Source organism: Mesorhizobium sp. M0664 (assembly GCF_040320565.1).
Classification (GTDB): Bacteria; Pseudomonadota; Alphaproteobacteria; order Rhizobiales; family Rhizobiaceae; genus Mesorhizobium.
This window is the reverse complement of record NZ_JAMYPW010000053.1, coordinates 1-41,661: the sequence shown is the minus strand read 5'-3', so window position 1 is coordinate 41,661 and position 41,661 is coordinate 1. Positions and strand designations below refer to the sequence as shown.

31 protein-coding genes and 4 pseudogenes are annotated in these 41,661 nt (G+C 60.5%); 22 read left to right on the top strand and 13 right to left on the bottom strand.

Annotated elements, in window-relative coordinates; all coding sequences use genetic code 11:
- The 3 genes from NKI39_RS29705 to NKI39_RS29695 all read left to right on the top strand — a co-directional run.
- The coding region (locus tag NKI39_RS29705) for a transposase (protein WP_352836287.1) at positions 1–320 on the top strand (320 nt) is incomplete at its 5' end.
- Between the two features lie 212 nt (positions 321–532).
- Positions 533–787 carry a DUF982 domain-containing protein gene (locus NKI39_RS29700; RefSeq protein ID WP_352453556.1) on the top strand — a complete coding sequence of 85 codons (255 nt, stop codon included), beginning with the start codon at positions 533–535 and terminating at the stop codon, positions 785–787.
- Between the two features lie 206 nt (positions 788–993).
- A complete protein-coding gene (locus NKI39_RS29695) occupies positions 994–1,239 on the top strand; it encodes a DUF982 domain-containing protein (protein WP_352836284.1) in 246 nt (81 codons plus the stop codon).
- Between the two features lie 714 nt (positions 1,240–1,953).
- Here NKI39_RS29695 and NKI39_RS29690 read toward each other — a convergent pair.
- Positions 1,954–2,193, bottom strand: a complete 240-nt coding sequence (locus NKI39_RS29690) for a hypothetical protein (protein WP_352836281.1) — start codon at positions 2,191–2,193, stop codon at positions 1,954–1,956.
- 150 nt (positions 2,194–2,343) lie between these two features.
- On the opposite strand from NKI39_RS29690, the gene NKI39_RS29685 reads away from it, so the two are divergent.
- Positions 2,344–2,568, top strand: coding sequence for a hypothetical protein (locus tag NKI39_RS29685; RefSeq protein WP_352836278.1), 225 nt, complete (start codon positions 2,344–2,346; stop codon positions 2,566–2,568).
- A 1,883-nt stretch (positions 2,569–4,451) separates the two neighbouring features.
- Here NKI39_RS29685 and NKI39_RS29680 read toward each other — a convergent pair.
- Positions 4,452–5,431 (bottom strand): annotated as a pseudogene (locus NKI39_RS29680) (IS110 family RNA-guided transposase); the annotation flags it as partial.
- 905 nt (positions 5,432–6,336) lie between these two features.
- Here NKI39_RS29680 and NKI39_RS29675 point away from each other — a divergent pair.
- Together NKI39_RS29675 and NKI39_RS29670 are read left to right on the top strand one after the other, a co-directional pair.
- Entirely contained in the window at positions 6,337–6,756 is a 420-nt protein-coding gene (locus NKI39_RS29675) for a thermonuclease family protein (RefSeq protein ID WP_352836301.1), read from the top strand.
- Positions 6,744–6,965: an excalibur calcium-binding domain-containing protein gene (locus NKI39_RS29670; protein ID WP_352836275.1), complete on the top strand. Its 222-nt coding sequence runs from the start codon at positions 6,744–6,746 to the stop codon at positions 6,963–6,965. The genes NKI39_RS29675 and NKI39_RS29670 overlap by 13 nt, the downstream gene beginning before the upstream one ends.
- Before the next feature lie 441 nt (positions 6,966–7,406).
- Here NKI39_RS29670 and NKI39_RS29660 read toward each other — a convergent pair whose 3' ends face one another.
- Complete coding sequence (locus NKI39_RS29660; protein WP_352836298.1) at positions 7,407–7,748, bottom strand: hypothetical protein; 342 nt, start codon at positions 7,746–7,748, stop codon at positions 7,407–7,409.
- A 746-nt stretch (positions 7,749–8,494) separates the two neighbouring features.
- Between NKI39_RS29660 and NKI39_RS29655 the strand changes: the two genes are divergently transcribed.
- From NKI39_RS29655 to NKI39_RS29645, 3 genes are all read left to right on the top strand, one after another.
- Entirely contained in the window at positions 8,495–8,956 is a 462-nt protein-coding gene (locus NKI39_RS29655) for a cupin domain-containing protein (RefSeq protein WP_352836272.1), read from the top strand.
- A gap of 244 nt (positions 8,957–9,200) precedes the next feature.
- Positions 9,201–9,587 carry a hypothetical protein gene (locus tag NKI39_RS29650; protein WP_352836269.1) on the top strand — a complete coding sequence of 129 codons (387 nt, stop codon included), beginning with the start codon at positions 9,201–9,203 and terminating at the stop codon, positions 9,585–9,587.
- Positions 9,584–10,108, top strand: coding sequence for an RES family NAD+ phosphorylase (locus tag NKI39_RS29645; protein WP_352836266.1), 525 nt, complete (start codon positions 9,584–9,586; stop codon positions 10,106–10,108). Before NKI39_RS29650 ends, NKI39_RS29645 begins: the two co-directional genes overlap by 4 nt.
- Before the next feature lies 1 nt (position 10,109).
- Here the strand turns inward: NKI39_RS29645 and scpB are convergent, their stop codons facing one another.
- Together scpB and NKI39_RS29635 are read right to left on the bottom strand one after the other, a co-directional pair.
- Positions 10,110–10,760: an SMC-Scp complex subunit ScpB gene (scpB, locus tag NKI39_RS29640; RefSeq protein WP_502898631.1), complete on the bottom strand. Its 651-nt coding sequence runs from the start codon at positions 10,758–10,760 to the stop codon at positions 10,110–10,112.
- 100 nt (positions 10,761–10,860) lie between these two features.
- On the bottom strand, positions 10,861–11,754 hold the full coding sequence (locus NKI39_RS29635; protein ID WP_352836295.1) for a DUF1403 family protein: 894 nt from the start codon (positions 11,752–11,754) through the stop codon (positions 10,861–10,863).
- A 187-nt stretch (positions 11,755–11,941) separates the two neighbouring features.
- On the opposite strand from NKI39_RS29635, the gene NKI39_RS29630 reads away from it, so the two are divergent.
- From NKI39_RS29630 to repC, 5 genes are all read left to right on the top strand, one after another.
- Positions 11,942–13,150 (top strand): tyrosine-type recombinase/integrase, encoded by a 1,209-nt coding sequence (locus tag NKI39_RS29630; RefSeq protein WP_352836263.1) that lies wholly within the window; start codon positions 11,942–11,944, stop codon positions 13,148–13,150.
- A 132-nt stretch (positions 13,151–13,282) separates the two neighbouring features.
- Positions 13,283–14,449: an ATP-binding protein gene (locus NKI39_RS29625; RefSeq protein WP_352836261.1), complete on the top strand. Its 1,167-nt coding sequence runs from the start codon at positions 13,283–13,285 to the stop codon at positions 14,447–14,449.
- 714 nt (positions 14,450–15,163) lie between these two features.
- The gene (gene repA, locus NKI39_RS29620) at positions 15,164–16,372 is read left to right on the top strand and encodes a plasmid partitioning protein RepA (protein ID WP_352836293.1); all 1,209 of its coding nucleotides are present in this window, start codon (positions 15,164–15,166) and stop codon (positions 16,370–16,372) included.
- 73 nt (positions 16,373–16,445) lie between these two features.
- A complete protein-coding gene (gene repB, locus NKI39_RS29615; protein WP_352836258.1) occupies positions 16,446–17,432 on the top strand; it encodes a plasmid partitioning protein RepB in 987 nt (328 codons plus the stop codon).
- Positions 17,433–17,587: 155 nt separating this feature from the next.
- On the top strand, positions 17,588–18,931 hold the full coding sequence (gene repC, locus NKI39_RS29610) for a plasmid replication protein RepC (RefSeq protein WP_352836255.1): 1,344 nt from the start codon (positions 17,588–17,590) through the stop codon (positions 18,929–18,931).
- Between the two features lie 289 nt (positions 18,932–19,220).
- On the opposite strand, the gene NKI39_RS29605 is transcribed toward repC, so the two are convergent.
- On the bottom strand, positions 19,221–20,153 hold the full coding sequence (locus NKI39_RS29605) for a recombinase family protein (RefSeq protein ID WP_352809333.1): 933 nt from the start codon (positions 20,151–20,153) through the stop codon (positions 19,221–19,223).
- A 276-nt stretch (positions 20,154–20,429) separates the two neighbouring features.
- On the opposite strand from NKI39_RS29605, the gene NKI39_RS29600 reads away from it, so the two are divergent.
- The 7 genes from NKI39_RS29600 to NKI39_RS29570 all read left to right on the top strand — a co-directional run bounded on the left by NKI39_RS29600 (position 20,430) and on the right by NKI39_RS29570 (position 29,269).
- The gene (locus NKI39_RS29600) at positions 20,430–21,560 is read left to right on the top strand and encodes an RHE_PE00001 family protein (RefSeq protein WP_352836252.1); all 1,131 of its coding nucleotides are present in this window, start codon (positions 20,430–20,432) and stop codon (positions 21,558–21,560) included.
- 92 nt (positions 21,561–21,652) lie between these two features.
- Entirely contained in the window at positions 21,653–22,330 is a 678-nt protein-coding gene (locus NKI39_RS29595; RefSeq protein ID WP_352836249.1) for an XRE family transcriptional regulator, read from the top strand.
- Positions 22,331–22,780 (top strand): RES domain-containing protein, encoded by a 450-nt coding sequence (locus tag NKI39_RS29590; RefSeq protein WP_352836247.1) that lies wholly within the window; start codon positions 22,331–22,333, stop codon positions 22,778–22,780.
- Between the two features lie 402 nt (positions 22,781–23,182).
- Positions 23,183–24,106 (top strand): adenylate/guanylate cyclase domain-containing protein, encoded by a 924-nt coding sequence (locus NKI39_RS29585; RefSeq protein WP_352836244.1) that lies wholly within the window; start codon positions 23,183–23,185, stop codon positions 24,104–24,106.
- Positions 24,015–27,680, top strand: coding sequence for a WD40 repeat domain-containing protein (locus tag NKI39_RS29580; protein WP_352836290.1), 3,666 nt, complete (start codon positions 24,015–24,017; stop codon positions 27,678–27,680). The genes NKI39_RS29585 and NKI39_RS29580 overlap by 92 nt, the downstream gene beginning before the upstream one ends.
- A 148-nt stretch (positions 27,681–27,828) precedes the next feature.
- Positions 27,829–27,990 (top strand): hypothetical protein, encoded by a 162-nt coding sequence (locus tag NKI39_RS29575; RefSeq protein ID WP_352836242.1) that lies wholly within the window; start codon positions 27,829–27,831, stop codon positions 27,988–27,990.
- A gap of 436 nt (positions 27,991–28,426) precedes the next feature.
- Complete coding sequence (locus NKI39_RS29570) at positions 28,427–29,269, top strand: hypothetical protein (protein WP_352836239.1); 843 nt, start codon at positions 28,427–28,429, stop codon at positions 29,267–29,269.
- 129 nt (positions 29,270–29,398) lie between these two features.
- Here the strand turns inward: NKI39_RS29570 and NKI39_RS29565 are convergent, their stop codons facing one another.
- The 4 genes and pseudogenes from NKI39_RS29565 to NKI39_RS34365 all read right to left on the bottom strand — a co-directional run.
- A complete protein-coding gene (locus tag NKI39_RS29565) occupies positions 29,399–31,702 on the bottom strand; it encodes an anti-phage protein Upx-like protein (protein ID WP_352836234.1) in 2,304 nt (767 codons plus the stop codon).
- Positions 31,703–31,769: 67 nt separating this feature from the next.
- Positions 31,770–33,143, bottom strand: a pseudogene (locus NKI39_RS34370) (anti-phage protein Upx-like protein); the annotation flags it as partial.
- A 217-nt stretch (positions 33,144–33,360) separates the two neighbouring features.
- Positions 33,361–34,434 carry a hypothetical protein gene (locus NKI39_RS29560; RefSeq protein ID WP_352836231.1) on the bottom strand — a complete coding sequence of 358 codons (1,074 nt, stop codon included), beginning with the start codon at positions 34,432–34,434 and terminating at the stop codon, positions 33,361–33,363.
- 239 nt (positions 34,435–34,673) lie between these two features.
- Positions 34,674–34,779 (bottom strand): annotated as a pseudogene (locus NKI39_RS34365) (integrase); the annotation flags it as partial.
- Positions 34,780–35,037: 258 nt separating this feature from the next.
- On the opposite strand from NKI39_RS34365, the gene NKI39_RS29555 reads away from it, so the two are divergent.
- A complete protein-coding gene (locus NKI39_RS29555) occupies positions 35,038–39,606 on the top strand; it encodes an nSTAND1 domain-containing NTPase (protein WP_352836228.1) in 4,569 nt (1,522 codons plus the stop codon).
- Here NKI39_RS29555 and tnpC read toward each other — a convergent pair.
- From tnpC to NKI39_RS29540, 3 genes and pseudogenes are all read right to left on the bottom strand, one after another.
- Entirely contained in the window at positions 39,537–41,108 is a 1,572-nt protein-coding gene (gene tnpC / locus NKI39_RS29550) for an IS66 family transposase (RefSeq protein WP_352493672.1), read from the bottom strand. The two genes, NKI39_RS29555 and tnpC, sit on opposite strands and share 70 nt — an antisense overlap.
- Positions 41,109–41,162: 54 nt before the next feature.
- On the bottom strand, positions 41,163–41,516 hold the full coding sequence (tnpB, locus tag NKI39_RS29545) for an IS66 family insertion sequence element accessory protein TnpB (protein WP_352469379.1): 354 nt from the start codon (positions 41,514–41,516) through the stop codon (positions 41,163–41,165).
- Positions 41,497–41,661 (bottom strand): annotated as a pseudogene (locus tag NKI39_RS29540) (IS66-like element accessory protein TnpA); the annotation flags it as partial. The pseudogene NKI39_RS29540 and the gene tnpB, both read right to left, overlap by 20 nt.

Below are 41,661 nucleotides of genomic sequence, written 5' to 3'. Positions count from 1 at the left end.
CCTATGTCGAGCAGCAGCTCATCACCGTGCTGAAACCCGGCGACATCGTCGTCATGGATAATCTGGGAAGTCATAAGTCGGCGGCGATCAGGCAGATGATCAAGGCTGCCGGCGCCAGGCTTTGGTACCTGCCACCCTACTCCCCCGACCTCAACCCGATCGAGCAGGCCTTCGCCAAGATCAAGCATTGGATGCGACAAGCTCAGAAGCGTACCGTCGAGGACACTTGGCGCCACATCGGCCACCTCGTTGCGACGATCGAACCCGGCGAATGCAAGAACTACTTCGCAAACGCCGGATACGCTTCCGTCAAAACGTGAAAGACTCTAGACCGACAACAAGCGAAATGACTAGGGCGACACCCACCGGAAGATGATGCATACCGGCTTCGTACCGACCGCTCGGATAAACGTCGATGAACGTTTGGAAACACCCCTCACGGACTCAGACCATCCCTAACAAATGGTTAGCCGTCCTCATCGCTGAGCCGGTTTATAGAGAGGAAACCCGCTAGCCGCCCTAAGGCCCCTTCATGGCCCGCCACTGGTTCAACCCTCCGGTCCCCGTCAAGACCGAGCGTCCCGGGTTCATTCGCAACGTCAACAACGCCGAGACAGCCGGCGAGGAGCTGATGAAGTGGACCAAGCGTGGCCCTTGCTGGGATCTCGCGGTGCGCGTTTGCATGGCCGTGATTTTCGATGAGATGGAACCCGAGGAGGCCCGCAAGGCATTCCTGGCTGCTGCAAAAGAGGAGGGGACATTACTCCCCCCAATGACAAGTAGCTAACTTGAGTTGCGGCAACGGTTCTCTGACCAACACCGCCTTCGCGAAAGGAGCCCGCCGCCCGTGAGAAAGGCGACGGACCCCCACAGCGGCTGCACATCCAAGTATCGACCGCTGCAAGCTCTAAACCCGCGAGGGCCTACATCGTTCCTTAGCTGCGGCTAAAGCGGGGTTGGTCAGCGGGCTCTTGGCGCTCTAAGTTCCCCCTTATGGGTCCTCTCTGGTTCTCTCCCCCGGTCTACGTGAAGACGAAACATCCGGGCATTCGCAATGGGGTCAGCCACGTCGAGGGAGCCGCCGAGGAACTCATGGGGTGGGACGCAAAGGGCCCGAAGTGGACCAAGGCGGTCCAATCCTGCGTCGATGCGTTCCAGGGCAGCGCCTCCCCCCAAGAGGTGCGTGAAGCCTTTGAGGCGGCTGCCAAGGAGGCCAACGTGTATCTCTCCCCTGAGTAGGAGGTACAGGGTCTTGGTGTGGTGATCGAGGTATGCACGAGCGTGGTCGTCGCCATCGGGCAGAACCCCTTGGCGGCAAAGCTTGCTCCATGAAATTGATGGCGCCGTCATTATCGAAGCGGCGATGGCGAAATTGGCATGGTGAATGTTTGCAGGCGCTTGAACCCTTGGGAGCATAGCTGTTGGAGGTCATCGATATTGTCTTTTGGTTTCAGGGTGAGTTGCGCCGGCGTTTGTCTGTCTCCAGGCCGGATACAATCAAGCGGTCTTGCGACGGTCCGGACGAACGCAGCGTCAGCGCTGCTCCGCAGCAGCGCGCTGCAGATGGCGGTCGCCAGCCAGCTTGAGGCGCAGTTGCCCGCAACCACTCGCCATCCTCTCCGAGCGGATCGCAGGACAGCTACGCGATTCTGAGCACTGCCAAATCGGCCTAATTTTCCACTGCCGAATGGACGATGAGACGCGTAAGCGAGTTTCCGGACCGGAAGCTATGCGTTGGGTTGCCCAAACGATGCAGAGGCGCTGCTGTGTTGGCGCGACACGCTCGACCGCAGGTGCGGACGGCATAAGAATTTTGGAGAGGCCCGTGATGACTGGGGATTGCGCCGGTATTGGCGACGCGCGAAGACCGGGTCGATATCTGGGCGAAGGCAGCCCCTGCGACGCAACTTCATACCGGAGAATGGAGGCCGCGCTGGGAGGTTGTTGCTTAGGCTACCAACTCAAAGTGATTGTCCGGGAGAGTTCGGCGATGTCGCCATAGATCATCGAACCTGTGACGAGAAAACATTTACCGAGGACTTCGAAGAGTGAGCTTGACGCGGTACAAACCGGCAGGTTCTTCGAATTGGCGTACGTGCCGAGCGTCGCGGTTTCGACCTTACGGTCCTTGGCTTCGGCACAGCCGACACTGATCGCGAGGATTGCGATAGCAATGAGAGTCGTCTTGCTCATATTTTGCCCCTGGAGCCAGCTCTTGTCGGGTAAGTCGCGTGATGCATCAAAGTAGCACCGGCCCACGATCGGGTTCATCCATCGATTGGAGGAAGCGGGCTCATCCATAATTAGCAATATCTTGAGTAAGGCGCCGAGCGCACCAGACTCATGGAACGGCGCGCGCTTTCCATTCGTGACGAGGTGGCGATCACAGCCACAGTCCGCAGACGGGTCACTGAGGACCACGTCAGCGTTTCCATCCCGAGCTATAGCTTTCCGCATTCGATCATCGATCATACCAAGGTGAAGAAGGGGCAGCAGATCGAGCTTACCGGAGAGATCACGCGCTTAGACGAGGAAGGCGGCAGACCGTCGATCTGGGACCGCTGGTGACGATCGACATCGACAAGGTCAGGCTGGTCGACAAGTACAGGACGCCAAAGCGCAAGTAGCCGCTGCGCGACATGGTGGATTAGCTCGCGGACCGCCGCTTATCCACGCGACATCGGTACCACTCAAACGAATGGCAATTTTCCGTCTGAATGCGTTTAGGGTCCATGCTCGGAGACCACGCATGGGTATCGCGCGGGAGACAGTGACTCCCCGTTTCAAGGCGTCGAGATGCTACGAGCACCGAAAAGTCAGTTCCTTAGACCTAAAGATCGGGCGATCTGCCAGCGGGTTGTCGACCAGGTAACCGCCGACGCCAAATGGTACAGCACCCCGATAGACGGTCAGATTCTGGCCTCGACCACGCTGAATCTCTTTCAATCAGGGGTCGTAAACGAAACGAATTTGCTGGCACATGTTCGCGCGCGGCGCCACGACTTCACTGAACTGACAGACTAGTTCTTCACCCTCGCGACATGGGCGCGAAATGTGGTTCTTCGTAATCAGCCGGGCGGTCATGCAGCAAGTTGAGCGCCCGCTTTAGGTCCCGATGCAAATTGTCGATGGCGTCGTAGTGCGGACAGAACGGCCTTAGGGACAACTGCGCGACCCGCAGTTCCTTCGTCAGTAGCCAAGCCTGCCGCTCGATCTTGGCAAGATGATACTCGGAAATCTGTTCATGACGGCGACGGTGCGGCATCCCTCAAATAGGAATATATTCGGCATCCCGTCAAGGCACATAGACTTCGTCCCGCCCTCAACGCATGCGCGCCGCGCGCATTTTGGGGAAGCATGAAAATCAAGTTATGTGCGTTTGTAGCCATCAGCGTTTTGTCGGGCTGCGCTACTCGCCCAGCCGACATCAAGCCCGTGCTGGTTTCGTCCAGCGTATACGCGGGCACGTCCTGCAGCCATTTGGAAGCCGAACTTTTCCGAACGAGTTCCGACCTGGTGCCGATAATGGCCGTACAACACAGGACGGCCCGCCATAACGTGGATGGCGTGTTTTGGCTTGCTTGCCGGTTGGCAGCATGATGGACGACACAGACATCAAGGCAGGTGAAGCCAAGATCGGCGAGCTGAAGGGCAACATGGACGCGATCAACGCAGCCCGACGAAAGGGCGGCTGTGTTGCCGGCACTCTGTAAGCCGCTCCAACGTTAAAATTGTCGGCTTGCTTCCCGCCCTCGCGACTGCGGAGTGGTCGTTCATCGATTGACTCGCGTAATGCACCGGCAGTTAATCTCCCCGCCAGGGCAAAAAGAGGGGCTATGAAACTGGGAGAAAACGATGACTGTCCAAAAAGAAGACTATCGAACCAACAGAGCCGACTACGCCATAGCTGCGATGCATAGCCGAGCGACCGCTGAGGGCGATCGTGACGATTTGGTGGCGAGGAAAAAGTCCCTGTGGGTAACAGATCGGCGATCTGCAAAATTGGCTGCAAACCCGTCCGAAAGCTCGCCAGAACCCAAGGCAAAAGCGCGCGGTAAGTGAATCGTGCCAGCCTCTTACCGCCGCGTACTTCGTTCGCATGGTTCGATTACATTAGATTTATCTAAAATACTAACCAGCCAGTCGAGCATTCCCGAACGCTCGCTGGTCAGGCCCAGCGGCCCCCCTAACCCAAGCTGCTGGGCCGCCACTCAGCCGGCATCCTCGTCCCCTCGTTCGGTCGAAAGCTAGGTGGAACAATCAGGGTGCGCAACTTGTCATCACTGATATTGCCGCTTCACCCCAGCTTTGAGCGTGCGCCCTTCCGCCTGTGCGTGGTTCACCGTTTTTTACATTATTAGCGCACGTTTATAAACGGACATGTTGGTGTAGCTTGTACGTGCCCAAAGCCTCGGCGCAACGACCCAGCGCCGGGGCTTTTTTGCGGTATCCTTGCTCAGCATGTGCCAGATGATCATTGCAAGCTTGCGCGCAGTGGCGACGGCCGCGATGTGCTTCCCGCGGCGCGAGGCGATCCGCTTGTGGGAGGCGCGAAGAGGTCCTGGCGATCGCACAGCCGCCCATGCCGCCTCGACCAGCATCCCCCGCGCATGGCCGCGGCCCTGCTTCGTGATGCGCCCGTGATAGGCTGGCCCCTCACCGGACTGCCGCACGCTCGGATTGAGGCCAAGATAGTCAACGAGCTTCTGTGGATCGCTGAAGCGCCGTATGTCGCCGATTGCCGCGGCAACGCTCGCAGCCACGGTGACGTCGAGGCCGGGCAACGTCGTCAGGCGGCGGATTGTCGGATCCTGGAGGGCATGTAGGGCGATATCCGCCTCGACCACCGTCAGCGCCTCGTTGATCTGGTTAATCAAGCCGAGGTGGCGCTCGATGGCGGCGCGCTCATCCGCAGGCAATATTTGCCTCGTCAGCCATTTGCGCCCGCTGATCCGGGCGAGGTTCCCATGCGGACACGGCGGGATCAGGTGGGCGTGGAGAATCGACTGGATCAGGTTCTTCAGCCGCGAACGCTGGCGAACCAGCTGTGTCCGCCTGGCGACCTGTCTTCAGAGGGCAAGGGTCCCCGGATCCGGAACCCAGACCTCCGGCAGAAAGCCCGAGGCGTAGAGCTTCGCAAGGACAGTGCGTCGATCGTGTCAGTCTTCACCTTCGCGTGCGCGATCATGTGCACCTGCTTGGGATTGGCGATCACGATCCGATGGACGTAGGGCGACAGCACTTCAGCGACGGCAGCAGCATTGCCTGTCGCCTCGATCACCACATGATCATCGTGGGTGAGTTCCTTCCTGGCGAACTCCTCGAGCTTATTGCGCAGCATTTGAACGCGGCCGACCTTGACGATCTCGCCATCAAGCAACGACACGACCTCGGCGGTTACGCGGTGTATGTCCATGCCGATAATACGCACGGTTCCCTCCATCGGTGGTCACGAACAGGGAGCGAGCGGGCAATACGACAGATCCGCACTCGCAGCGCATCCGGGCGAGTCATAGGGCCGGCCAGATAATGTGCTCGAACTCGCAGTTCATCTGCATACGGCGGCCTGCCGCACTTGCGTGCTCCCGGTGCCCCGTGGCCCGGATGCCCGGATGCGCCAAGCTTAAGAACCTGACGACGAACAAACGATGGCACCAAGAACATCATGCCGGATACGGCTTCATCGAGAGCTTCAACGGCAAGGAAGGCGCGTCAACACTCTACGCTACGATTGCTGGCCGCCCGTCGTCACGGCGCATATGCGACGTTCCGTTAGCCGCCGATCGCGTTCCTATCCACGACAATCGCGTGGTGGTACATTCGGTTGATTTGGCGAATGTTTTTTGTCGTCAACTCACCGGGAAACCGGGGAGGTGGTCATGAGAATTATTACCGCTCTAGCATGCGTCGCCCTCCTTGCAGGTTGCACAACGGCAGGCCCCCCAGGGCCCCAAGGGCCTGTCGGTCCACAAGGTCTTCCCGGCAAGCAGGGACCTAGAGGTGCAATGGGGGCTGAGGGTCCAGCGGGGAAGGACGGCGTCAGCGGTTGGGAAATCACCCAGTATGCAAGTGCGAGCGATGCAAGCCCACCGCCCGGAATGGCGGCATTCTCTCTTCCGGGAGAGCGGGCGTGGGCAAAGGCCACCGTTATCAAGGCGCCAATCAGGCTGACCGCTGGCGAAGGCGCGCCGGCAGAAGAATGCCGTCACGGCGGCTGCCGCGACCCCTCTTGGGGCTGATCTTCCTCGGCGCCGGCACGCTCGCCGCCGCAGTCACCCAATTCGCGATCCGAGCACCGCCGGCCAACAGAGCACGATAACAAACTGGACAGAACCATTGCCTGGCCACATGGAAGGCCGCGCCTCGGTGATCAATGGCGACACAGTAGAGATTGCAGGCCAAAGGATTCGTTTCAATGGCATCGACGCGCCCGAGAGCCGTCAGCACTGCGACGACGCCAAGGGCTTTGACTACCCATGCGGGCGCCGCGCTGCCCAAGCCTTGGACAAGTTCCTGGCAGCTTCGCGACCGCTGCATTGCAGTTTGTCGATCGTGATCGGTACGGGCGTCTTGTCGGGAACTGCGATCGGGCGGACGGTCGTAGCGTTCAGCGCTGGCTTGTCGAGCAGGGGCTTGGCACTGGACTGGCCCCTCTACAGCCACGGCGCCTATGCGGGGCAGCAGGCGAAGGGGCAGAGGCGGCAAAGCTCGGTCTGTGGGCCGGAACTTTTCAGGCGCCTTGGGTGTGGCGTCTAGCGCATGCTGACAACCAGCCGCTTTCTAACCAGCCGCTTGGCTTAATCAACCGCCATCAGGTCGCACAAAGCGGCTATTCATGCGAGCCGCGGCGCACCTGTTCCCAAATCAGCTCGTGCGATGAAGCAAGTTGGTACCTAGCCAACTGCTCTTGGGGCCGCAAGCTAGACCGCGACAAAGACGGCATCGCCTGCGAAAGCCAGTGTTGAACCTTCGCACGGTCATTGTTGAGACGGCAGCGTCAAAGTTCGCCGCATCAGGCCGGACTTGAGGCCAGCGAAAGATAACGTCCGGTCGGCTCGCCGTGTTCTGCATCGCTCGTTGTCGATGGGTGGCGATCATAATCGATGGGCGGGGCAACATAACTTCGGCCTCGGCTCTGCCGAACTCCCTGCCGATTTGGAATGCCGCTGAAAGCTGTCTCATGAACGGAGGGCGGCACGTATTTTGGAGGCATCGTTGGATCTTCCCGCTTTCATTTAGTCGACAATAAGGGGTTCCTAATGAAAAGGCCGCCTCGACGGGTCGCTTTTGAACGGTGACGGACTGCCGTTCCGCGCGCCAGGTGGAGTTACGAGCGCAAAAGCTGGTTCGTGCCGGGAAAGGCTGCCGCGCGGCGCATCCAGCGCTGGCAGGCGCAAGAGGCGGATCTACGAGTAGCACATGATGACAGCAAGGGACGGCATGCCTTGCGCGTAGGCCGGATCGAGTTCGATGGCACGTTCGAGCAGCACGAGCGCTCGCCTCACTCGCTCAGGCATGCCGGAATCAACGTCGAGTTGGGCCCGCAGTACAAGGTCGTAAGCATCGAGATTGTCGGAGCGCCTGCGCTTGACCCTCTCGATTTCTGCACGCCGCAGACTCGGTGCGATTGCGCCGATAGCCGACATGGCGATCGCATCCTGAAGCCCGAAGATATCGTCAGAGCTGCGGTCATACCGCTCGGCCCACACATGAGCGCCGGTCGATGCATCGATCATCTGGCCGGACACGCGCAACGTGGCCGCAGGCTCTCCGCACGCTGCCTCCGAGCACATATCGTACGCCAAGCTCGCGGCCGATCTGCTTCACGTCCACGGCACGACCCTTGTAGGTAAACGTCGAATTTCGCGCTATGACGAGCAGCCACTTGATGCGCGCCAGGCCGGTGATGATATCGTCAACCATCCCGTCGGCGAAATAGTCCTGCTCCGGATCGCCGCTTAGGTTCGAAAATGGCAAAACCGCGACAGACGGTTTGTCCGGCAATGTCAGCGTTGCCGTTGCTGCGCCCCCGGGTGTCGCATCACGGTTACCAGCTGTGACCGCCGGCCTCACATAGCGATAGCCGCGTCGCGGCAGCGTTTCGATCCAGCATGCGCCAGCCGCCAGTTCCTCAAAGAGCCGCCGAACTGCCGCGATCTGGACCGTCAGGTTGCTGTCCTCAATGGCATGTCCGGGGCCACGCCGCCTCGATCAGAACTGCCTTCGGAACCGGTGCGCCCGCCCGTTCCACAAGCAGCGCAAGCAGCGCGACCGCCCGCTGTCCGAGCGACGTCGGCTCTACGCCGTGGAATAGAATTCCAGCATCGGTGTCGAGGCGAAATGGACCAAACGCGAGGATTGTCGCCATTCCCAAAGAAGATATCGTTTGTGAATTTTTCGCAACGATTTCGGAACGGCTTCACGACTCGCGGAAACGGGGAGTGCATCTTTTCCACGTGCTAGCGGAAGTAGCACCCAGCCAATGGAGGATCAGATGAGCGTCGCTCCCGTCATTCGCATGCCCGGCGAGAACAATGGAGTCAGGTTGCGTGGCTCTCCGATGGCGTTCCTTGTCACCGGCAAGGATACGAAACACACGAGCATGTTCGACTGGACGATCCCTGCTGGCTTCGCAACCGGGTTCCATGTTCATCGCGTACACGAGGAAACCTTCTACGTGCTTGAGGGCGAATGCGTCTGGCATGTTGGGGACAAGACGATCCCCGCGACCCCGGGCACCTACCTGTTCATTCCACCGGGCGTTCCGCACAACATCACCAATGTCAGCGAAGAGCCGGCGAGGGTGCTGATGACCGTCTCTCCGCCTGGACACGAGCACTATTTTGAAGAGCTTGCCAGGCTCGCTGCGCACGGCTCTCCGGATCCGAAAGCGCTTGCAGACTTGCGGAACCGTTACGACACTGACCAGCTCTCTACCCTGACGACAAGAGCCTAAGCTCGATTCTGCAATTCGGGTCATGGCGCAGCACCGCTCATGGCGTCGGCACCAGCGATGTCCGCTTTCAGGGGCGTGCAGGGCCGCAATAAACGACCGAGGTTGGGCGCATTGCCGCCGCTAGCTAACAAACGCTACGGAATGAAGAAGGGCAAGTAGTCTGGTGGAAGGAGTAGGGCCTCCGTCCACTTGCCATGCATCGGAATGTGCATATATTGTGCATAGGAGAGGTCGGAGATTTGTCATGGCCCACGCACAGCTCGCACATTCCACGGTGATTTCAGGCTTTGTCGATAGCCTGCAGGAGCCGCGCACGCCTTATATCTCGCCGAAGCGCCTGTCGGAGGCGCTGGGCGTGAAGGTGGCCAACTTGGCCCAGCTGACCGGTGTCCACCGCAACACGCTCCGCAACCCCTCATCGGAGCGCCTGCAGGGCCGGATGCGCGAGATGGTGAAAGTGATCTCGGCGGCGACGGAACTCACCGGCGACGTCAACAAGGCGATCTTTTGGTACCGCAATGAACCGATCGCCGACTATGGCCATCGTACCGCAGCCGAGCTCGTCGCGGGCGGCCAGGTCGAGGCGGTTCTGGCCTTTATCCGGGATCTCGAGAATGGTGCGCGCGGGTGAGGATCACCCGCATCGGTCCAGACGAAATCTTCCATCGCTATCTGACTCCCAAATGGGCTTTCCTGCCCACCAGCGGTGCAGGCGCAGCGACGGACGGCGGTCGTTTCAACCGGCCAGGCATCGAAGCACTTTATCTGTCGCGTGCGACCCAGACGGCGCTTGTTGAATACAAGCAGGGAGCCAGCATCACCCCGCCCGCCACCCTTGCCGCTTACAAGATCACGCTCGCCGAGGTAGCCGACCTTTCGCAGGGTTTCGACCCGGACATCTGGGATGGCCCGTGGAAGGAGTGGGATTGTGCCTGGCGCCAGGTCGCTCGCATCGACAAGAAGATCCCGCCATCGTGGAAGCTCGCGGATCTGGTCATCACCGCCGGACTTCGCGGCATCCTGTTTCCGTCGCTGCGTCACGCCGGCGGCACCAATCTGGTGATCTTTCCGGCCAATCTTGTCGACGGCGACCATGTCGCGGTTCACGATCCCGATCAACGGTTGCCGCACGACCAGTCGTCCTGGTCCTGAGCTATCGACTGTCTCTGGGATCGCAACGCGACCACGCCCCCCGCCACGGCGCTTGCTCCCCAACGACATCGTCCTCGCCGTCGCCCTCCCCGCTCGCCAGCCCGGCTGGAATATCGCCGGCCAGCAGCTTCTCCTTCGACAGCAGCCCTGCGTCCTCAAGCGCCTCGAAATCCGGCAGCTGGCGCAGCGTGTCGAGCCCGAACTGTGACAGAAAAGTTTTCGTCGTCACATAAGTATAGGGCGCGCCAGGTTGCGGCGAGCGCGGACCCGAAGCGATAAGATCCTGCGCGCGCAGCATGCCGATCAGGTCGCGCGACACCTCCTTGCCGAAAAAGCTGGAGAGCTCGCCACGGGTGATCGGCTGGAAGTGGGCAATGCACATTAAGACAAGCGCCTCCGCCTGCGGCAGTTCTTTTGCCCCCTCGCCCGCTGCCGTGCCGAAGGCTGCGTGAATGGCATCGCCAAAAACCTTTCTGGTCCGGTGCTGCCAGCCGCCGGCGACCGAGACCAGCTCATAGGGGCGGCCGGCGAGCTCGGCGCGGATGTCGTCGATGATCAGCTCAAGATTGCAGTTCTTGCCGACGACCCGCGCCAGCACCTCGCGCGGCACTGGTTCGCTGGCCGCAAAGACAACCGCTTCGACGCGGCCCATCCACTCGCGCCAGCGCAGTTCGGCCGGTAGATGTTCGAGCTCGGTGCGAGCAAGGCCGGCTGTTCGTTCGGCTTGCGGCGGGCGGAGGCTTCGGCCATCGCTAGAGTCCAAACAGTCGGAACGAGGCGCGACCGGTGAGCTCGCGCACCGCCTCGAGCTTTTGCAGCCGCTCGAACAGGCGCCGCGCCGCAAACCGCGACAGTCTTTTGGTCGTCAGCGATCCGGAGAGGGCGTCGTCATCGAGCAGTCTTTGGATCACATCGCCCGCCCCCTTTGCCCTGAGCTTCGGTGCGACGGCGATGAGCCGCTCCGCGCGCCGCGACAGCTCGGCGGCCAACCGGCAGGCGTCCGCCGCCGCCTGCGCCAGCGCCAGGCACACTGCCCGCTCGAACCCTTTTTCGCCTGGCCGGATCCGCTTGCCGCCGCCAGGCTTGGACCGAAACGCCGGGCCAAAAGCGTGTGCCATCAGCAGCGGCAGCGGGCGCGGCCAGCGCAGGTTTTGCGCTAGCACCAGGTCGGCGAGCCACCAGGCAAAAAGCTCGGAGTCGGACTGCATGGCGACGACGCGAGCGGCGATTGCCGCCGCGGCGAACGGCGCCGGCCGCCCCGAGCGCGCCAGGTCGTCGATGTGTTCACAAACCGCGGCCAGCGCCTCGACGTCCCAATGGAGACCCAGCTGGTCGAGGATCTTTTTGAGCTGATCGGCGCTGGCGGCTGGCGGCTGCCCGGCCAACTGCCGCCAGGCGCCAAAGGTGGCGCCCGCCGGGCCCGGATCGGCTCCGGCCTGGCGCAGATGCCATGCGTCGCGCAAGGCGGCCTCGTCCTCCGAGCGCCCGGCCAGCCGCATGCTGGCGGCAGCGCATTTCAGCGCCAGTCGCTGGCGCCAGGCGCCGGCCCAGCCGGCTTGCGTGCGCGCGAGCGTCTCGAGCGCGCTCAAGGCGGCGCCGGCACAGAAGGCGGCGTCTGCGTCGGTGACGACAGCCCCGTTGGCCAGCGCCCAGGCCGGGACGACCGGCTCGAACGGGAACGGCGGCGGCGGGGTCGAGGCGAATCATGATTCTGGAGGGTAAAGCAGCCGTGCGCTTTTTGCGACAAACTTTGCACCAAAACGCACAGGCTGTCGTGCGTGCATAACGAATGATAATGTTGCATTATCGTTCGTTTACGCGTTAGAGTGGGAGATGGCCCAAATAATCGCGCAGAAGCCCAAAAATCGTGCCCATGAGGGCTCCGCATCGTCCCGCAGCACGGGGGCCGATGTTGATCAACCCGCGGCGCAGACGTCGGCCGACGACCTGCCTGATATTGTCGATGTCGTGCTCGCCATGAGCCAGACCGCGGACGATCCCGAGAATGGCGAAAAGTCCCCTGCCCCGCTGCCGGCGTCCGGTTCGGAGTCAACGTTTGGCCTGCCGGCGCATCTGGGAAAACTCGCCGATCGCGCCCGCGACTACGTTGAGGCGGCTAGCTCCGCCAACACCCGGCGCGCCTACGCCGCCGACTGGAAGCATTTTTGCGCCTGGGCGCGCCGCCAGAACATCGAGGTGTTGCCGCCCGATCCTCAGACCGTCGGCCTTTACATCACCGCGCAAGCCTCGGGATCTGGTCGGGACAAAAAATCGGTGGCGACGATTGAGCGCCGCCTTTCTTCGCTGTCTTGGAATTATACTCAACGTGGCCAACCACTGGACAGGAAAGACCGCCACATCGCCACCGTGCTGGCCGGTATCCGCAACACCCACGCTTCCCCTCCCCTGCAGAAGGAAGCCATTCTCCCGGAAGACCTGATTGCCATGCTGGAGACGCTCGACCGTGGCACGCTGCGCGGCCTGCGTGATCGCGCCATGTTGCTTTTGGGCTTTGCCGGCGGACTGCGGCGCTCGGAAATCGTCGGCCTAGATCTCGGCCGTGACCAGACCGAGGATGGCCGCGGTTGGGTCGAGATTTTCGACAAAGGTATTTTGGTGACGTTGCGCGGCAAGACTGGCTGGCGCGAGGTCGAGATCGGTCGTGGCTCCTCCGACGCGACCTGCCCGATGGCCGCCCTGCAGACCTGGCTGAAACTGGCACGGATTGGGCACGGACCGCTATTTCGACGCGTCACCAGCCAAGGCAAGGCTGTCGGCGCCGAGCGATTGAACGACCAGGAGGTGGCGCGGCTGGTCAAGCGCGCGGCGCTGGCTGCCGGCGTGCGCGATGACTTGCCAGAAGGTGAACGCGGCCAAAAGTTTGCCGGCCATTCGCTGCGCGCTGGCCTGGCCTCCTCGGCCGAGGTCGACGAGCGCTATGTACAAAAGCAGCTTGGCCACGCCTCGGCAGAGATGACCCGCAGATACCAGCGCCGGCGCGATCGCTTCCGCGTCAATCTCACCAAAGCGTCAGGATTATAGAGGACGAGGTCCTTCCCCTGCAATTCTGGCATACCTCTCCCAAATTCGGGCGTTGCGTGCCGATAGCTCAATTACGGCGACCAATTCGGTTCGGTCCTTGCAAATCAGGAATTGCACTCCATAATTGCGAGGATGATCAAGCGCCGCATCGAAACGCAACTCGCCGAACTGATAGACACTACCCCTGCGGTGGCACTGATTGGGCCGCGCCAAGTCGGCAAGACTACGCTCGCGCTCGAGATAGCCCAGACACGGCCGTCGATCTATCTCGATCTCGAGTCCGATGCGGACAGAGCCAAGCTTGCGGAGCCGGAGCTCTACCTTGCCGAACATGAGGGCGAGTTGGTGATCCTCGATGAGGTCCATCGGCTTCCAAACCTGTTCCAGAATCTTCGTGGCTTGATCGACCGCGGTCGCCGCAGCGGCAAGAAGACCGGGCGCTTTCTGCTGCTGGGGTCCGGTTCCATCGATCTCCTCAGGCAGACTGGCGAGACGCTCGCCGGCCGCATCGCCTATCTTGAAATGCATCCGATTGACGGACTGGAGGTGCCGGCCGAACAGTTGAACCCCTTGTGGGTGCGCGGCGGCTTTCCCGACAGCTTTCTGGCTACGAGCGACCGCGCCAGTCAGCGGTGGCGGCAGGACTTCATCCGCACCTACCTTGAGCGCGATATCCCGCTGCTCGGGCCTCGCATTCCGGCCGAAACGCTGCGCCGCTTCTGGACCATGCTGGCACATCATCAATCCGGCCTCCTCAACGCGGCCGACTTTGCCCGAGCCCTCGGAGTCGATGGCAAGACAATTGCGTCGTACCTCGACCTGCTAGTCGATCTGCTGCTGGTGCGAAGGCTCGAGCCGTGGCATGCAAATGTCGGAAAACGTCTGGTCAAGTCGCCGCGGGTTTACGTCCGCGACAGCGGCATTGCACATACGCTGCTTGGACTGACAACCCTTGAAGATGTTCTCGCTCATCCCGTGGCCGGTGCCAGCTGGGAAGGATTTGTCATTGAGACGTTGATTGCGGTCGCACCGTCCGGCACAGAAGCCAACTTCTATCGCACATCCGCCGGCGCCGAGATCGACCTCCTCTTGACCCCTCCAGGCAGCCGCCCTTGGGCGATCGAAATCAAGCGCAGCCTGACGCCAAAAGTGGAGAAGGGCTTTCATCTGGCGTGCGAGGACATAGATCCTATCCGTCGCCTCGTTGTCTATCCGGGAGCAGAGCGCTTTCCGTTGAAACATGACGTCGAGGCAGTACCACTTCATATCCTTGCGAAAACGCTGGTCCAACTTGGCTGACAGGATCCTCGCCCGCCTCTCTGTCCTCTTACGACCCGCCCCATCCGGCACACAGCGCCTTTATAGCATTTCACTCCGTCGCTGACCCGCTGAGGTCTTCTCAAAGCGTTAGTCGCGGCCTAGCCTGCCTCGACCCTCGCCCGAAACACTGCGATGAGCATTAGTCCGCCCAGACATTACTCGTTTCGGCCCGCTCCGCGGATTTCTGAGAGAGCCGCTTTTGCTGTTGATCTGATTGCCCGGTGTGAGATGGCCGCGCCGGTTACTGCAGTCTTGTCGTGTCCCATGACCTCGATCGTCCAGGACAAGGCAATCGCCGAGGTCGAATTACTACTGCTCATCGTGGCTGACAAGTTCGGGCCGACCGCTACGCGCATGTCATTGAAACGGGCCTTCACTCACATCGCCCGGCCTTGCTGACGTCTATTGCTAGGCGATGCCCAGCACGTGGGCCTCGGCCGAACTTGAAGCCTTCTGCTGGTGCCAAAGGGCAACCTCAAAAGCGAGGTTCCTTGTCCGCTGACAAAATCGGCAAATTGCCTAGCGTATTCAATTCCTTGAATCAGATAATATTCGTTATGCCGCGCAGCATGCGATCAGAGGGCATTAACCTCTTGTTAACTTAAAACTTCTTGCTGGTTCGAACGAATCGGACATAATGACGGTTGCTTGGCCACATTCCGCCAAAAATCGTTTTTAGAGAGTCTTGATCGAATGAACGTGAGTTCGCCCGTTCCCGCGAAAACCCCATTGCTGTTCGAGAAACGCATTCTCGAACAAGGGGATCAGATATCAAAGAAGCTTTACCTTCTCTCGATGCAGCGTTTTCCTCCCCACGCCAAGAAGAATTTGCGTTCTTTTTCGTTGGCGGAGGTGGCGACGTATCTCGGTGTTTCTCAGAGCCATCTAAAAAAACTACATCTAGAGGGCAAAGGCCCAGTACCTGAAACCTCGTCTTCTGGCAGACGATCCTACACGGCCGGGCAGATGATCGAGCTACGCCAATACCTTGACCAACACGGGCGCTCCGACGCCCGCATGTATGTTCCCCATCGTCGGTCGGGCGAGAAACTTCAAATCCTAGCTGTGGTTAATTTCAAGGGAGGTAGCGGCAAGACAACGACAGCAGCTCATCTCGCCCAGTATCTCGCTCTGACGGGACACCGTGTATTGGCTGTCGATCTTGATCCCCAGGCGTCGCTGTCTTCACTGCACGGGTTCCAGCCAGAACTCGACCAAACGAAATCGCTTTACGATGCGATCCGCTACGACGACGAGAAGGTTTCTCTCTCGGAAATCATCAGGCCAACAAATTTCCCAGGACTGGATATCGTCCCAGCAAACCTTGAGCTGCAAGAATTCGAATACGACACGCCTTTGGCGATGACGGACAGGACGTCTAACGTGGGAAGGGCGTTTTTCACGCGCATCTCGACGGCATTGGGTGAGGTCGACGCCCTATATGATGTCGTCGTTATCGATTGCCCGCCCCAACTGGGCTATTTGACAATTACAGCGTTGACCGCTGCAACGTCAGTCTTGATAACGATCCATCCGCAGATGCTCGATGTCATGTCAATGGGCCAATTCCTGTTGATGCTCGGGAATATTCTGGAGCCAATCCGGGCAGCGGGTGCCGAGGTGAACCTGGAGTGGTATCGCTATCTTATAACGCGATACGAGCCGACGGATCAGCCGCAGGCGCAGATGGTAGCGTTCCTCCACACGCTTTTTGGTGAGTTCATCCTCAAGAACCAGATGCTGAAATCCACGGCGATTTCTGATGCGGGGATTACCAAGCAGAGCCTCTACGAAGTCGAAAAAAACGCGATGACTCGTTCCACATACGAGCGGGCAATGGATGCACTCGACGTCGTAAACGGAGAAATCGCTACGTTGATACATAAAGCATGGGGGCGCTGACTTGTCCGCTGACAAAAACGGACTTTTGCGCAGCGCTTTCAACAGACTAGGTTGTATCCAGAGGTAGACCAAGATGGCACGTAAGAATCTTCTTTCCGGCCTCGCAGAGACGGAGGCAGACGACCAGCCGACATCTAGCTCAACTGCGGCCTATCCGATTCGCGGTGCTTCGAAATCCATGATCCGCTCCGTTAATGAGTTGGCAAAGCAGGCGGATGCGTACCTTGAAGGTGAGCATGTAGTCGAACTCGACCCGGACGCTATTGACGGCTCGTTCGTTTCCGATCGCATGGATGACGACAGGGAACAGTATCAGGAACTGCTGGAAGCGATTCAGCAGAGAGGTCAGGATTCCCCCATTCTTGTGCGCCCCCACCCGAGCATCGAAGGCCGCTTCATGATCGTCTTTGGGCATCGGCGTGTCCGGGTGGCCCGAGATCTCCAACGGAAGGTTAGGGCGGTCATCAAGGAGATCGACGACAAGGCTCATGTCATTGCTCAGGGCCAGGAGAATTCTGCCCGAGCAAATTTAAGTTTTATCGAGAAGGCGATGTTCGCAAAGCGTCTCGAGGAGTTGAATTACGACAGAGATGTCATCTCGTCGGCATTGGCTGCAAATGCCGCCGCCGTCTCGAAAATGGTGTCGGTTGCTACACGGATCCCGCCATCTGTCATAAGTAAAATTGGATCAGCTCCGTCTATAGGCCGCGAGCGGTGGGTAGAGCTATCCCTGCTGGTCGCCAAGAAATCGGGCATAGTCGATGAAATCCTCTCCGAGCCCGAATTCAGCGGGCTAGAGAGTAACCGACGCTTTGAGCAGTTGTTCATGGCCCTGAACGCAAAGGAAAAGCGCGTCCGCAAGGCCAGTGTGAAACCCGGCGTCCAATCGTGGGCTCCGGATGACAAGTCGGTTAGCGTCAGCGTTCAGAGAGCAGGGAGGGCCGTCACAATCGCCGTAAAGGAGACGGATGGCAGCCGCTTTGGAACTTGGATTTCCGACAATCTGCAAGGACTCTACGAGGCCTTCAGAAAGACGGAGAAAGCAGCAACTGGAGACTGAAACCGCAAAAGAAAAAGGCCCCCAAGCGACTTTCGTCGTGGAAGCCCTTCTCCGTAGTAGCTGACTGAGAATCGCATCTCCACGAATCACTGTCAAGAGTCATTGGCGTCGTTTTGGCGAGCAGGTTTCTTTTGCCTAATCGAGGGTGAAAGAAAATGGAGACGAATATTGCGACGACGCCCTTTGGGCGGCGGCCAATGACGCTTGGCATGATTTCAAGCCAAGTCACCGCGAGGGCCGTGCCGAAGGACGCGACCGTCCACAAATGGCATGTCTTCCAAGATATCAAGGACGCCAGGATCGCTCTGGGCGCCACTGATCGCGCTTTGGCTATTCTCGACGCGCTGTTGTCGTTCCATCCGGACACGGCGCTTTATGGCGACAGCGAACTGGTTGTATGGCCATCCAACGAGCAGCTGATCCGCCGCGCCAATGGCATGCCCCCAACGACCTTACGGCGCCACCTGGCCGTTCTGGTCGAGTGTGGATTGATCATCCGTCGGGACAGCCCAAACGGCAAGCGCTTCGCCCGGAAAGGGCAGGGGGGCGAGATCGAGCAAGCCTATGGCTTTGACATCTCGCCGATCGTGGCGCGCGCTGAGGAGTTCAAGGATCTTGCGGAAGCGGTCAGATCTGAGAAGAAGGCATTTCGTCTCGTTAAGGAGCGGCTAACCATATGCCGACGTGATGTCGTCAAGATGATCGACACCGGCATTGAGGAAGGCGTGCCGGCGAACTGGGGCAGAGTTCAGCAGGCCTACCAGGCGATTGTTGGTCAGATACCTCGCACTGCACCTAGGCAGACTCTCGAGGCGATTGCCGAGGAGCTCGAAGGCCTTTGGGCTGAGGTGCGTGAGGCATTGGAATCATTTGTGAAAACACAGAAAATGGACGCCAATGAGTCCCAAAATGGACGCCACATACAGAATTCAAAACCAGACTCTAAATTTGAATCTGAAAACGGCTCAGGAAATAAGGATGAAGCGGGCGGCAATGTTGCGGACACCGACAACGTACGGAGCCTTCCGAAACGCGAACTGCCGATAGGGATCGTGCTGGATGCCTGCCCTAACATGCTTTTGCTGGTGAAGGGCGGCGGCGGAATCCGCAACTGGCGTGAATTTCTGGCCGCGGCCGAGGTTGCCCGACCGTCCATGGGCGTCAGCCCGAGCGCCTGGGAGGAAGCGCGAACGGCAATGGGTGAGCAGCAGGCGGCGATTACCATTGCCGCGATCTACCAGCGGCAGGACCAGATCAACAGCGCCGGCGGCTATTTGCGCTGCCTGACAGATCGAGCAAAGGTCGGAAAGTTCTCGGTCTGGCCGATGGTGATGGCCTTGTTGCGGGCCAAGCTTGACGCGTCGAAGACGACCGGAACCGGAGTTGAAGCCGCTGCCGTCGATTTGGAGGCGGCAGGCAAGGTTGTGCGCACCGAATCCCGGCTGGAAATTAGCGATGCGTTGCGCCGCAGCCTCGACAAGCCAGGGCGCGGATCATGATCAGCCGGGCGGGTTTCGATCCGTGGACGGTGGCTGCAGCGCTTGTCGGGACGAGCGTCTTATGAGAGCATCCAAGGCATGAAAAGCCAACACGACCAGGAACCGACGCCCGATGAAACCGCCGGAATGGTGTGGTGGAACTCACTCGCCGAAACCGATCGAGCGGCTTGGCTGACGCGGGCCGGCAGCGCTGTTCCGGCTGATGCCTGGGCCGCGTACAAGCGGCTCGGGAATGTCGAGTGTCAGCCACAGACTGTAAACTGAGGACTGTTGTGCAGCGGGATGACGGTCAGCTCGCGGGTAGTTCGGCGACGAGTCCAAGCCGGCGGGCTCGATCGAGTAGGTTCTTGACTGAGGACGCAGACCATTTTGCGCTTCCTCGTGGGGTTCGCTCATGCAGGCGCTCGAGCTGGCCAGCGATGTCGCGGAGCGACAGGTCTGGGTTAGACTGCGAAATCCCAGCCACAAGAGTCATCAGGCGATCTTCGGGAGGCAGAGGAGACGCCCGCGTTAGCAGTGTGGATTCGGCCAGATGCTCGGTGACGAGCCACCTCACTGCCCGCCGCAGTCGTTCAGGCGTCCAGTCGAGGCCGCGCTGCTTTAGGACCCGAGCGATGTCGTCCCAGTTATGGTCTGGTCGCATCCGGCGGACCGTCGGAAGCCATTGGTTCATAGTTGATTGTAGCCGTCGGCCATAAGCCGCCTTTTGTATCGCGGTCATTTTCGCCAGGGCTTCGGGCCTGCGCTCCCGGATACCAGGATTGCCTGGCAGTCGCCCCTTGGATCGTGCAGCGATGATGCCGGCCTTGGTTCGCTCCGAAATCAGTGCACGCTCGAGCTGGGCAACGGCGCCGAGTACCTGTAGCGAGAACATGCCCTGTGGCGTCGACGTGTCGATTGGATCTCGCAGAGATCGGAAATGCGCGCCCTTCTCAGTCAGATCCTCGATCACCTGAAGAAGGTGGCTGACCGAGCGCGCAAGGCGATCGAGACGCACGACGACCAAGACATCGCCGGCGCCGATGTCGCTCATCAACCGCAGTAGGGCTGGGCGAGCTCTCGACGCACCGGATCCATGTTCCTGAACGACGACGTCACAACCGGCCGATCGCAGCTCAATCTCCTGCGCTTCCGTCGCTTGTTCGTCCGTCGACACGCGCGCGTAGCCGATTTGCCGGCCTCTTGGTCGTCCGGAGCGTCGATCTTGCGCTTCACGGGCCATTTGCGGCGTCTCTCAGCATGGGAAAGAGGCGTTCGTACAAACCCCGAAGATATCAACAAACGATCGTTTGTAAACGTCTCTAGTGGCCCTTTTGCGTAGCTCCTACGGCTTCGATGAGCCTGAAAATCAACGTTTTCTAGCCTCCTGACCGCCCAAGGGCGTGGTGCTGTACAGTCCCGATATGACGTCATTATCGATAGTGTTTTTTCGCCCTGAAGAAACACGACGTAGGTCCAGTGATACCCTCGCTAGCTTGACCAACGCGAATCAGCCATCATGAAAACAATGGCTTACACGCTCGACAAACTGCCCCTGGAAACCCTGATCGGGCCGGTTGCCCGCGCGACCGCGGTTTTGGTCCGCCTCGACGAGCGGGTCGCCCGTTCGCCGGTCCGCGACGGCTTTGTCGAGCGCCAGCATTTTGCCGACGCGGCTTCCGCGCTCTGGCTCGAGGGCGAACTCGTCCACATCGAGGACCTCGTGCTGCACGATGCCCACATGGACATCCGCACCCCGACCCACGAACTCACCCGGGCGCACGCGGTGCTGCGAACCCGCCGGCGGATTTTTGCACAAAAGCCGGACTGGGCGCTCAGCCGCGACGGTTTTTTGGCGCTGACCGGTCGCGGCGGCGCGACGCCGGCGGCAGGAGAAAAAACCCGGGAAGGGGAGGGGGCTGGAGCCAATTCTTTTGAAGCCGACGGTTGCGATGACGCCGAGGCCGACCGGCTGGCCGAAGAATTTGCCGAGATCGATGCTGTTTTGGCGCGCTCGTCCAGGATTCTGAATGGCGCCGACGTGCCGGCTCGAAAGGCGGGCCGGCCGGAGCCGCAAAACGGCCTGATCTACGATCTCGACTGGAATGAAGAAGAACGCCTCGCCGAATGGCAGGCCGTGCTCGCCGACACGCGGGAGTGGCCGTCGGTGCTGCGCGCCGCGATCCTGCTTGAGTCCTGGTCCGACATTGAGGTGCTGCAGCATGCCGCCTGGCTCGGGCCGCTGCTTGTTGCCGCACTGCTGCGCCACGAGGGGCTTGCCGCCAACCATCTCGCTTGCCTGCATCTCGGCTCGAAAAACATTCCGCGTGAGCGGCGGCGGGCGCCCAATCGCGGCGATCGGCTGCTCGCCTTGCTCGATGGAATCCACGACGCAGCAGTGGCTGGCCTGAAGGAACACGATCGGCTGGTGCTGGCCAAAAGCCAGATGGAGCGGCGGCTCAAACAACGACGCGCCAGCTCGAAATTGCCCGATCTGGTCGAGCTGGTGCTGTCGCGGCCTCTCGTCTCGACGGGCATGCTCCAGGAGCGGCTAAAGGTGACAAAACAGGGGGCGCTCAACCTGGTCGGCGAGCTCGGCCTGCGCGAGATGACGGGGAGGGGAAGGTTTCGCGCCTGGGGAATTGTTTAGTCCGCAGCTATTCGCTACTAGCTTTACGAAATTATCGAACTTGACGAACTTGCGATCAGGAACCATATTGGTGACAGCAGGAGGTTCTCATCATGGCCGCTCCAAAACGCAGCAATCATAGCGGGACCGCATCCCATACAGGAGTCGCCGCCCTGAGCTTCACCACGAAGCTGCCGGCACAGGCCGATTTCAAGAAGGTGTTGCTCGAACGCTATCAGGAAGCGATCGCACGCAGCCGCAAGATCGGCCATCGCGTCTCGTTCCGGGTAGAGGTCGATCCGGCGGCCGATGCGCAGACGATCACGCCGGTCGAGGAGCAACCGGTCGATACCTTTCCCGTCGAGGACACGGGCAAGCCGGATGCCGAACTCGAGGCGGCTCTTGCCGAAGCGCGCGAACGTGGCGGCAAGCGGGTCGCCGAGATTGTCGCCGGCGAGGACATGCTGAGCGCGGATGCCTTTGCCAAGCTGCTCGGCACGTCGCGTGTGACGGTCAACGCCAGGCGGCAGAGCGGGCAGGTACTCGGGATCGATGGCGCCAAGCGCGGCTTCCGCTTTCCTGTCTGGCAACTCGACAGGGACGGCCGACCGTTCGGGATATTGCCGGCGCTCCACGAGACGCTCGGCAACAGTGCCTGGGCCGTCTATCGGTTTTTGGTGTCGCGCCATGGCGCCCTCGATGGAAGGACCGGCCTTCGAGCCCTTCAACAAGGCGATGACGCCTCGGTTATGGCCGCGGCGGAAGGCATGGCCAGGGGCGATTTCGACTGAATGCCCGGCGTTCCACCTCCACCCGATTTCGCGCGCGCAAAGCTCGAAATCGAGACCATACCGCGCGGTCGGACGTTCGGTCGGATCTACTGGAGCACCTATCCTGATCCATTGGGGTACGGGAAGTCGCCGAGCCGCTTCAGCGATCCTCGACGCCGTCTTGACGCCAACCGGTTTGGCGTTCTGTACCTCGGTGACTCTCTGAAGGTGTGCTTCCTCGAGACCGTGCTCCGCGATCGCCGCGAAGGAATCCTTGACGATCTTCCAATAGAGGAGGTGGAACTGACCCGACGGCGCTATGCGCAGATCACGACCAACGCGGACCTGCGCCTGGTCGATCTCAGAGGCGACAATGCCGTTCGAATGGGCGTGCCGACCGATGTCGTTCGCGCACAGCGCCAGAATCTGGCACGCCCGTGGTCACTGGCGTTTTCACGAGCATCCATCTGAGCCTGACGGGATCATTTATCGCTCGCGCCTCAATGAGGCGACCAATCTTGCCATTTACGATCGCGCGGTACCGAAGCTTCAGGCGAGGCGTGTTATGACCCTTCTCGGCGCGCGAGGACTGGCTCAGGTTCTGGAGGATTTCAGGGTGGGGTTGGTGTGAAGATGCAGCACGTATCCGTATCGCTTGGCGGAGATGGCTGTAGCGCCAGAAGCGTCCACTAAGCCGGAGCAACGGAACGACCGGTGTGGGGCCTGGAGCGGATTGGCAGCTTCTGGCTTCGCAACGAAGATTGCAGACATTCAACCCGCTGGATGGAGGTCGTGAACTGACCCAAGGCGACATTCCTCAGACTGTCCGTTTCCACCGAAGAGGGGCGATGCGGCCGAATCCTCGCTGCCGACGTGGTGGGGTTCAGCCGACTTGTCGGCAAAGATGAAGAGACGACCCTTGCTACCCTGAAGGTCCATCGACAAGCGATCGACAAGCTAATTGCCGGCTACGATGGACGCATCTTCGGAAGCGCAGGCGACAGCGTCATCGCAGAATTCGCCAGCGCGATAGGTGCGGTTCGGTGCGCTATCGACATCCAGTTGGCGATCGATCGGCTCAACTCCGACTTGCCTGGGCCAGGGCGCATGCGATTCCGGATTGGAGTCAACCTCGGCGACGTGGTGGTTGATGGCGACAATCTCATGGGTGACGGTGTGAATGTCGCCGCCCGCCTTGAGGGGCTGGCGCTTCCGGGCGGCATCTGCGTCTCTGACGCTATCCAGATGCAAGTTCGCGACCGTCTTGCAGCAGATTTCGTTGACCTGGGTGAGCAGCGCCTAAAGAACATTGCGCGGCCGGTTCGGGCTTTTCGCGTGCCCGTCACGTCTGAGGAACCAACTAGCTCGCCGTTTCGCGGCCTCGACAGTTTCGATTTCGAGCACGCCGATCTCTTCTTCGGGCGGAGCCGTGCGATCGCTATCTGCACTGAGCGACTGGAGCAGCTCGCGGTCGCGGGCAAGTGCTTCCTGCTCATCTACGGGATGAGCGGCTCCGGCAAGTCCTCGCTCGTGCGCGCCGGGCTGATTCCGGCCGTCACGCAACGTGGCGCGGTGCCGGGCATCTTGCTCTGGCGGCGTTGCGTCATGCGTCCGTCCGAGGGACCTGACGCGATCACGTCTCTGTCAGCGGCGTTGCTCCGCCGAAGCCTTGCCCGAACTTGCCGAAAACGGGACGGCGATCGAGTTGGCGGCGACGTTTCGGAACAATCCCGATCGGGCGCTGGCTTTTGTCCGCTCGGCGCTCGCCTCGACCCCCTCCAGTGGCGGCCCAGGTAAGGCCCGTCTGGTCCTAGCCGTCGATCAGATGGAGGAACTCTTCACGACCGAAACGGAACCAGCCTCGCGCGCTTTGTTCGTGCGATTGCTTTCAGCGTTCGCCACTAGCGGACTTGTATGGGTGATCGCGACGATTCGCGGCGACTTCTTCCATCGGTGCGGCGAGGTCCCGGGTTTCTCGGCATTGAAGGATGGCCTGAGCAGCTACGAACTCTTGCCTCCGACCGGGGCCGAGATTTCGAAGATCATCCGTGAACCCGCAAGCGCGGCGGGCCTGCGCTTTGAGGAAACGAAAGACCGCGGCCGACTGGAGGACGTGCTTCAGGAGGCGACAGCGGCCGACCCCGGTTCCCTACCACTGCTCGAGTTCGTGCTCGAAGCACTTTACCAAGCCGGCCGAGCAGAACGCCTGCTTACCTTCGCAGCCTATCGTGCGCTTGGAGGCCTCGAGGGCGCGATCGCGCGGCGGGCCGACGAAGTGGTCGAGGCGTTGTCGCCCACGGTTCAGGATGCGCTGCCAACCGTCCTTCGCGCGCTGACGACGGTTCGTCTCGGCGACAATTCAGTCGCCGCGGCCCCGGCGGTCCGCGGCAACATGGCGCGAACGCCCGCACAAGCTGCACTTCTCGACGCGTTGATCGCGGCTCGGCTTCTCGTTTCCGACGAGAACCTTGAAGGGCAGGCAGTCGTCCGCGTCGCCCACGAGGCGCTTTTGAGCCGTTGGCCCCGCGCGCGCGACATCGTCAACGCTGATCGAAGTTTTCTGGAGACGCGTGCCCGGCTGCGAACCGATGCCGGCCGCTGGCATGCCGACAACAGGAATCCCGACCTGCTTCTGCCCGCCGGCATACGACTTGCCGAGGGCGAGGAATTGCTAGTGTCGCGGCGAGAGGACGTCGACGATCAAGTAGCTCAGTATGTAGAAGCATCATTGTTGGCTCAGATGGCGGTCGCGGAAAGGGAGCGACAGGCCGATCGTGCGCGCATAGAGGCCGAAGAGGCGACCAAACGGGAGCGCCTTGAGCGCGAAGCGGAACGCCGCAGCCTGGTGGCGGAAGCGGCGACACGGCTTGCGCGCCGCACGCGTTACGCCGCTATTGTCGCCTTTGCATTGGCGGTCGTGGCAGGCGCCGGCGCGATCGCCGGATTCTGGGGACAACACGAGGCCAGCCTTCAGGCAGAGCGCGCCGACGAGAATGCCCAGGAGGCAATAGCGGCGAGAGACCTCGCGCTGCGCAACCAGTCACGGTCGCTCTCGTCGATCTCGCTGCAACTGTCGTCCGCCGGGGACAGCGAGCTTGCCATCCTTCTGGCGCTGGAGGCCCTTCCCAAGAAGGGGGAAACGTCCGAACGGCCCTATGTGACCGAGGCCGAAGCCGCCCTGTTCAGAGCTCTGTCCGGGTATCAGGAACTCGCCGTCCTTCGCCATGAAGATGCCGTCACCCACGGCGCTTTCAGTCCGGAAGGAGACCGCGTCGTTACATCTTCCTTCGATCAGACCGCGCGAGTTTGGAACACCGCCGACGGAAAGGCGCTTGCCATCCTCAAGGGCCATAAAGGCGTGCTAAAGTTGGCAGTGTTCAGCCCGGACGGAAGACAAGTCCTCACTGGCTCGGTCGACGGCACTGCAAGGGTCTGGGATGCGGCGACCGGCAAGCAGCTCTACGTCCTCAATCAGACCGGTGACGTCCACGCCGCGATTTTCAGCCGCGACGGAACGCGGATCTTTACTGCTTCGGAGTTTGCCGCGCCGACGATCTGGAACGCTCGGGACGGCACCGAGATTGCCAGATTGCCGGGAGCCAGTTGGCAATCTACCGTTCTTGCGGTGAGTCCCGACGGTCAAATGCTTGCTTCCGTCCAGTTCCACGGAGACGTTCAAATTTGGAATGCGAACGACGGCACTCCGATCGGCACGATTCCGGTTCGCGGAGACAATGTTACTGGCATCGAGTTTAGTCCGAACGGGACCCAACTCCTGACCGTCGCCTGGACTGGCACGTCTCGTCTTTGGAGTCTGGCGGATCTGTCGGGACTTGCCGCTCTCCCCGGATCACCGAGTGCTGGCCATCAAGGGACCTTCAGTCACGATGGCCGCCTTGTGGCAGTCGTTGCCATCGACGGATCCGCCCGTCTTTGGAATACAAGGACAGGTGAGTTGATCCGCATATTCGGCCAAGAAACCAGGGCAAGCGCGCTCAATGCCGGAATCTCCTATCAATATCTCGACGTCAACGGCGCGTTCAGCCCTGACGGCGAACTTTTCGCCACCGCGTCGGTGAACGGCGTTTCCCGTATCTGGGACGTCAAGAGCGGCTCGCAGGTCTCGATCCTCCACGGGCATAGTGCGCTGATCGAGGAGGTCGCCTTCAGCCCCGATGGCCGTCGCCTTCTCACGGTGTCGCACGACGGAACCGCGCGCATCTGGGACGTCGACGGTGTGCTAACGACCACGTTGCGTCACGAAACCGCGCGCAGGTTCGCAGTATTCAGTGCTGACGGGGCGCGCGTCGTGACGGGAAGCGGTGTCGTGGGGCATGTCTGGGATGTTGCAAGTGGCAATTTGGTTGCGACGCTCGCGCCCGGCACGGAAGGCTTGCTTAAGCTTGCGGTATTCAGCCCTGATGGGCATCGTCTTGCCACGACGTCCAACGACGGCGTGGTTCGGCTGTGGGAGGCCAAAGGCGGTCGCGAAGCGGCAGCGCTGGAAGGTCATGATCCCAAGGTCGTCCAGGTCCAATTCAGTTCCGATGGCTCGTTCCTGGCATCCGCTTCGGTCGATGGAACTGTGCGGCTCTGGGACGCCTCGACCGGCGCTGCCAAGACAGTATTTCAAACCACAGCGGATTTGCAGGATGCCTTGTTCAGCCCGGATGGCAAGCTGGTCCTTGCGACGTTGAACGACAATACAGCGCGGCTTTGGAAGATGGACGGCACTGAGATCACAGGTGTTCCAGGACACGAGAACCGCATCAGCGCAGCGGCTTTCAGTCCCGACAGCCGATTGGTCGCCATTGGTTCTTCTGACGGAACGACGCAAATCTGGTCAGTCGCGGAAGGGGAAGCTGCCGCCACGTTGAAGGGACACGGCGGGCCGGTGACAAATGTTGCGTTCAGCAACGATGGCAGGTCGCTGGCAACTGCCTCACGAGATGGAACCGTTCGCATCTGGAGCGTCAAGGACGGGAAGAAAAGGGCTGTCCTCACGGGGGGCAGTGCCAGCATCGACAACGTCGCATTGAGTCCCAACGGACAATATGCGGTGACGTCGTCCTACCGTGAGCGGTCTGTCAGGCTGTGGTCTGCCGACACGGGTCAGCAACTCGCGCTCCTTGTTGGCCAGCATGACACCAGCACGATCGTCCCGGCGGTCACGCGGGCCGCATTCAATTCGGATGGCACACAGGTCGCGGCTGTCTCAGGCGGAGATAGCGTGCAGTTGATCCGCGTCTTCACGTCGCCAGAGGACCTCATCGCCTATGCTCAAGACGTCGTGCACCGAAAACTCACTTCTTGCGAGCGCAGGCGCTTCTTCCTGCCCGTGGCAGATGATGCCGAGGACTGCCCTAGCTAAGCTGGCGTTGCAGCAGTCGTGTCAGCAGCGAGATGAAACGAATCCAGAGGGTCCGAAGCTGGCGCTTAGCTGACATTCTTCCAACCGACCCCATACAAGCCATCCAAGAAAATAAGCCATGTGCTATACTGGATCGGGAGCGACCGTGATGGAACTGTTCGTCGACGACGCACAACTCAGTACGCGTCTGGAACCAGAAGACGATCCCGTCTTGCGACGGCACGGCAAAGGAGAAAAGCTCCGCGCCGACTACCCTTTGCCGATGACAATCGGGCCTTACGCAACCAGCTCCGTCTCAACCCGGAATTGATCGAGCCACTGCGTTGCTGGAAACTTCTCAAAGCCTGGCTCAACGATTTCCTCGATCGGGCGCTGGTGCCTTACCGCAGCGTCTACATCATTCAGCCCTACCGCGAGCAGGAGAACTGCTCATCCGCATGCCTCAACACGAAGGAGCACGACTGCGAGTGCTCGTGCATGGGGCGAGAACCATCGTGCCGGCAATGATTGAAGCTGGTCGAGGTGTCGGAGACCTTCGACACGCGGTAGAGCGAAGAATACCTCGCCTGTCGGCTGCTGACCGCGAATGATTTCTGACCCAACCGGCTCTAATATGAATAAACTAGACGAAACAATTGAAAGCTCCTGATACCCAAATGACAATCACTATTGCCTGGCTCCGAAGACAAGGGACTGCCGTCGAACTGTGTATGGCATCGGACAGCTGCCTGAGGAGCTACGGCGCGATGAACCAAGCACAAAAGATATTTCGTCTTATCCGTGGCGACTGTTGCCTTGCCTTCTGCGGAGATGCCCAGGTCGCATATCCGTTCTTCATTCAGGTCGGCACCGCCTTGGATAATCACATCAAGACGCGCACGCGCGCGCTCGATATCACCCACCTCACCTCGACGATCGGCAGGATGCTGAACAAGTTGATAGAGGCGTGGGACCTCCCGAAGCGGGAAAAGATTGAGCAGCTGGCAACGACACGAATTTTGGTCGGGGGCTGGTCGTGGGAAAATACGCGGTTCGACATCGGATACTTTAAGTGTGAGAGAAGCGGCCTGTTCAAATTTCATCATCAAAAGGCGAGGTCGAACCACCCTTGGCATGAAACGCAGAAATCGCTCGTGTTCCTTGGCGACTACGAGGATGACTATATGGCCAGCCTAGACGCCCTCCTGAGCAGCCGGTTCGAGCGACCAAAGGCCATCGACCAAAAGGTCACAATCAATTTTGATTACGAGCCAATTGAGGCTCTGAACGCCCTATTGGAACAACGACGACCGGACCATTCCGCGATCGGTGGTTCACCTCAACTGGTCAAAATATATCCTTTCAGCAACACGCTCCCATTTGTCATCCGCAACAGGCGAGGTCATTTTCTGATGGGACGCGCGCTTTTCGACTGGGAAAAAACGGAATACCCGATCCTTGATCTCACAGCTGACAAGGCGACCGTCCTTTATCCAATGGAGCGGATTCCGCTTCCGGCCGATCTGACCGACGTGGCACAGATCGCCGCGAAGCAAGACGCGGAGGCTAGCGCGCCCGCACGACCGGAAGTTCCATCCACTGAGTGGTGAAGCGTCGTGAGCGCTTCTTTAACTTGGTGCTTCAGCCACGTCACTCACGCACCCTGTAGCGGCCGGATAGAGGTTATGACGTCCCCAGCAATGGTCTGACCGCATCGAGCGCGGCACTGAGCCGCCGCGTCACGACGAACCAAACTGCTTGGCGAGGTCACGGAAAGTGCAGGTTCGAGCGACCAGGGTCGACATCGTTTTGGTGAATTGCATAGGTACGATCTTATCGGTGACGAGCGCGGCTTTCAACTTGATGTCTGTGACAGGAATCTTGGTTACCGCCGCCACGGCCGAAAGGTTGCCTCTGAGGAAGTCTACGCGATCGAGGTGCTTCTGGATCGGTGTGCGCTTCGTGTGACGGGTGCCCGTGGTGGTGTAATCGGCGAGGCGCTCGCCAATCTCACCGATTGTCCGATCGAGAAGCAGCCTTTTGCATTCGATGGCCCAGACCGCCCCGGTCTTTTTGTCCCAGGCCAGCACGTCCACATCGCCCAGCTCCTTCTTGCCACCGAACAGCGTCATCAGTTGGTCGGGTTGTGCATGAAGACCAATTTCCTGCAGCTTCGCCGCGACGGAATGATTGAAGGCATGGCCAAGCTCGTTGACGATCTTGCCGAGCCAGCGATCGACCTCCTTAGTGTCGAACATCTCGGCGCCCAGCCGACCGTCGACAAGACCGAACAGGCGAAAGACGACCTTGGAAATGAGCGCAGAGGCTACGAGCACTTCTGGGTCGTGGGTCTCGTCGATCTGGATGAGCGGACGCCGCGTCAGAGACAGCTTTCGGTTCATTCGCCAAGGCTGCCAGTCTCGCGCCGACGCGCCCTTCGGATTTCGCTGGCCCCACTCTGCTCGCGGCATCAGCGTGAGAGCGGAAAATGCACGCTCTGCATCAACGGCGCCGTCCATCTTACGGAAGAAGTCGAGCAATTCGCTCTTGCGCATGCTGAAACAGGCTTGTCCTACTTCGATCGCCATTTCGGCGAGGCCATGTGAGGTCGCAATGAGATGTTCCAGATCCATCCCGAACTCGGCCCGCATCGCAATCTTCAGGTCCGGATCGATCACCGGGGCCGATGGCAGCGGTGCACCGGGGGCGGGGATGTCGAACGACGTTGCGTATGAGTCAGCGGCCTCGTGGAAGGCGCGGTCGCCCTGGGCAAACATGTAGGGCACGTGGGTGTTTTCCCCAAAGCCCCTGTCGAACTGGAAGTCGCCGTTCGGCGCAACACTGAGTGGGCCCGTGGCGAGCCCATAAAAATGGGCATCACATTGACCGGCGCAGTCCAGCATCGCCGTGACCTCACCGATCAAGTCGTCGAGATCGATGTCGGTGCACGGCCGACCGCCCGTTGTCGGTGAAGTGCAGATTGCCATCTCGGCCAATGCTCGGCTCGCAACGCCGGCAGCCGATCTTCTGAGTTCGGCCTTGTTGCTCGCGTCCAGTACATCCGCTTGGTCGTCATGGAGTGCCCGCAAGGCGGCGGCAGTCTGCTGCCACTCCCGGCGGTCCCTGTCGATCGCCTCGTGGTTCAACAGCGCCCTGACGACGATCGAGCGCCGGTCCAGCTTCTCCAGCTTGTCCTTAATCCGCTCCCAGATTCTCAGCACCGCCGTCTGAAGCAGTGATCCGACATCGTTCGAAGTGACCTTCCCTGACGCTTTCGCTCCGGCGTCGAACGCCAGCCCAAGATGAGCCCAACCACGGTCCTCGTCGAACACGAAGCGGGGCGGCGGCAATGCCAGGGACGATCCGACGATGTCCGTTGCATCGCTCGCGGGAATTGCATGCGCGAAGCGGGCATCGGCCGAACGGGTCACCTCCTTGGCGAGGCGGTCCGCCCACTTCGTGTCCTGAGGCGTCCCCGCTAGTTCCGAGGCCGCGAGGGCCATGGAGGCGAGCAGTTGCGTCTCCGCGATGTTGGTCGCGTCCATGTAGCCACGCAGTGACGCGACGCCGGATCGAATGGCAATGACGTCGTCGACTATTGCGAACCGTGGACGCTCTGACGGCGTTGAATCGCTCATCGCCGCATCGGTCAGCTGATCGATGTCGGGAAATCTTAGCTGGAAGTGGATGGGTCGTTCAGGCAGGCCGGGCAGGAGCTCCTCGAGCCTCGGAGCGAGCCGTACGAGCCAGCGTTGTGCCGCGTCCCAGATCCTCGCGGAGAACGCCCTGTATGGTCCATCGACGATGGGCAACTCGACCCACCAAGCGCGGCTCGGGGTTTCCACCACCGCAAGGAACTCGCCGTTGAGGGCCTCGAACGGCGCGACGTAGAGCGGCAGGTTGCTGATCTCCTTGAAGTACGAGCTCGTGGAGCGCCGCTGCACCTCGACGAACCGGCTGACGGTCGGATCGACGACGAGATGGTAGTCCAGTACACTGCGGATGCGATGGCGCACTGCCGCCGCATAATCCGTCGCCAGCATTGCCAACGCGCCCCTTGGATATTTCCGGCTGCACGGGATCGAAGCCCTGCCTTTCGAGGTAGCCGTAAAGGTTCACGAAGTCGCCGACGCCATGGATCTCGTATCCCCGCTCATGCAGCCGCTCTTGGTGGGAGAGGATTTTCCACACGCGCTTAGCGTCGAAATCTGCGTCCCAACTCATGCGAAGCGCATCGCCGAGCCCCATGCTGATACGGTGCCATTCTGCGGGGCTTTCATCGAACCCCATGGCGATGCCTCGCCCGACGCCGCCATGGACGATCAGGGTCAGGCCCCGCCGATAGTCAGAAGAGGCCGAAAGCTGCTTTTCGAGCTGCCCGACGGCCCGAGCGCCGCGATCCAGGTCCTTGTCGTTCATTCCCTGCAGGCCGGTCGTCATTGCCTCCGAAAGCTCATCGGCGACTAATACGATCAATGCGTAACCGCCAAGATCGAATTCCGCCTTGACGACTGTCAGTTTCGATTCGGACGGCAGAGCCAGCACGGCCTGCTCGGACATCTGCATATTTTCCGCCAGGACTGCCTGCACGTCCAGCAGTTCGGCCCTGCGGATCGAAGCCTGCAACTCGACAAGGGCGCCCGCGGCAGCCGCCTTGTCGAGAATCAGTCGCCGGGCAGCCGCGCCTATCGCCGTCGGAAGCATGACCATCCAGCCGTGTTCATGTCTAAGCAGTGGAAACCGTTCGAGCGAGCTATTGGTCAGGGACTCGCTTGCCAGATTGGCCAGGTCATTCGCGTGGCCAACGAAAGGCGCAATATCGCGGGCGATAAGTCCCATCTCGAATATTTCTTGCAGATTGAAAGTGACAGCCTTCACCCCTGCCTCGACGTTCCTCGGTGCAACTTTGACCGGCGAGCCTGGCTGGGAGTTCGCTAGGATGTAGCGCACCACTCCGGCCTTCTGCGCCATTGCCTTGCCCAGTCGAAGCAGTGACATCACGGAGTGCATCGCCTCGCTCGCCCAGGCTTGCTCGCGCAACGGCAACAGCGCACCCATGATCCGCGCCAGATGATAGCCGTTGTCTTGCCAGGCTCCCTCGAGGATCGTGGCGCTACCGGACCATGACGGCACCACCGAACTGAACACGTCCTCGACCGGGTCTTCTCCGGAGCCGATGCCGTCCTTAAGGAGGATGTCATTCACCCATTCCCTAACCTGCAAGAGCGTGGGCCTCACAGTGCCTTTGCAGTTGAGGACTGCGAGGTGGATAAGAGCCTCGATGCGGAAAGTGGCGGCATGATTTTGTGGCTGGGTGAGAAGCCCGGCGAGGATTTCAACGACATGGCGCTGGCTGAACTTCGCCAGCCGAGCGCACAGTTTCGCCTGACGCTTCGCTAGTGCGTCCAAGCTAAAAATGTCGCCCGTTCGCGCTGCGGCGAACAGGGATGACAATGCGTCGATCGTCGGACCGTTGGCGGGCATGTTCTAATCCTTCAACACCTCGGCTCGCTGAATCGCGCCTGCGCGATCAGATGAGGCTGCTTTGTACCGGCGGCGGGCAGCGTCCTAACCCCGCGGCAACATCGTTAGATTCGTTTGCATCGCAAAGAGTTTTGGCGAGTCCTATCAAGAAGTCGCGCCGTCCCTCTGGTGTCAAACGGAAGGGTGACTACCGGCGACCAGACGAGGGATGCCAAAGCTAGCTTCGAAGGATAGTTTGCATCCGATCCGTCAACTGACGCTGGAGCTGTGCTAACCCCTCGGCGTTGTTGAGGTATGTAATGTGTCTAATATGCCGCAAGTCAAAGGGCACGTCGTCCGCATGCCGAGTAATCAGGATGACTTCGCGTCCTAGTGTGTGGGCTATTCCGGCTTCATAGAACACGTTTGGATTGCGACCAGAGAGATCGCAGATCACGATCCGAGATCGGTCTATCAGTGACACCACATCCTGGATAATGGTGTGATGCTCCCAAATGTTGTCGGCACGATTACATCTCATCCCCACAATAGCGACGGCCCCCGCGATAGCGTCGTAAACCGCAGCAAAACCGCCGCTGAATGGCATCATGGCTGAGGCCTGTAGCGGGTCAATGCGTGGGGGTGTCGAAACGGCGAAGACGGTCGGGACATTAATGGAAGGGGCACCAAGCAGCAGACGAATTACTGTGCGATATAGGTCGCCGTCCTTTACGCTCCAGCGTGTGTGTGTCCAATCGAAGCGAGCCCTGCCGGCGCCATGACCTGAAAGACCGATCTCTGTCGCCACGCTTTCAAGCCGGTCTTGAGTGATGATGGGCACCAAGGGGTCGTATTGATACCGCAGCCGCACGGTACTGTTTGACCTGCCAACCACCTGCATCGATCCAACTCGAGCTAGCTTATCTGGCTCGCGGCCCTCAGCCATGAACAGGGTAGGCAAAAGGGCCAGCCCTGGGTCAGAGGCATTGTCAGGCACGCGATCAGCCGGGAAATCTACTTCGCCCTGAGACACGTCCGGCCAGCCGTGACCCGAAATGATTCTATTGAAGGCCACTTTCACCCCTCCGAGCTCGTTGTCCGAACCTTCGCCGCGATTGACAATTGCCGGTGCGGCACTGGGTTCAGCTGCGGCCCAACCTTTGTGAGTTAAGCGATAGCATTGGTCGGGAAGATACTCCACTAAGCACTCGTCTTCGGCCTCAGCCAAGAGTGTTTCCACAGCATCTCCATTCTTCGCGCCGACGCGGCCCGCAAGTGCGCCTGCGTAGCCATAGAGCTCGCTTTGCATCATCTGGGAACATGTGAGCGTATGATCTTTTGACGCCGAAGGTGCCATCTTTCCTAGCTACACAGATGTCCGCTTAGGGGCGCGCTCATCGTTACGGCAACGACCGAGATGAGGCGCAAACGTGTCATCTCGCCTGTTCGCTCGAAGGCCGCTTTTGAGATTAGGGCTATGGTCTGCTCAACGACCGACATGAGGCGCATTTCAGTTCGCGGCCCCACCGGTATCGTGGGAGCCGCTTTTGGTCATACCTCGGTCGCCTCGGCTAGCTCTAAGGATCTTCTACATCTACACCGAGATACCGCACTGTATTCTCGATCTTGGTGTGCCGAGCAGGATCTGAACTGCACGCGGACTGACCGAACGCGGCTATTGCGGCCACACTTTGCACACCAGAAACGGACGCAGCCGGCTCGAAGTCGAGCGCCTATGGGACGGACGAGTGCTAGTCGACCACAAGCGTCAGCGGCGCTGCGGCAAATGCGGCAAGGAAGTTGGTAAGCCAGAGCTCCCTTGAGGCCAATTCGGTGCCTCTCCCCACAGGGCGCCATTTCCGTTAGGATGCTCCGAGATGGCGGGAGGTATGACCTGGATCGCGTTCACCGTAGAATGGCTACCATCCTTGCTGCCGACGCAGTTGGCTACAGCCGGCTGATTGGCAGAGACGAGGAAGGGACACTTGCCACCCTGCGGAAGCATCGTCAGATTATTGACCGACTGATAGAGGAACATCAGGGACGGGTGTTCGGGAGCGCTGGGGACAGCGTCATCGCCGAGTTCGCAAGCCCCGTCGAGGCGCTTCGATGCGCCACTGAAATCCAGTTCCAAGTCGGCAGACAAAATGCTGAGCTGCCCGAGTCGAGCCGCCTGCGCTTTCGCATCGGCATCAATCTCGGCGATGTTGTCGTAGAGGGCGACAATCTCATGGGCGACGGTGTGAACGTCGCCGCCCGTCTGGAGGCGCTGTCACCTCCAGGTGGAATATGCATTTCGGAAGCGGTCTACACGCAGGCCCGCGATCGGCTCTCGCTCGAATTCGTCGATCTTGGCGAACAAAGGATGAAGAACATCGCCCGGCCTGTGCACGCGTACCGCGTGCCTCTCGCTTCAGAGGAGCAGGTCACGTCGCCTTTTCGAGGTCTCAACCCCTTCGAGTTCGAAAACGCCGACCTCTTCTTTGGCCGAGCTCGGGCGACTGCTGCCTGCATCGAACGCCTGGAGCAGCAGGCCGCCAACGGCAAGGCATTCCTGCTCATCTATGGTATGAGCGGTTCCGGCAAGTCTTCTCTCCTTCGAGCAGGGCTGCTGCCTTCCATCACTCGAACCGGTGCAGCGGCTGGCATCAAGTTTTGGCGCCGCTGCCTAATCCGCCCTTCCGACGCCCCTGATGCGGTCGCCTCGCTGGCCGCTGGGCTGCTTCGCGAAGGCGCCCTGCCGGAGCTGGCTTGCGAACCGGCAGCGCTGGCTCAACTCTGTTGGAGTTCGCCTGATCGAGCTCTGGCGCTCGTCCGCCAGGCTCACGCCAAAGCGGCGGCCGCCACAGGTTCAGCCTCCTCACAAGTGCGATTGGTAGTGGCGATCGATCAGATGGAGGAGCTGTTCACGACGGAGCCGGCATCGCGCGAAGTGCTAGTACGGCTCCTCGCGGCACTCGCCAGCAGCGGACTGGTCTGGGTGATCGCGACTATCCGATCGGATTTCTTTCATCGTTGCGGCGAGGTCCCCGGTTTCTGGGCACTCAAGGATGGCCTCGGCAGCTATGAACTCCTGCCGCCGACCGGCGCTGAGATCGCCCAGATCATCCGCGAGCCGGCACGCACCGCCAGGCTGCGCTACGAGGAGACAGCCGAACGGGGCCGGCTGGATGATGTCCTGCAGGAGGCAGCAGCTGCTGATCCTAGATCTTTGCCGCTTCTCGAATTTGTGCTCGACGCTCTGTACGATGCGGGGCGAGAGCGCCGGATCCTCACCTTTGCTGCGTATCAGGCACTTGGCGGCTTGGAAGGGGCGATCGCGCGCCGCGCTGACGAAGTCGTAGACGCTCTCCCGCCGGACATCCAGGAGGAGCTACCAGTCGTATTGCGTGCCCTCACCACGGTGCGCCCAAGCGATGAGGCAGTTGCGGCGCGTCCGGCCTTGCGCGCGGAAGTCACGGGCACGCCTCAACGATTGGCTCTCGTTGAGGCGTTGGTCGCCGCTCGCCTTCTCGTCAGTGATGAGGATGCCGCAGGCCACGTCTACGTGCGCGTGGCACACGAAGCTTTGTTGAGCCGCTGGCCGCGCGCTAGCGACATTGTCATTGCGAACCGGAGCTTCCTCGAGACCCGCGCTCGGGTCGCGGCTGACGCCAACCGCTGGCATGCCGACAACCGGAACCGGGAGCTTCTCCTGCCGTCCGGCAAGCGGCTCGCCGAGGGCGAGGAATTGCTGCAGTCGAGACGGGTAGAAGTCGACGATCAGATCGTCGACTACATTGAGACGTCTTCGCGTGCTGAGGCGGATAGAGAGGAGAAGGACAGGCAGGCAGAGCGGGCACTCATCGAGGCGGCTGAAGCAGCAAAGCGCGAGCGCCTGGAGCGCGAGGCCGAGCGCCGCAGTCTTGCGGCCGCGGCTGCGAGCCGGCTCGCGCGACGCACGCGCTATGCGGCCATCGTCGCCACGGCGTTGGCCGTTATGGCCAGCGCAGGCGCGTTCTTCGGGTTCAGAGCACAACAGGCAGCAACACGGCAAGCCGAGTTGGCGATGGCCGCCAAAAAGGGGGCCCTTGAGGCGCGCGATCAGGCGCTGCGCAATCAGTCTCTTTCGCTTTCGTTTCTTTCGCAGCAGATCGCGGCGAGCGGCGATACGGAGGCCGCGATCCTGTTGGCGCTGGAGGCGCTGCCGAAGAGCGGATCGGGAGCCGCGCGGCCAAATCTCTTTGAAGCAGAGGCCGCACTTTTCAACGCTCTGTTGGCACACCGCCAAACGGCGGTGTTCAAACACGACGCCGGAGTGACGCAGGCAGCCTTCAATCGAACCGGCGATCGCATCGTCACTGCATCCTACGATAAGACCGCGCGCATTTGGGATGTCGCGAATGGTAAAGAGATTGCAATCCTGAAGGGCCACGAGGGACCTGTGGAGAGAGCCGGATTCAGTCCGGACGGACGCCGGGTCATTACAGCGGCAAGGGACGGGACCGCGCGCATCTGGGATGCCGACTCTGGAGCGCAGCTTTTTGTTCTTCAGCCGGTAGGCGGCTCCTTTCCTACAGCAGTCTTTGACCCAAGCGGCGAGCGCGTGCTGACCGCGGCCGGAAACAATCAGGCTTCGCTTTGGGACCCGCGAACTGGAACGAAGATCCTGAGCGTAGACAGCCGTGGAGACGGATTGGCTGGCTTCAGCCCGGATGGTCGCAGCTTTGCGACCTCAGAAGGACAGACCGTTTTCATCTGGAATGCGAAAGATGGCGCGCTGATCCATCAATGTTTTATTGGCAGCTTTGCATCCAAGCTCACATTCAGCCCGGATGGAAGTCGGCTGTTGGTAGGCACGTGGTACACAGTTTCATTTGACAGTGTCCCCGCGCTTTGGGACCCATCGAACGGAACCGAAATCGCAAGGCTCCTTGGCCACAAGAGCGACACCCAATTACAAGGCGCAACGTTCAGTCACGACGGCCGCCGAATTGCAACGGTATCACTCGATGGTAGCGCGCGTCTCTGGGACGGAAACTCTGGAGGGCTAATTGACGTGCTCGGCCAAGAGTCCCCGAACTTGAAACAGAGTGACGCCGGGGACGACCGTGATCAGGAAATGAACAGCGCTTTCAGCCCCGACGATCGCCTCCTGGCCACCGCTTCCATAAACGGTCCGTTACGGATTTGGGACGTCGGTCGAGCGTCGCTGTTCGCCACCATCGCTGGCCATCGTGCCTTGATCGAGCACCTTGAGTTCGACCCAGTCGGTAGCAATATTCTTCTCACGGCTTCACATGATGGCACCGCTCGCCTCTGGGACGTCGACGGAATTCTGACGACTACCCTGTCCAACGCAAATCGTCCCACCTTCGCGGTGTTCAGTCCCGACAATATGCATCTTCTGACTGGAGGCGGGGACAGCGCTGTGCACCTTTGGGATGTGGTAACCGGTCGCAAGCTGGCCGACCTCGATACGCACGAAATCGTCCAGAACGCAATGTTCAGCCCCGATGGAAGTCGCATTGCAACCGCATCCCTCGCGGGCCGAGTCCTCATCTTGGACGTCGCGAGCAGGAGCGAGATCGCACGGCTCAAATTTCCAGGCGGGCTGTTTCAAATTCAGTTCAGTCCGAAAGGAGACCTCCTGGAGGCGAGTTCGACCGACGGCACCGCGCGGTTGTGGAACGCGGCGACTGGCGCCGAGGTCTCCACTATCCAAACAAGTGCGCAGGTTGTTTTCGACCCGGACGGCGATCTCGTCCTCGCCGCGACCAGCGACAACGCCGCGCACCTGTTGAAAACGGACGGGACCGAACTGAAGAAACTGGTCGGACATGAGGGTCGAATAACCGGGGCAACGTTCAGTCCGGACGGCCAACTGGTCGCCACGGCCTCGCTCGACCACAGCGCGCGGATCTGGACAGTCAAGGACGGGAGCACCCTCGCCATCCTGAGTGGTCACCGCGATGAGCTCACCGAAGTCGAGTTCAGCTCGGATGGTCAGTCGCTTCTGACTGCCTCACGCGACGGCACCGCACGAATCTGGAGCGTCCTGGACGGAAAGGAAAGGCTCGTTCTCAGGGGGCACACCGGCGCAGCGACCAGTGCGCAATTCAGTCCTAACGGGCACTATGTCCTGACAGCCTCAACTCAGGACGGCACGGCCCGGCTCTGGGACGCGCGGACAGGACGCGAGATGGCAGTGCTTGCCAGTTCGAAGGATGAGCACAAGCGGTCGGCACCGATACGCGCGGCCTTCAATTCAGATGGAACGAGGGTCGTGATCGTGCCCTATGATGAAGACGTTCGCCTCATACGGGTTTTTCAGACACCCCAAGATCTCATCGATTGTAAGCGCTATTTTCGCTGCACGTTGACGCGAGCGCTTTCGACGGATGGCCTTCGAATCGGGAACGGTATCTGGTCTGATCAGGCTGCTGTTGCTTTGGCGAAGTTGAAGGGCAGCAGATCCTCGATGGCTGCGTTCTCGGGGCGCTGAGGTAGTTCAGTGAGGACGTGGCGCAGCCACGCTAACGGCTCGACGCCACAGGCGCGGCAGGTCAACATCAGGCTGTAGATGACGGCGCTGGCCCTGGCTCCGTCGACGGTATCGCTGAACAGCCAACTTTTCCGGCCAGTGGCAAAGATTCTGATGTCACGCTCGAGAAGATTGTTGTCGATCGGCATGCTGCCGTCCTCGGTGTAACGAGTCAGATATCCCCATTGGTTCAGGGTGTAGGAGACGGCGTCGCCGAGCTTGCTGTCCGGCAAGACTTTTGGGGCGATGTCGTCGAGCCATGCCTTGAGAGCATGGAGGATCGGGACACTATGTTGCTGGCGGAAGTGGCGAATGCAGTGATCTCGCGTTTCGCCGTCATCGGGGATTTCGTTCCGCGCCTGCCTTTCAACCCGATAGAGCTGTTCAAAGAACCGGAGCGCCTGTTCCGGCGGGCCGCCGCCTTTCTTCCTCGCCTTTAGGGCATCGACGAAGCGCCGCCTGGAATGGGCCATGCAGCCAAGATGCGTTGCCCCTTCCAGCGTGCGCCAGGCGGAATAACCGTCACTCATCACGATGCCGCGGTAATCGCCCAAGAAGGTCTGCGGGTGTATCTGGCCGCGACCCGGCTGATAATCGAGCAGCACGATCGGCTCGTCACTGTCGTGGCCACTCCGGTATGCCCACATGTACGAGGTGCTGGTGGCCTCTCTGTCCATTTCCTTCAGCACCTGGACCGTGGTCTCGTCGCCATGGATGAGGGGCTGCGATCTGAGCCGCAGCTTCAGCACGTCATAGATGCGGGCGAGATGCTTTTCGCTCGAGCCGATCACCCAGTGACCCAGAGCGCCACGGCTGACAGGAACGCCCGCGCGCTCGAAGGCCTGCGCCAGGCGGTAGAGCGGTGTGCCGTCGACGTATTTGTGAACGAGCGCGAAGGCCAGCGTCGAAGCCGTGGCGATGCTGCCAGGCAAGGGTTGCGCGGGCATCGGCGCGGTCACGACCGGCGTGTTGATGCCGGTACGGTCGCAATGACGGCAAGCATATTTGAACCGCACATTCTGCAGGACCTTCGCCTTCACCTCGATATGAAGTTGCTCGGTAACGGCCTCGCCCATGCGATGCATCTGGTGACGGCAGCAAGGACAAGCCTTCTGATCGTCGGGAAGGTCATACTCGACGCGCTCGCGCGGCAGGTTTTCCGGCAAGGCCTTGCGGCCGCGCTTCTTTCCCGTCGCCCCTTCGCTCGCCGGCAAGCCCGTGTCCGGCAGGACAACGACGCCGCCATCTTCGTTGTCGGCGGCGTCCTCATCCGCGGCCTGTTCGGCTTCATTGAAGAGGCGGTCAATGTGCTTTTCACTGCGCGGCGCAAAACGATGCAGTCGTGCAAGCGCCAGCTCTTCCTCGAGTTTGACGACGCGTTCGGTGAGTTGACGGTTCTGCGCCTGCAGCGCAGCAATACGCGCCATCAACGCTTCAACAGTCGGTTCGCCGGGTCGATTCATCAGATTCTTGAATCGAAAGCATGCCGCCGCGTCAACCGCTCAATTCGAGAGCCCTCAACCGGCAACCTGATATTGCCGCACCGGATGGCGGACCATCGCATCGATGTCGATGCCGTCGAGGATCCAGTGCAATTGCTCGGTCGTAAGCGTGACCACCGCTGCCTCCCGGCGCGGCCACCGGAACTTGTCCTCGGTCAGCCGCTTCATTACCAGCACAAAGCCCGACCGATCGAAGAACAGGAGCTTCATCCGGTCGCGACGGCGATTGCAGAACGCAAAAACCGCCGGAGCAAACGGATCGAGCGCCATCGTCTCTTGGACCAGAACCGCAAGGCTGTTGATGCCGGCCCGGAAGTCGATCGGCTCGCGGTGCAGGTAGACTTTCAGGTCAGCGCCCAGTCTGAACATGACCCAGTGCTCCGATGGTCGCCGTCAACGCATCCACATCACCGCATTCCAGCGTCAACTTCACGCCGTTCGGCAGCGACGCGCTCACCTTGGCTGGAGAGGAAAAAGGCGCTGTCCTTTTCGATGCCGACCTACGTGCCCCATC

What these genes read in the sequence shown, in the direction of transcription:
- NKI39_RS29600 (WP_352836252.1), top strand. Translation starts at nt 20,430, where the DNA reads ATGAAAACAATGGCTTACACGCTCGACAAACTGCCCCTGGAAACCCTG.
- NKI39_RS29700 (WP_352453556.1), top strand. Translation starts at nt 533, where the DNA reads ATGGCCCGCCACTGGTTCAACCCTCCGGTCCCCGTCAAGACCGAGCGT.
- repC (WP_352836255.1), top strand. Translation starts at nt 17,588, where the DNA reads ATGGAGACGAATATTGCGACGACGCCCTTTGGGCGGCGGCCAATGACG.
- NKI39_RS29605 (WP_352809333.1), bottom strand. Translation starts at nt 20,153, where the DNA reads ATGGCCCGTGAAGCGCAAGATCGACGCTCCGGACGACCAAGAGGCCGG.
- NKI39_RS29655 (WP_352836272.1), top strand. Translation starts at nt 8,495, where the DNA reads ATGAGCGTCGCTCCCGTCATTCGCATGCCCGGCGAGAACAATGGAGTC.
- NKI39_RS29565 (WP_352836234.1), bottom strand. Translation starts at nt 31,702, where the DNA reads ATGCTGGCGACGGATTATGCGGCGGCAGTGCGCCATCGCATCCGCAGT.
- scpB (WP_502898631.1), bottom strand. Translation starts at nt 10,760, where the DNA reads ATGGGCCGCGTCGAAGCGGTTGTCTTTGCGGCCAGCGAACCAGTGCCG.
- tnpC (WP_352493672.1), bottom strand. Translation starts at nt 41,108, where the DNA reads ATGAATCGACCCGGCGAACCGACTGTTGAAGCGTTGATGGCGCGTATT.
- repB (WP_352836258.1), top strand. Translation starts at nt 16,446, where the DNA reads ATGGCACGTAAGAATCTTCTTTCCGGCCTCGCAGAGACGGAGGCAGAC.
- NKI39_RS29590 (WP_352836247.1), top strand. Translation starts at nt 22,331, where the DNA reads ATGCCCGGCGTTCCACCTCCACCCGATTTCGCGCGCGCAAAGCTCGAA.
- NKI39_RS29595 (WP_352836249.1), top strand. Translation starts at nt 21,653, where the DNA reads ATGGCCGCTCCAAAACGCAGCAATCATAGCGGGACCGCATCCCATACA.
- NKI39_RS29630 (WP_352836263.1), top strand. Translation starts at nt 11,942, where the DNA reads ATGGCCCAAATAATCGCGCAGAAGCCCAAAAATCGTGCCCATGAGGGC.
- NKI39_RS29555 (WP_352836228.1), top strand. Translation starts at nt 35,038, where the DNA reads ATGGCTACCATCCTTGCTGCCGACGCAGTTGGCTACAGCCGGCTGATT.
- NKI39_RS29570 (WP_352836239.1), top strand. Translation starts at nt 28,427, where the DNA reads ATGAACCAAGCACAAAAGATATTTCGTCTTATCCGTGGCGACTGTTGC.
- repA (WP_352836293.1), top strand. Translation starts at nt 15,164, where the DNA reads ATGAACGTGAGTTCGCCCGTTCCCGCGAAAACCCCATTGCTGTTCGAG.
- NKI39_RS29685 (WP_352836278.1), top strand. Translation starts at nt 2,344, where the DNA reads ATGGAACGGCGCGCGCTTTCCATTCGTGACGAGGTGGCGATCACAGCC.
- NKI39_RS29695 (WP_352836284.1), top strand. Translation starts at nt 994, where the DNA reads ATGGGTCCTCTCTGGTTCTCTCCCCCGGTCTACGTGAAGACGAAACAT.
- tnpB (WP_352469379.1), bottom strand. Translation starts at nt 41,516, where the DNA reads ATGTTCAGACTGGGCGCTGACCTGAAAGTCTACCTGCACCGCGAGCCG.
- NKI39_RS29625 (WP_352836261.1), top strand. Translation starts at nt 13,283, where the DNA reads ATGATCAAGCGCCGCATCGAAACGCAACTCGCCGAACTGATAGACACT.
- NKI39_RS29650 (WP_352836269.1), top strand. Translation starts at nt 9,201, where the DNA reads ATGGCCCACGCACAGCTCGCACATTCCACGGTGATTTCAGGCTTTGTC.
- NKI39_RS29690 (WP_352836281.1), bottom strand. Translation starts at nt 2,193, where the DNA reads ATGAGCAAGACGACTCTCATTGCTATCGCAATCCTCGCGATCAGTGTC.
- NKI39_RS29560 (WP_352836231.1), bottom strand. Translation starts at nt 34,434, where the DNA reads ATGATGCAAAGCGAGCTCTATGGCTACGCAGGCGCACTTGCGGGCCGC.
- NKI39_RS29575 (WP_352836242.1), top strand. Translation starts at nt 27,829, where the DNA reads ATGGAACTGTTCGTCGACGACGCACAACTCAGTACGCGTCTGGAACCA.